This window comes from Roseivivax sediminis (assembly GCF_900112685.1).
GTDB lineage: Bacteria > Pseudomonadota > Alphaproteobacteria > Rhodobacterales > Rhodobacteraceae > Roseivivax > Roseivivax sediminis.
This window is the reverse complement of the sequence record NZ_FOMS01000018.1, coordinates 1-53,490: the sequence shown is the minus strand read 5'-3', so window position 1 is coordinate 53,490 and position 53,490 is coordinate 1. Positions and strand designations below refer to the sequence as shown.

The 53,490-nt window shown below is 69.5% G+C and carries 60 protein-coding genes and 2 tRNA genes (1 of these 62 only partly in view); 17 read left to right on the top strand and 45 right to left on the bottom strand.

Features of this window, described 5'->3' with window-relative positions; genetic code table 11:
- Positions 1-176 carry the beginning of a S1C family serine protease gene (locus tag F3H57_RS20425; RefSeq protein WP_149758539.1) on the bottom strand. The gene continues 976 nt to the left of window position 1, outside the view, so only the first 176 of its 1,152 coding nucleotides appear in the window; the start codon lies at positions 174-176; its stop codon lies beyond the left edge, outside the window.
- Positions 177-436: 260 nt separating this feature from the next.
- Between F3H57_RS20425 and F3H57_RS20420 the strand changes: the two genes are divergently transcribed.
- Together F3H57_RS20420 and F3H57_RS20415 are read left to right on the top strand one after the other, a co-directional pair.
- Positions 437-1,111: a response regulator gene (locus F3H57_RS20420; protein ID WP_149758537.1), complete on the top strand. Its 675-nt coding sequence runs from the start codon at positions 437-439 to the stop codon at positions 1,109-1,111.
- Complete coding sequence (locus tag F3H57_RS20415; protein ID WP_149758535.1) at positions 1,108-2,442, top strand: sensor histidine kinase; 1,335 nt, start codon at positions 1,108-1,110, stop codon at positions 2,440-2,442. Before F3H57_RS20420 ends, F3H57_RS20415 begins: the two co-directional genes overlap by 4 nt.
- A gap of 309 nt (positions 2,443-2,751) precedes the next feature.
- On the opposite strand, the gene F3H57_RS20410 is transcribed toward F3H57_RS20415, so the two are convergent.
- Together F3H57_RS20410 and F3H57_RS20405 are read right to left on the bottom strand one after the other, a co-directional pair.
- Positions 2,752-3,309, bottom strand: a complete 558-nt coding sequence (locus tag F3H57_RS20410) for a hemerythrin domain-containing protein (RefSeq protein ID WP_149758533.1) — start codon at positions 3,307-3,309, stop codon at positions 2,752-2,754.
- Positions 3,310-3,348: 39 nt separating this feature from the next.
- Positions 3,349-3,666, bottom strand: coding sequence for an antibiotic biosynthesis monooxygenase family protein (locus F3H57_RS20405; protein WP_149758531.1), 318 nt, complete (start codon positions 3,664-3,666; stop codon positions 3,349-3,351).
- 181 nt (positions 3,667-3,847) lie between these two features.
- Between F3H57_RS20405 and F3H57_RS22375 the strand changes: the two genes are divergently transcribed.
- The gene (locus F3H57_RS22375) at positions 3,848-3,991 is read left to right on the top strand and encodes a hypothetical protein (protein ID WP_188129778.1); all 144 of its coding nucleotides are present in this window, start codon (positions 3,848-3,850) and stop codon (positions 3,989-3,991) included.
- Here the strand turns inward: F3H57_RS22375 and dacB are convergent.
- Positions 3,988-5,493 (bottom strand): D-alanyl-D-alanine carboxypeptidase/D-alanyl-D-alanine endopeptidase, encoded by a 1,506-nt coding sequence (dacB, locus tag F3H57_RS20400; protein WP_149758529.1) that lies wholly within the window; start codon positions 5,491-5,493, stop codon positions 3,988-3,990. The genes F3H57_RS22375 and dacB overlap by 4 nt on opposite strands.
- Positions 5,494-5,562: 69 nt before the next feature.
- Between dacB and F3H57_RS20395 the strand changes: the two genes are divergently transcribed.
- A complete protein-coding gene (locus tag F3H57_RS20395; protein WP_316633835.1) occupies positions 5,563-6,438 on the top strand; it encodes a DMT family transporter in 876 nt (291 codons plus the stop codon).
- A 173-nt stretch (positions 6,439-6,611) separates the two neighbouring features.
- On the opposite strand, the gene F3H57_RS20390 is transcribed toward F3H57_RS20395, so the two are convergent.
- Positions 6,612-7,232 (bottom strand): nicotinate-nucleotide adenylyltransferase, encoded by a 621-nt coding sequence (locus F3H57_RS20390; RefSeq protein ID WP_149758527.1) that lies wholly within the window; start codon positions 7,230-7,232, stop codon positions 6,612-6,614.
- A gap of 122 nt (positions 7,233-7,354) precedes the next feature.
- Here F3H57_RS20390 and F3H57_RS20385 point away from each other — a divergent pair, with 122 nt between their 5' ends.
- A complete protein-coding gene (locus F3H57_RS20385) occupies positions 7,355-8,314 on the top strand; it encodes an MBL fold metallo-hydrolase (RefSeq protein WP_149758525.1) in 960 nt (319 codons plus the stop codon).
- Here the strand turns inward: F3H57_RS20385 and F3H57_RS20380 are convergent.
- Positions 8,302-8,784: an MOSC domain-containing protein gene (locus tag F3H57_RS20380; RefSeq protein ID WP_149758523.1), complete on the bottom strand. Its 483-nt coding sequence runs from the start codon at positions 8,782-8,784 to the stop codon at positions 8,302-8,304. The two genes, F3H57_RS20385 and F3H57_RS20380, sit on opposite strands and share 13 nt — an antisense overlap.
- Positions 8,785-8,834: 50 nt before the next feature.
- Between F3H57_RS20380 and F3H57_RS20375 the strand changes: the two genes are divergently transcribed.
- Positions 8,835-9,302 (top strand): GNAT family N-acetyltransferase, encoded by a 468-nt coding sequence (locus tag F3H57_RS20375; protein ID WP_149758521.1) that lies wholly within the window; start codon positions 8,835-8,837, stop codon positions 9,300-9,302.
- A 5-nt stretch (positions 9,303-9,307) separates the two neighbouring features.
- On the opposite strand, the gene F3H57_RS20370 is transcribed toward F3H57_RS20375, so the two are convergent.
- The 3 genes from F3H57_RS20370 to F3H57_RS20360 all read right to left on the bottom strand — a co-directional run bounded on the left by F3H57_RS20370 (position 9,308) and on the right by F3H57_RS20360 (position 13,665).
- On the bottom strand, positions 9,308-10,288 hold the full coding sequence (locus F3H57_RS20370; protein WP_149758556.1) for a phosphotransferase family protein: 981 nt from the start codon (positions 10,286-10,288) through the stop codon (positions 9,308-9,310).
- 391 nt (positions 10,289-10,679) lie between these two features.
- Positions 10,680-11,906 (bottom strand): acyl-CoA dehydrogenase family protein, encoded by a 1,227-nt coding sequence (locus F3H57_RS20365; protein ID WP_149758519.1) that lies wholly within the window; start codon positions 11,904-11,906, stop codon positions 10,680-10,682.
- Between the two features lie 124 nt (positions 11,907-12,030).
- Positions 12,031-13,665: a long-chain-fatty-acid--CoA ligase gene (locus F3H57_RS20360; RefSeq protein ID WP_149758517.1), complete on the bottom strand. Its 1,635-nt coding sequence runs from the start codon at positions 13,663-13,665 to the stop codon at positions 12,031-12,033.
- 131 nt (positions 13,666-13,796) lie between these two features.
- On the opposite strand from F3H57_RS20360, the gene F3H57_RS20355 reads away from it, so the two are divergent.
- On the top strand, positions 13,797-14,813 hold the full coding sequence (locus tag F3H57_RS20355) for an NADP-dependent oxidoreductase (RefSeq protein ID WP_149758515.1): 1,017 nt from the start codon (positions 13,797-13,799) through the stop codon (positions 14,811-14,813).
- A 281-nt stretch (positions 14,814-15,094) separates the two neighbouring features.
- Here F3H57_RS20355 and F3H57_RS20350 read toward each other — a convergent pair whose 3' ends face one another.
- The 5 genes from F3H57_RS20350 to F3H57_RS20330 form a co-directional block, all read right to left on the bottom strand.
- A complete protein-coding gene (locus F3H57_RS20350) occupies positions 15,095-17,209 on the bottom strand; it encodes a molybdopterin-binding protein (RefSeq protein WP_149758513.1) in 2,115 nt (704 codons plus the stop codon).
- Positions 17,206-17,703: a molybdopterin-guanine dinucleotide biosynthesis protein B gene (gene mobB / locus F3H57_RS20345; RefSeq protein WP_149758511.1), complete on the bottom strand. Its 498-nt coding sequence runs from the start codon at positions 17,701-17,703 to the stop codon at positions 17,206-17,208. Before mobB ends, F3H57_RS20350 begins: the two co-directional genes overlap by 4 nt.
- Positions 17,700-18,305, bottom strand: coding sequence for a molybdenum cofactor guanylyltransferase MobA (gene mobA, locus F3H57_RS20340; RefSeq protein ID WP_149758509.1), 606 nt, complete (start codon positions 18,303-18,305; stop codon positions 17,700-17,702). The genes mobB and mobA overlap by 4 nt, the downstream gene beginning before the upstream one ends.
- Positions 18,302-18,718, bottom strand: coding sequence for a cytidine/deoxycytidylate deaminase family protein (locus F3H57_RS20335; protein WP_149758507.1), 417 nt, complete (start codon positions 18,716-18,718; stop codon positions 18,302-18,304). Before F3H57_RS20335 ends, mobA begins: the two co-directional genes overlap by 4 nt.
- A 292-nt stretch (positions 18,719-19,010) precedes the next feature.
- Entirely contained in the window at positions 19,011-19,910 is a 900-nt protein-coding gene (locus F3H57_RS20330; RefSeq protein WP_149758505.1) for a formate dehydrogenase accessory sulfurtransferase FdhD, read from the bottom strand.
- Between the two features lie 50 nt (positions 19,911-19,960).
- Here F3H57_RS20330 and F3H57_RS20325 point away from each other — a divergent pair, with 50 nt between their 5' ends.
- Together F3H57_RS20325 and F3H57_RS20320 are read left to right on the top strand one after the other, a co-directional pair.
- Positions 19,961-20,683 carry an AzlC family ABC transporter permease gene (locus F3H57_RS20325; protein ID WP_149758503.1) on the top strand — a complete coding sequence of 241 codons (723 nt, stop codon included), beginning with the start codon at positions 19,961-19,963 and terminating at the stop codon, positions 20,681-20,683.
- A gap of 31 nt (positions 20,684-20,714) precedes the next feature.
- Positions 20,715-21,041 (top strand): AzlD domain-containing protein, encoded by a 327-nt coding sequence (locus tag F3H57_RS20320; RefSeq protein ID WP_149758501.1) that lies wholly within the window; start codon positions 20,715-20,717, stop codon positions 21,039-21,041.
- Between the two features lie 210 nt (positions 21,042-21,251).
- On the opposite strand, the gene F3H57_RS20315 is transcribed toward F3H57_RS20320, so the two are convergent.
- The 12 genes from F3H57_RS20315 to F3H57_RS20260 form a co-directional block, all read right to left on the bottom strand.
- Complete coding sequence (locus tag F3H57_RS20315; protein WP_223163174.1) at positions 21,252-21,872, bottom strand: hypothetical protein; 621 nt, start codon at positions 21,870-21,872, stop codon at positions 21,252-21,254.
- Between the two features lie 10 nt (positions 21,873-21,882).
- Complete coding sequence (locus F3H57_RS20310) at positions 21,883-22,017, bottom strand: aa3-type cytochrome c oxidase subunit IV (RefSeq protein WP_149758499.1); 135 nt, start codon at positions 22,015-22,017, stop codon at positions 21,883-21,885.
- Between the two features lie 60 nt (positions 22,018-22,077).
- Positions 22,078-23,142 carry an MBL fold metallo-hydrolase gene (locus F3H57_RS20305; protein ID WP_149758497.1) on the bottom strand — a complete coding sequence of 355 codons (1,065 nt, stop codon included), beginning with the start codon at positions 23,140-23,142 and terminating at the stop codon, positions 22,078-22,080.
- Positions 23,143-23,446: 304 nt separating this feature from the next.
- The gene (locus F3H57_RS20300) at positions 23,447-25,162 is read right to left on the bottom strand and encodes an acyl-CoA dehydrogenase (protein ID WP_149758495.1); all 1,716 of its coding nucleotides are present in this window, start codon (positions 25,160-25,162) and stop codon (positions 23,447-23,449) included.
- A 234-nt stretch (positions 25,163-25,396) separates the two neighbouring features.
- The gene (locus tag F3H57_RS20295; protein ID WP_149758493.1) at positions 25,397-25,579 is read right to left on the bottom strand and encodes a Trm112 family protein; all 183 of its coding nucleotides are present in this window, start codon (positions 25,577-25,579) and stop codon (positions 25,397-25,399) included.
- Positions 25,576-26,220: an LON peptidase substrate-binding domain-containing protein gene (locus F3H57_RS20290; protein ID WP_149758491.1), complete on the bottom strand. Its 645-nt coding sequence runs from the start codon at positions 26,218-26,220 to the stop codon at positions 25,576-25,578. Before F3H57_RS20290 ends, F3H57_RS20295 begins: the two co-directional genes overlap by 4 nt.
- Positions 26,221-26,248: 28 nt before the next feature.
- On the bottom strand, positions 26,249-27,178 hold the full coding sequence (gene trxA, locus F3H57_RS20285) for a thioredoxin (protein WP_149758490.1): 930 nt from the start codon (positions 27,176-27,178) through the stop codon (positions 26,249-26,251).
- Positions 27,179-27,478: 300 nt separating this feature from the next.
- Entirely contained in the window at positions 27,479-27,793 is a 315-nt protein-coding gene (locus F3H57_RS20280) for a leucine-rich repeat domain-containing protein (protein ID WP_149758488.1), read from the bottom strand.
- Between the two features lie 125 nt (positions 27,794-27,918).
- A complete protein-coding gene (locus F3H57_RS20275; RefSeq protein ID WP_149758486.1) occupies positions 27,919-28,707 on the bottom strand; it encodes an exodeoxyribonuclease III in 789 nt (262 codons plus the stop codon).
- Positions 28,708-28,867: 160 nt separating this feature from the next.
- Complete coding sequence (locus F3H57_RS20270) at positions 28,868-29,908, bottom strand: succinylglutamate desuccinylase/aspartoacylase family protein (protein WP_149758484.1); 1,041 nt, start codon at positions 29,906-29,908, stop codon at positions 28,868-28,870.
- Between the two features lie 164 nt (positions 29,909-30,072).
- A complete protein-coding gene (locus tag F3H57_RS20265) occupies positions 30,073-30,729 on the bottom strand; it encodes a peroxiredoxin (protein WP_149758482.1) in 657 nt (218 codons plus the stop codon).
- 75 nt (positions 30,730-30,804) lie between these two features.
- Entirely contained in the window at positions 30,805-31,749 is a 945-nt protein-coding gene (locus F3H57_RS20260) for an L-threonylcarbamoyladenylate synthase (protein ID WP_149758480.1), read from the bottom strand.
- A gap of 60 nt (positions 31,750-31,809) precedes the next feature.
- Here F3H57_RS20260 and F3H57_RS20255 point away from each other — a divergent pair, with 60 nt between their 5' ends.
- On the top strand, positions 31,810-32,286 hold the full coding sequence (locus F3H57_RS20255) for a GFA family protein (RefSeq protein ID WP_149758479.1): 477 nt from the start codon (positions 31,810-31,812) through the stop codon (positions 32,284-32,286).
- Positions 32,287-32,290: 4 nt separating this feature from the next.
- On the opposite strand, the gene F3H57_RS20250 is transcribed toward F3H57_RS20255, so the two are convergent.
- Positions 32,291-33,157: a class I SAM-dependent methyltransferase gene (locus F3H57_RS20250; protein WP_188129777.1), complete on the bottom strand. Its 867-nt coding sequence runs from the start codon at positions 33,155-33,157 to the stop codon at positions 32,291-32,293.
- A 135-nt stretch (positions 33,158-33,292) separates the two neighbouring features.
- On the opposite strand from F3H57_RS20250, the gene truB reads away from it, so the two are divergent.
- Entirely contained in the window at positions 33,293-34,195 is a 903-nt protein-coding gene (truB, locus tag F3H57_RS20245; RefSeq protein ID WP_149758475.1) for a tRNA pseudouridine(55) synthase TruB, read from the top strand.
- Positions 34,196-34,242: 47 nt separating this feature from the next.
- Here the strand turns inward: truB and F3H57_RS20240 are convergent, their stop codons facing one another.
- The 6 genes from F3H57_RS20240 to F3H57_RS20215 form a co-directional block, all read right to left on the bottom strand.
- Complete coding sequence (locus tag F3H57_RS20240) at positions 34,243-34,557, bottom strand: hypothetical protein (RefSeq protein WP_149758473.1); 315 nt, start codon at positions 34,555-34,557, stop codon at positions 34,243-34,245.
- 201 nt (positions 34,558-34,758) lie between these two features.
- Positions 34,759-35,460 carry an ABC transporter ATP-binding protein gene (locus F3H57_RS20235; RefSeq protein ID WP_149758471.1) on the bottom strand — a complete coding sequence of 234 codons (702 nt, stop codon included), beginning with the start codon at positions 35,458-35,460 and terminating at the stop codon, positions 34,759-34,761.
- 26 nt (positions 35,461-35,486) lie between these two features.
- Positions 35,487-36,242, bottom strand: coding sequence for an ABC transporter ATP-binding protein (locus F3H57_RS20230; RefSeq protein WP_149758553.1), 756 nt, complete (start codon positions 36,240-36,242; stop codon positions 35,487-35,489).
- Positions 36,243-36,354: 112 nt separating this feature from the next.
- Positions 36,355-38,238 (bottom strand): ABC transporter permease, encoded by a 1,884-nt coding sequence (locus F3H57_RS20225; RefSeq protein ID WP_149758469.1) that lies wholly within the window; start codon positions 38,236-38,238, stop codon positions 36,355-36,357.
- Between the two features lie 296 nt (positions 38,239-38,534).
- Positions 38,535-39,746 (bottom strand): ABC transporter substrate-binding protein, encoded by a 1,212-nt coding sequence (locus F3H57_RS20220; RefSeq protein ID WP_149758467.1) that lies wholly within the window; start codon positions 39,744-39,746, stop codon positions 38,535-38,537.
- Positions 39,747-39,814: 68 nt separating this feature from the next.
- On the bottom strand, positions 39,815-40,882 hold the full coding sequence (locus F3H57_RS20215) for an aromatic ring-hydroxylating dioxygenase subunit alpha (RefSeq protein ID WP_149758466.1): 1,068 nt from the start codon (positions 40,880-40,882) through the stop codon (positions 39,815-39,817).
- A gap of 213 nt (positions 40,883-41,095) precedes the next feature.
- Between F3H57_RS20215 and F3H57_RS20210 the strand changes: the two genes are divergently transcribed.
- The gene (locus F3H57_RS20210; RefSeq protein ID WP_149758464.1) at positions 41,096-41,518 is read left to right on the top strand and encodes a MarR family winged helix-turn-helix transcriptional regulator; all 423 of its coding nucleotides are present in this window, start codon (positions 41,096-41,098) and stop codon (positions 41,516-41,518) included.
- Between the two features lie 155 nt (positions 41,519-41,673).
- Here F3H57_RS20210 and F3H57_RS20205 read toward each other — a convergent pair whose 3' ends face one another.
- Together F3H57_RS20205 and F3H57_RS20200 are read right to left on the bottom strand one after the other, a co-directional pair.
- Complete coding sequence (locus F3H57_RS20205) at positions 41,674-43,473, bottom strand: ABC transporter transmembrane domain-containing protein (protein ID WP_149758462.1); 1,800 nt, start codon at positions 43,471-43,473, stop codon at positions 41,674-41,676.
- Between the two features lie 205 nt (positions 43,474-43,678).
- Positions 43,679-43,752, bottom strand: a tRNA-Gly gene (locus F3H57_RS20200).
- Between the two features lie 157 nt (positions 43,753-43,909).
- Here F3H57_RS20200 and F3H57_RS20195 point away from each other — a divergent pair.
- On the top strand, positions 43,910-44,392 hold the full coding sequence (locus F3H57_RS20195; protein WP_149758460.1) for a cupredoxin domain-containing protein: 483 nt from the start codon (positions 43,910-43,912) through the stop codon (positions 44,390-44,392).
- 15 nt (positions 44,393-44,407) lie between these two features.
- Here the strand turns inward: F3H57_RS20195 and F3H57_RS20190 are convergent, their stop codons facing one another.
- The 7 genes from F3H57_RS20190 to secE all read right to left on the bottom strand — a co-directional run bounded on the left by F3H57_RS20190 (position 44,408) and on the right by secE (position 49,588).
- Positions 44,408-45,025, bottom strand: a complete 618-nt coding sequence (locus tag F3H57_RS20190; protein ID WP_149758458.1) for an SOS response-associated peptidase — start codon at positions 45,023-45,025, stop codon at positions 44,408-44,410.
- Positions 45,026-45,041: 16 nt separating this feature from the next.
- Positions 45,042-46,238, bottom strand: coding sequence for a class I SAM-dependent methyltransferase (locus tag F3H57_RS20185; protein WP_149758457.1), 1,197 nt, complete (start codon positions 46,236-46,238; stop codon positions 45,042-45,044).
- Between the two features lie 364 nt (positions 46,239-46,602).
- Positions 46,603-47,301, bottom strand: coding sequence for a 50S ribosomal protein L1 (rplA, locus tag F3H57_RS20180; protein WP_149758455.1), 699 nt, complete (start codon positions 47,299-47,301; stop codon positions 46,603-46,605).
- A 1-nt stretch (position 47,302) separates the two neighbouring features.
- Positions 47,303-47,752: a 50S ribosomal protein L11 gene (rplK, locus tag F3H57_RS20175; protein WP_149758453.1), complete on the bottom strand. Its 450-nt coding sequence runs from the start codon at positions 47,750-47,752 to the stop codon at positions 47,303-47,305.
- A 233-nt stretch (positions 47,753-47,985) separates the two neighbouring features.
- Positions 47,986-48,573, bottom strand: a complete 588-nt coding sequence (locus F3H57_RS20170; RefSeq protein ID WP_188129776.1) for a YdeI/OmpD-associated family protein — start codon at positions 48,571-48,573, stop codon at positions 47,986-47,988.
- Between the two features lie 103 nt (positions 48,574-48,676).
- Positions 48,677-49,210 (bottom strand): transcription termination/antitermination protein NusG, encoded by a 534-nt coding sequence (gene nusG / locus F3H57_RS20165; protein WP_149758450.1) that lies wholly within the window; start codon positions 49,208-49,210, stop codon positions 48,677-48,679.
- 180 nt (positions 49,211-49,390) lie between these two features.
- Positions 49,391-49,588 carry a preprotein translocase subunit SecE gene (gene secE, locus F3H57_RS20160; RefSeq protein ID WP_149758448.1) on the bottom strand — a complete coding sequence of 66 codons (198 nt, stop codon included), beginning with the start codon at positions 49,586-49,588 and terminating at the stop codon, positions 49,391-49,393.
- A 276-nt stretch (positions 49,589-49,864) separates the two neighbouring features.
- On the opposite strand from secE, the gene F3H57_RS20155 reads away from it, so the two are divergent.
- Positions 49,865-50,443 carry a hypothetical protein gene (locus F3H57_RS20155; protein ID WP_149758446.1) on the top strand — a complete coding sequence of 193 codons (579 nt, stop codon included), beginning with the start codon at positions 49,865-49,867 and terminating at the stop codon, positions 50,441-50,443.
- A 168-nt stretch (positions 50,444-50,611) separates the two neighbouring features.
- On the opposite strand, the gene F3H57_RS20150 is transcribed toward F3H57_RS20155, so the two are convergent.
- A tRNA-Trp gene (locus F3H57_RS20150) sits at positions 50,612-50,687 on the bottom strand.
- 614 nt (positions 50,688-51,301) lie between these two features.
- Between F3H57_RS20150 and F3H57_RS20145 the strand changes: the two genes are divergently transcribed.
- The 3 genes from F3H57_RS20145 (at position 51,302) to F3H57_RS20135 (ending at position 52,087) form a co-directional block, all read left to right on the top strand.
- The gene (locus F3H57_RS20145; protein ID WP_149758444.1) at positions 51,302-51,532 is read left to right on the top strand and encodes a hypothetical protein; all 231 of its coding nucleotides are present in this window, start codon (positions 51,302-51,304) and stop codon (positions 51,530-51,532) included.
- 64 nt (positions 51,533-51,596) lie between these two features.
- Positions 51,597-51,827 (top strand): hypothetical protein, encoded by a 231-nt coding sequence (locus F3H57_RS20140; protein ID WP_149758442.1) that lies wholly within the window; start codon positions 51,597-51,599, stop codon positions 51,825-51,827.
- A 62-nt stretch (positions 51,828-51,889) separates the two neighbouring features.
- Positions 51,890-52,087, top strand: coding sequence for a hypothetical protein (locus F3H57_RS20135; RefSeq protein WP_149758440.1), 198 nt, complete (start codon positions 51,890-51,892; stop codon positions 52,085-52,087).
- A gap of 78 nt (positions 52,088-52,165) precedes the next feature.
- Here F3H57_RS20135 and F3H57_RS20130 read toward each other — a convergent pair whose 3' ends face one another.
- Entirely contained in the window at positions 52,166-52,654 is a 489-nt protein-coding gene (locus tag F3H57_RS20130) for a GNAT family N-acetyltransferase (RefSeq protein ID WP_149758438.1), read from the bottom strand.
- 207 nt (positions 52,655-52,861) lie between these two features.
- On the bottom strand, positions 52,862-53,490 hold a 629-nt coding region (locus F3H57_RS20125), incomplete at its 5' end, for an EF-Tu C-terminal domain-related protein (protein WP_262504523.1).

The following is a 53,490-nucleotide window of genomic DNA, read 5'->3' as shown; positions in this document are numbered from 1 at the left end:
ATGGTGACCACCGCCGGCGACAGCTCGGAGACGAGCTCCACGTAATCGTTGCCGGGCGTCGGCGCGGCTTCGGCGGGCAGCGTGCCGTTCAGCGTCATCGCCCCGCCGGCGGCCAGCATCGCAGCGACCGCGAAGGCCGGGGCGGCGCGGCGGGGATGTGTGTTCGTGATCGTCATGGTCCCAAATTCTCCTATTCGTGGATGCGCCGCCGGGCCGGACCCGGCGACGCTCCGCACGACAACGGTTCTGCCGCGGGGGGCTCGCTCTTCCCCGCCGCGGATACACCCCAGATGAGCCCGCGCGGATTGCAGACCCACCGCCCCCGCGATTACAAATCCGTAAGGCTTTTCACGCCCGGCGGAGCGGGCGACGCGCGTCTTGAAATCGCCCACCCGGTGGCGCCATCTGGCGCGGAGACATGCCCGCCGGACCTGCCATGAAACTTCTCGTCGTCGAGGACGATCCCACAACCGCCGATTTCATCACCCGGGGCCTGACCGAGGAAGGCCACGCCGTCGACACCCTGTCGTCGGGGCGCGAGGCGCTGGCCCAGGCGATGGCCCAGCCCTACGACGTGATCGTCGTCGACCGGATGCTGCCCGATCTCGACGGGCTGAGCCTCGTGAAAGCGCTGCGCGCCGCCAAGGTGCCGACCCCGGCGCTCTTCCTGACCGCGATGGGCAACACCGAGGACCGGATCGAGGGGCTGCGCGCGGGCGGCGACGACTACCTCGCCAAGCCCTTCGCCTTCGGCGAGCTTTCGGCCCGCATCGCCGCGCTCGCCCGCCGCCTGCCGCTCGCCGAAGAGGCAGAGACCGTGCTGCGTGCCGGCGATCTGGAAATGGACCTCGTGCGCCGCACCGTGACCCGCGCCGGGCAGAAGATCGACCTTCTGCCGCGCGAATTCGCGCTTCTCGAACACCTGCTGCGCCGCAAGGGCCGCGTGCAGACCCGCACGATGCTGCTGGAAGCGGTGTGGAACCTGCATTTCGATCCCCAGACCAACGTGGTGGAGACGCATATCTCGCGCCTGCGCGCGAAGGTCGACCGGCCCTTCGGGCGAGAGCTGATCGTCACCGTGCGTGGCGCCGGCTACCGGATCGACGGATGACGTCGCGGGTCCTCAGCTCCACCCCTGTGCGGCTGGCTCTGGTGCTGGTGGCGCTTTTCACGCTGGTGAACGGCGCGACCTTGGGCGGCGCCTACCTGCAGCTGTCGGCCACCACCCGCGCTCAGATCAAGGAGGGGCTGCGCGCCGAGATGGCCGGCCTCGACGTCACCGCGACGCCGGCGGCGCTGGCGACTCTGGTGCGCGCCCGCGCCCGCGCGGCCGACCCGCGCAACCGGATCTACGTCTTCGTCGGGGACGACGGCCGGAGGGCCGGCAACGCCGATGCGGTGATCCGGGACGGCCGCCCCCGGCTCGTCCCGCTCGGCCCCAACCGCCCCCTGTCAGAGGCCGGCTACGCGCAGGAGGTGCGGCGACTGTCCTCCGGCTTCCTGATCGTCGCCGAGAGCCTCGCCCCGCTCGACGCGCTGCGGCGGACGTTCCTCGCGCTGCTGGTCCTCAGCCTCGTGCCGACAGCGCTCCTGTCGCTCGGGATCGGCACGCTCATCGCCCGCCGCTCCGCCCGCCGCGTGGCGAGGATCGAGCGGACGCTGTCGACCCTCGGCGCCGGCGACCTCTCCGCGCGCTACGATCCCGGCGACCGCGCGAGCGACGACCTTGCCCGCATCGGCCGCGGCGTGAACCGCATGGCCGAGAAGCAGGAGGCCGCGACCGAGGCGCTGCGCCAGGTCTCGGCCGACATCGCGCACGATCTGCGCACGCCGCTCCAGCGCATCTCCGTGCTGCTGTCGGACCTGCGCACCCGCCTGCCCGGCGGCGAAGAGGCCGACCTTGCCCTGCGCGCGGAAACCGAAGCTGAGCGCGCCACGGCGGTTTTCCAGTCGCTCCTTCAGATCGCGCAGATCGAGGGCGGCAGCCCCGCCCGGCACTTCGCGCCGGTGGACCTGACCGCGCTGGCCGGAGAGATGGCCGAGCTTTACGACCCCGCCGCCGAAGAGGCCGGCGTGACGCTGAAAACCGAGCTGCCCGAGGGGCCGCCTGTGATGGTGCAAGGCGACCGCAACCTGATCGCCCAGGCGCTCGCCAACCTTCTGGAGAACGCCCTGCGCCATGCCGGACGCGGCGCCGCGGTGACGGTCTCGGCCGATGCCGCCCGCCGGCTCGTCGTCGCCGATACCGGCCCCGGCATCCCCGAAGACGAACGCCCCCGCGTCCTGCGCCGCCTCTACCGGCTGGAGCGCAGCCGCACCACACCGGGCAACGGCCTCGGGCTCGCGCTCGTCTCCGCCATCGCCCAGGTCCACGACGCCGCGCTGGAGCTGTCGGACAACGCCCCCGGCCTGCGCGTCACGCTGACCTTCCCGCCCGCCTGATAACGGCAAAACCAACTGGGCAGGAGACCATTTGGGCCTCACTCCGACTGGTGCGGAGCCGGAGGACAGCCCCCATGCCGGAGGCACCACCGCGAACACGGGACCACCGCAGGTGCCGGGCCAGCGCCGACCCGGGGGGCGGGTCATGCCGAAGTCATGCGAAGCGCGCATGACGCTGGCCCGGCACCTGCGGTGCTATTCGGGCCATCAGCTCTTGGCTCAACTGGCGCAGTTTTGCGGCGGGCTCCACCGGCCCGAGGTAATTCGAAAACCAGCGGGAACGGCTGACCCGCCCCGGTGCGCCGCTCCCTACTGGAGCCCCCCGGCCCCGTGCTTAAGGATCACCGGCACGATCAGTTCCTCCTCGTCCACGAGGTGGCGGTCGAGCATCGCCTCGAAGCTCAGCACTTCCTCGCGGAACGGGCCGACCTCGCCCTGGCCCTGAAGCACCGCATTGCCCGCCTTCGCGAACCGATCCAGCAGCCCGTCCATCGCGTGGTGATCGCCGTCGAGCAGGGTGAACCCGCGCACGAGTTGCGGCTCCAGCCCGCTCAGCGCCGGGAAGTAATGGTGATCCTCGATCTGGTGATGGCCGTGCAGCTCGTTCACCAGCATCGTGCCGTAGCGCGCCAGCCGCCCCTGCTGGGTCTCGGGCGCGAGCCGCCCGTCGACCGCGCCCTCGGCATCCTCGCGCAGCATCGCGCAGAGCTTGCGGAACATCAGGTGGCGCTCCAGCCAGAACTCCACCAGCCCGCCGAAACCGGGATGGGCCTCCCAACTGTCGCGCGGATAGGCCTCCAAGAGCGCGCGCAGCGCGTCCGGCAACCCTTCGCGGCGCCCGAGCGCCAGATCGTCTTCGCTGTCCATGCCGCGTCACTTGCACCCGCGGCGCGGCGCGTTCAAGGGTCAGAAGACGGCCGCGACGTCGTACATCACCGGCTCGAAGCGGTGGCAGAGCTCGGCGAAGCGGCGATTGCGCGCCCGCATCTCGTCCGAGCGGAGCATGTCCATGAAATCCTCGCGCCGGCGCCATTGCGAATAATTGGCGATCCGGGTCTGTGCGTCGTTCACGTGCAGCCCCGCCGCGACGAAGCCGGGCTGCTGGGAGATGAACTCCGCATAGGCCTGGCGCAGCGCGTCGAGCAGGTCCTGGCAGGCGCCTGGGCTGGTCTCGAATGTGGTGATCACGGTCTGAACCGTGCTGTCGGACTCGATCTGTGGCATGGGGCGCTCCTTCGTCCTCCTCCCACTGTGCCATGCGTCGGGCGCTGCGCCAATCTCTCGCGCAACGTGCCGAAAGGTCGGGTTTGCCTGACTGCCCACCAGGACGCGGCCGCGTTAACCTGAGGTCATTCTTTTTTCGTCAAGCTGGCGCCGCGGTGCCCGGAATTACTGGACAAGCCTTATGACCAGACGCGTTTTCACGATCGTTGCAGCCGTCGTGCTCTGCCTGCTCCCGCTCATCGGCACGGCCTGGGGCGAAGACCCCGCAAATACGCCGCCGACACGCTCGGCCACGGCACCCGCAGCGCCGGCCACGACGCTCTAGGCCGACCGGCCGTACAGCAGGCCCCAGCGCTTGATCAGCGCCATCTGGAACTTCTTGGCACGGGTGTTGTAGGTGCGCGCGCCCGGCGGACCCTCGCGATCCTCGCGCGGAATCGTCGCCCGGTGCTCCAGATCGCCCGAGAAGATCGCGAAGGCCAGCTCCGTCCCGTCGGGGCAGTCGATATAGCCAGCGAGCCCCGAGACGAAGTTGAGCGTTCCGGTCTTGGCATGGACGTCAAGCGGATGGTTGGGCAGCACCCGCCGCGCGTCGTCCCGGATCGGGATCGGCTTCAGAAGCGGCTTGAGCTCCATCCGCCGGCGCAGCGCCACGAGCGCGCGGCACATGTCCGCCGGCGCGATCCGGCTGCCGTCGCCCAGCCCCGAATGGTCGATCAATGCGACCTCCTCGAGGCCCAGCGCCTCGCGCGCCCAGGCGTTCATCATCTCGGCCGACTCGGCCAGCGTCGCAGGCTCTTCCCCCCGCGCCGCCGACGCGGCGCAGCCCACCACCTCCGCCGTGAGGTTGGTGGAGTATTTCAGCATGCCTTGCAGGATCGTCTCCAGCGGCTGGCTTTCGCGAACCGCCAGTTCCGTGGTCTCCTCGGGCAGCGCGTCGATCTCTATGGGCGCCTTCAGGCGCAGGCCCTCGGCGCCGGCCACCGCCTGGAACACCTCGCCGGCGTAGAACGCCGCGCGCCGCACCGGCAGCCAGCGCGACCCGCCGCTGCCGAGCGCGCCCTTGGCCACCGTCCAGTCGTCGCGCCCCTCGGCATCGCGGTAGGTGTAGACCGGCGTGCGGCGGGCGACCACGACCATGCGCGCCATCGACACCGGCGGCCGGCGGCTGCCCGAGCGGCCGTCCATGGTGACGGCGTAGCTCTCGCCGGTGCGGTTCCACTCGAAATGCACGCGGTTGAAGTTGAGGTTCAGCCCCGAGACCGACGGGTTGTAGCCGACATGGTCCGGCTGGGCCGGGTCGATCTGCCGCTGCTCCACCTGCGCGCCGCCCCAGACGAGAAGGCGGCCCGACACGGCATTCACCCCCGCCGCCCGCAGATCCTCCGCCAGCGCCGCGAGCGCATCGGTGTCGAGCAGGGGATCGCCGCCCCCCGCGAGAATCAGGTCGCCGTCGAGCGTGCCGTCCTCTCCCACCGGGCCCGTCGCCAGTAGCCGCGTGGCAAAGCGGTGATCGGCGCCGAGGAATTCCAGCGCATAGGCGGCCGTCAGCGCCTTTGCGACAGAGGCGGGCGGCAGACCCGCGGCGGCGTTGCGGCCCTCCAGCACCTCGCCGGTCTCGACATTGCCCACAGAAAAGCCGTAGCTGCCGGGAAGCCCGGCATCGCCGATGATGTCCTCGAGGCTCTCGATGGAGCGCTTCCAGATGTCCTCGCCCCGGGCGACGGGACGCAGGGACACCTCCGGCGCATTGGCAAGCGCCGGGGCGGCGGCCGTGGTGGCCGCGAGCGCGGCAAGGAAACGGCGGCGGGACAGGAACGCGGTCATGGGCGGAGTTAACCCGACGATGTGGGCGCAGACAAGCGCGGGCGCGGGGCATTTCCCCGGCAATTCTGCGTGATCGGTGCCGCCTCGCCCTGGCGCGCAGTGGCGCTGATGTTCGTGGCGATGTCCTGCATCCCCGCGGGCGACACCGCCTCGAAGCTGCTGACCTCCGAACACGGGCTCTCGCCGGTCTTCGTGGCCTGGGCGCGCTTCGCCGTCGGCACGCTGGCGGTACTGCCCTTCGTGCCGGCGGGCACGGCCCGGCTTTTCTCCGACTGGCGGGTCTGGGGGCGCGGGGCGCTGATGGCGTCGGGCATCGTGTCGATCCAGGTGGCGCTTTCGATGGCGCCGATCGCATCGGTCTTCGCCGCCTTCTTCGTCGGCCCGATCGTGAGTTACGCGCTCTCCGCCCTGGTCCTGCGCGAGGCCGTGACGCCCCTGCGCACCGCGCTGATGGCAGCCGGATTCGCAGGTGTGCTGCTGGTCATCCGGCCGGGCGTGGACATGACCCCGGGGCTGGGCTTTGCCTTCCTGGCGGGCCTCTTCTACGGCTGTTTCCTGACCGCATCCCGCGCGCTGTCGGGGCTGGCGCCGGCCCGCTCTTTGTTGCTGACCCAGCTCGTCGCCGGAACGGTGCTGCTTTCGCCGGGGCTTCTGCTGACGCCCGGCGACATCGGCTGGACCGAGGCGCTGCTACTGCTCGCCTCCGGTCTCTTCTCGATGGCTGGCAACCTGCTGCTGCTGCTGGCCTACCGGATCGGCACGGGCTCGGGGCTGGCGCCGCTGGTGTACTTCCAGCTTATCGCGGCGACGACGCTCGGCTGGGCGGTGTTCGGGGATCTGCCCGACGCGCTGACCTGGGCCGGGCTTGCGCTGATCATCGCCGCCGGCGTCGCCTCCGCCCGCGCCGGCCGATCGGGCTTCGGCCGCGCCGGAACGGTGCGCTGAGGCCGAAGGTGCCGGGCGCGCGCCGGACCGGGGGCTGGCGCCGCGACCTCCGAGGTCTCCGCTTTATCCCGGCCAAGCCGCTCCGCAATCCGAACGTCGCACAAGGGTGACATCGCGCCAGACCGCCGGGCCGGTCCGGCGCGCGCCCGGCACCTTCGGTGCTGTTCGGGCGGTCAGCGCTTTGCTCCACCGCCCCCGCCGGCACGGATCTCCGTCGAGCTCACCGCCATCATCGGCACGTTCAGAAAGCACCAGGCCGGCGCCGCCATCAGCGGCAGCAGGTGAGACGCCGCCTGCGGCAGCCGCGCCCGCGCATAGACCCGCGCCGCCACCGAGGTCTGCGCCGACATCCGGTCGCCGGGCCGCGCCAGCACCCCCACCGGCACCCGGTCCATGATCGCGCGCCAATTATCCCAGCGGTGCAGCTGGCGCAGGTTGTCCGCCCCCATCAGCCAGACGAAGCGCACCTCCGAATGGCGCCCGCAAAGCCGCGCCAGCGTCTGCGAGGTATAGCGCGTGCCAAGCCGCGCCTCGGCGTCGCTGATCGTCACCCTGGGGTCGTCCACCAGCGCCCGCGCCTCCGCGAGGCGATCCTCCAGCGGCGCCGGCCCGCGCGGTTTCAGCGGGTTGCCGGGCGACACCAGCCACACCACGCGGTCGAGCCCGAAGCGTTTCAGCGCCTCGCGGGTGATGTGCACATGCCCCTCGTGCGCAGGGTCGAACGACCCGCCCAGAAGGCCCACCCGCGCGCCGCGCGGCAGCCTCAACCCGGTGATCGCGTTGCTGTCGGCCATGCCCGCCCCCTTTTCGACGCCCTACAGACACCCCAGCGCGGCCAAGCGCAACGCCATCATGGACTTTTGACCTCGCGCGCAGAGGATACATCTCATCCGCCAGACAGGAGAGGAGTTCCCACATGCACCGCAGACAGTTTCTCGCCACCGCCCCGCTCGCCGGCCTCGCCGCAGGCACCGGGGCGGTCCCGGCCCTCGCCCAAGGCTTCGCCACGACGGGCGGGCAGGTCCCGGCGGTCCAGCGCTTCGCGGTCGGCGACATCACCGTCACCTGCCTCAGCGACGGCAGCCTGCATATCGGGCCCGACGCGCTGATCGGCATCGACGCCGCCGGCTACTCGGAGCTGATGGAAGCCGGGTTCCGCGACCCGGACACCTTCCGCAGCGCCGTCAACGCCTTCGTCATCCAGACCGGCGACGAGACGATCCTCGTCGATGCCGGCACCGCCGACGCGATGGGCCCCGATCTCGGCAGGTTGCCGGAGAACCTCGCCGCCGCCGGCATCGACCCGCGCGGGGTGACAAAGCTTCTGGCCACGCACCTGCACCCCGACCACGTGGCCGGCGCGCTCAAGGGCGGCGACGCCGCTTTCCCGAACGCCGAACTCGTGGTGAACGAGACCGACCGGACATTCTGGTCGGACGAATCGAACTTCTCCGGCGCCGGAGAGATGGTGCAGGGCTTCGCCAGCCTCGCGCGAAACGTGCTCTCGGCCTATTCGGACCGCCTGACCACCTTCAGCGGCGAAGACGAGGTCGCCCCCGGCGTTACGGCCATGCCGCTGCCCGGCCACACGCCGGGCCATTCGGGCTACATGATCGCCTCGGGCGACGCGCAACTGCTGATCTGGGCCGACATCGTGCACGTCGCGCCGGTGCAAATGGCCCGGCCCGACATCGCCATCGGCTTCGACGTGGACCCGGGTCAGGCGGTCGAGACGCGCCGGCAGATCCTCGACCGGGTCGCCACCGACCGGATGATGGTCGCCGGCTCGCATATCGGCTTTCCCGGCCTCGTTCAGATCGCGCGCGACGGCGACGGCTACCGCATGGTGCCGGCGCAGTGGGACTATTCGCTCTGATCGGCCAGCGCCCGGACCGTGTCGCCCAGCGCGATGCGGCCCGGGCGCAGCACCTCGGCGCACCATCCGCCATGGCCGCGCACGGCAGAATAGCCGCCGGGGCCGAACGCCTCTTCCATCCGCGAACAGGGCGCGCAGATCGTCGTCAGCCTCAGGACCGCCGCGCCGATCGCGATGCGCCGGCCCTTCAGCCCGGCAAGGTTGATGCCCGAGATCACGAGGTTCCGCCGCAGCTCCTCCGGCGCCACCGGCCCCTGCCCGAGAAAGCCGCCAATCGCCGCCAGGTGTTCCGCCTGCACCAGCGTCACCGCCCGCTTGCCGGCACGCCCGTGATCGCCCGCAAGCCCGCCGGCCTCAAGTTCGACCGCCGGGACCGACCGCATCGCACCGCGCCGGTCGGGCCGCAGCCCGATCCAGTCGACCCGGCCCGCCTGCGCCTGCCGCGCGATCATCTCGCCCAGCGACTTCATCCTGCCCGCGCCTTGACGGCCGCTTCGCTCCGGGCGCAGGATCGCGCGCCATGACAGAGCCCGCCACCATCGCCACCGAAGACCCCGAGGCGCCCGACTCGCGCGCCTGCCTCGCGGCGTATTACGCCGACCTCGCCGCCGCCTTCGACACCGGCTTCGAGGTGTCCCGCAGCCTCGATCCGCAGGCGGCCGACATGCGCCCGCCGCGCGGCGCGTTCCTCGTCGCGCGGACCGGCGGCCGCGCCGTCGGCTGCGTCGGCCTCAAGGGCACGGGCGCGCCGGTGGCCGAGATCAAGCGGCTCTGGATCGCGCCGGAGGCCCGCGGCCGCGGCCTCGCCCGGCGGCTGATGACGGCGGCGGAGCGCGAGGCGCGGGCGCTCGGCATCACCCGGCTCAGGCTCGAGACCAACCGCGCGCTGACCGGGGCCATCGCCCTCTACCGCGCGACGGGTTGGACCGAGATCCCCGCCTTCAACGACGAACCCTACGCCCATCACTGGTTCGAAAAGCGGCTCTGACCGCCTCATGCCTCCGCCGCCTCCAGCCCCAGCTCGGCAAAGCGCGGCACGAACGCGCCCAGCCGCAGCCCCTGTTCGGGGTTCGAGGCGTTGCCCTCAAGCGCCCGCTTCTTCACCCCCTGCAGGATCGCGCCCATACGGAAGAACGCGAAGGCGACATGAAAGCCGAAATCCTGCGGCACGGCGATGCCGCGACGGGCACAGTACATCTCGATGAACCCGGCATCCGTCGGCAGGCCCAGCGCGGCCCGGTCGAGCCCGGCGAGCCCGCGCCCCTCCGGCCCCGGCGGCAGCCGCCATTGCATGATCACCCCGGCGAGATCGGCGAACGGGTGGCCCAGCGTCGACAGCTCCCAGTCGAGCACCGCGCGGCAATCCGTGCCCTCGCCCGAGAACAGCAGGTTGTCGATCCGGTAATCGCCGTGCACCAGCGTCCGCGTGCCGTCGTCCTCCGGCAGGTGCGCGCCCAGCCAGGCGATCAACCGGTCCATCTGCGGCAGCGGCTCCGTCTCGCTGGCGCGGTACTGCTTGGACCAGCGGCCGTACTGGCGTGCGTAATAGTCGCCGGGCGGGCCGTACTCCTCCAAGCCCGTCGCGGTGAGGTCGACATCGTGAATCGCCGCCAGCACGCGCGCCATCTCGGCCATCACCTCTGCGCGCTCGCCCGGCACCGATCCTGTCTGCTGCGGCTCGTCGATGCCGCGGCCCGACACGTGCTCCATCACGTAGAACATGGTGCCGATGACGCTCTCGTCGGTGCAGAGCGCGATGACTCGCGGCACCGGCACCGCGGTCCGCCAGAGCGCCGCCTGAACGCGAAACTCCCGATCGACCGCATGCGCCGATTTCAGCAGCGCGCCGTGGGGTTTGCGGCGCAGCACATAGGCCCCCGAGGCGGCGTTCAGCCGATAGGTCGGGTTCGACTGCCCCACGTCGAACTTGGTCGCGCGCAGCGGCCCCGAGAAGCCGGGCACGTTGCGCTCCATCCACCGCGCGATGCGGTCCAGTTCGGCCCTGTCCACGTCTCCTCCCCGCGCGGCAGCGCGCTCCAGGTACCTGACACAATACCGAGCCCCCCTGCGTCCCGAGGTCAAGCCCGACCTGCCCTCCCGGCCGCCACCCAAGCCGCTCACCCAAAGCACGAGCCGCGCAGCGTCGGGCCGCGGATCGGCGATCCCTCCTGCCGAACGCCGCGCTTTATGGCTGCCAAACCCGCAAGACCTCAAAGCGCCGCACCAAGCGTCACCAAATCGCCGGTCCGGGGGGCGGCCCGGCGATGCGCGGCGGCCTATCGGCCTTGATTCCGCTCCGGGCACGGATCGACCCGTGCCCTTTGCGCCGCGCGCGCCACGTCTCGATCCAGTCCCGACGGACACCCTATCCCGCGTGCCGCTTCAGCTCCCACCGCGCGACCTGCCGGCGGTGCACCGCATCCGGCCCGTCGGCGAAGCGCAGCGTACGCACATGCGTCCACATATGCGCCAGGTCGAAATCCTGGCTGATGCCCGACCCGCCATGCATCTGCATCGCTTCGTCGATCACCCGTCCCGCCATCAGCGGCGCCACCACCTTGATCTGGCTGATCCACGGCGCCGCCGCCCGCGTGCCCTCGGTGTCCATCACCCACGCCGCCTTCAGGCACAGAAGACGCGCCATCTCGATCTCCATCCGCGCATCGGCGATCTTGTCGTAGTTCGCCCCCAGCTCCGCCAGCGGCTTGCCGAACGCCTCGCGCGCCAGGCCGCGCCCGCACATCATCGCCAGCGCCTTCTCCGCCTGGCCGATCGCGCGCATGCAATGGTGGATCCGCCCGGGGCCGAGCCGCCCCTGCGCCACCTCGAAGCCGCGCCCTTCGCCCAGCACCACGTTCTCCGCCGGCACCCGCACGTCGGTGAAGCGCAGGTGCATGTGCCCGTGCGGCGCATCGTCGGCGCCGAACACCGTCATCGGCCGCAGCACCTCGACCCCGGGCGTATCGGCATCCAGCACGAACATCGTGTGCCGGCGGTGCTTCTCCGCCTCGGGGTCGGTACAAGCGAGCAGGATGTAGACCGCGCAGCGCGGATCCCCGGCGCCCGAGATCCAGTACTTGTCGCCGTTCAGGACATATCCGTCGCCCTCCCGCCGCGCCGCGAAGGCAAGCTGCGCGGCATCCGAGGACGCCACCTCCGGCTCCGACATCACGTAGGCGGACCGGATCTCGCCCGCCAGCAGCGGCGCCAGCCAGCGATCCTTCATCCAGTCCGCGCCGTAGCGCTCCAGCACCTCCATGTTGCCGGTGTCGGGCGCGTTGCAGTTGAACACCTCCGCGGCCAGCGGCACCTTGCCCATCTCCTCGGCGAGATAGGCGTATTCCACCGTCGTCAGGCCCAGCCCCCGCTCGGAGTCGGTCAGCCAGAAGTTCCACAACCCACGCGCCTTCGCCGTCGCCTTCAGCTCCTCCAGGATCTCGCGCTGCCGGTCGGTCAGCCGGAACCGGTCGCCGGACGGATGCCGCCCCACCTCCGCGTGGTAGGCGCGATCGGCCGGCGCGATCTCGTCCTCGACCATGCGGCGCACCGCCGCGACCAGCGGGCGCACCCGCTCCGTCATGCCAAGATCCATCTCGCCTCCCGCAAGGCGCGCCGCCCGCCCGGCCCCGATCGGCAGTCAGGCGGCCCCTGCTTCTTCTCGTTCCAAATACTCGAAATCCGCCCGCGCCGCCCGGCGCCGCCCTCCGGCCCGGCGCTCACCCGCCGCCCGGCAGCACATGGTCGGCGAACCGCGCCCGCAGCGTCAGCTTGGACACCTTGCCCGTCGCCGTCAGCGGCAGGTCCTCCACCAGCGCCATGTCGTCGGGCAATTGCCACTTCGCCACATGCGCCAGCATCGCCGCGTGCAGCTCCTCCAGCGTCGGCGGATCGCCTGCATCCTTCGGGACCACCACCAGCAGCGGCCGCTCGTCCCATTTCGGATGCGGCACCGCGATCACCGCGCAGGAGGCCACCTTGGGATGCGCCACCGCGATGTTCTCCAGGTCGATGGAGCTGATCCACTCGCCCCCGGACTTGATAAGGTCCTTGGTCCGGTCGCGGATCGTCAGGAACCCCTCGGGGTCGATCGAGGCGACATCGCCGGTCCCGAACCACCCCTCGCCGTCCAGCGCCTCCGCGCTCGCCGCCTCGTTGCCGAAATAGCCCGATACCACGGTATTGCCGCGCACGAAGAGCTCCCCGGCGGCTTCTCCGTCATGCGGCAGGCGCGCCCCGTCCTCTCCGACGATCTTCAGCTCCACCCCGAAGATCCGCCGCCCCTGCTTGGACTTGAGCGTCATGCGCTCCTCGAACGGCAAGTCCTGCATCGGTTCGGACAGAAGGCCGTGCGTGCCGACCGGGCTCATCTCGGTCATGCCCCAGGCGTGGATCACCTCCACGCCCGCGGCCTCGAACGCCTCGATCATCGAGCGTGGCGCGGCCGAGCCGCCGACCACCACGGTCCGCAGCCCCTCGGGATGGCGACCGCGCTCCGCGATCTCCGCCTGCAGACCCTGCCAGACCGTCGGCACGCCCCAGGCCGAGGTGACCCCCTCGGCCTCCATCAGGTCGAACAAGGACGCCCCGTCCAGCTTCGGCCCCGGCATGACCAGCGAGGCCCCGGCCAGCGGCGCGGCATAGGGCAGCCCCCAGGCGTTGACATGAAACAGCGGCACCACCGGCAGCACCCGCGCGCCCTCGCAAAGAGATTTCGACAGGCAGATCGACACCGTCATCGCGTGCAGCACGCTGGAGCGGTGGGTGTAGAGCGCGCCCTTGGGATTGCCGGTCGTGCCCGAGGTATAGCACAGTCCCGCCGCCGTATCCTCGGGCAGGTCCGGCCAGTCGTAGTTTTCGGGCTGCCCGGCCAGCAGGTCCTCGTAGGCGAGAAGCTCAAGCCGGCTCTCCGGCAAGTCCTCGCGCGCGCAAAGCGCCACCAGCGTCAGGCCCGGCGGCAGGTGATCGGCCAGCTTCTCCACCAGCGGCACGAAGGTCAGATCGACGCACAGGACCCGGTCCCCGGCATGGCCGAGGATATACAGCATCTGCTCCGCCGACAGCCGCGGGTTGATGGTGTGGCAGACCGCCCCCATCCCCGAGACGCCGTAATACAGCTCGAAATGCCGGTACCCGTTCCAGGCCAGCGTCGCCACCCGGTCGCCCCGGCCGATCCCGAGGCCCGCCAGCCCGTGCGCCAGCTGCGCCGCCCGCCGCCAGGCCCCGGCGTAGCTTTCGCGGTGAAGATCGCCCTCCACCCGGGCCGACACCACCTCGCCGCCCGGATGGGCGCCGGCGGCGTAGCGCAGGATCTCCAGGATCGACAGCGGCTGGTGCATCATCATGCCGTGCATCGGGCCCTCCCTTGCCGTCTGCGGATGTGAACGCCAGATGGAATGTGACGCTCCGGCGACCCCCCGCGCAATCGCAAATGCGCGGGATCACGCGGATTTCGCCGCCCCTGCCCCGACCGAAGGACAAAGCCATGGCTGACAGCCTCCGCCGCATCACGCTCGCCCGCCGCCCGTCCGGCGCGCCCGTGCCCGAGGATTTCGCCCTCGACACCGCGCCCCTGCCCGGCCCCGAAGAGGGCGAGGCGCTGGTCGAGGTCACGCATTTCTCGCTCGATCCCTACATGCGCGGCCGCATGGACGACGCCAAAAGCTACGCCGAGCCGGTGCCGCTCGGCGGCACGATGGGCGCGCAGGGCGTCGGCCGGGTGATCGCCTCGCGCGCCGACGGGATCGCGGAGGGCGACATGGTCACCGGCATGACCGGCTGGGCCAGCCACGCCGCCCTGCCGGGCGCCGAGCTGCGCAAGATCCCGGACGGCACGCCGCCGACGGCCGTGCTCGGCGTGCTCGGCATGCCCGGCCTCACCGGCTGGTACGGCCTCAACGACCTCGGCCGCCCCAAGGCCGGCGAGACGCTCGTGGTTGCCGCCGCCACCGGCCCCGTCGGCTCCATGGTCGGCCAGCTCGCCAAGCAGGCGGGCCTGCGCACGATCGCCATCGCCGGCGGGCCGGAGAAATGCGCCATGGCAAAGGAGGTCTACGGCTTCGACGCCGCCATCGACCACCGCGCCCATGACGACGCAGGCGGCCTGCGCGCCGCGCTCTCCGAGGCGGCGCCGGACGGCGTCGACATCTATTTCGAGAATGTCGGCGGCAAGGTGCTGGAGGCGGTGCTGCCGCTGATGAACACCCATGGCCGCATCCCGGTCTGCGGCGCGGTCGCCTGGTACGGCGCCGCCGAGGACAGCGCCGACCGCCTGCCCGCCACCTGGCGCGCGATCCTGGTCAAGCGCCTTTCGGTCACCGGCTTCATCATCTTCGACCACTGGCACCGCTACCCCGACTTCCTGTCCGAGGTCTCCCCCGGCGTCGCCGCAGGGAACATCGCCTACCGCGAGGACATCGCGGACGGTCTCGACGCCGCGCCCGAGGCTTTCATCGCCATGCTGAAAGGCGGCAACACCGGCAAGCAGCTCGTGAAGATCTGATCCGCCGGCCGGGCGGGGCGGCCCGCACCGCCCGGCTTTGCCCGCGGATCGACCTCGCCCATGTCGACCGCAGGCCGCGTGCCGTCACATCGTCTTGCCACCCCGACGAACTGCACGCCCCCAGCGCAACACGGCCGCACCGCAGGGCCACGCCCCTGCTTCTTTGGGCCGGCAAATACTCCGGGGGTGTGGGGGCTGGCCCCCGCTCCCGACCTGTCCACCCGCGCCGACCCGCCGCCAAGCGCTCCGTAGGGTGGGCAATCTGCCCACCCCCGGCCCCCTCACAACCCGAAGCTGCCGAACGGCACGAACCGCACCGGATCGCCCTTGCCCACCTCGAGCGGGCCGTCCGGCAGCTCCACCAGCCCCTCGGCCCAGCTCAGCCCCGACACCCGGCCCGATCCTTCGGAGGGAAAGACCTCCGCGCGCCCCTCGCGGATCCGCGCACGCAGGAATTCGCGCCGCCCCGCCTTCTTGCGCTTCTCGAACGCCGCCGGCACGTCGAAGCCCACGGGGTCCGGCCAGTCCTCGCCGGCCAGCACCGCCAGCGCCGGGCGGGCGAAGACCAGCGTGCAGACGAAGGCCGCGACCGGGTTGCCCGGCAGCCCGAAGACCGGTGCGCCGTTCCAGAGGCCGAGCGCCAGCGGCCGCCCCGGCTTCAGCGCCACGCGCCAGGTCTCCATCGCCCCGGCCTCGCTCAGAAGCGCCGAGACATGGTCCTCGTCGCCCGCCGAGGCACCGCCCGAGGTCAGCACCGCGTCGGCCTCCGCCGCCGCCCGGTCCAGAAGCGCGCGCAGCGCCTCGCGGTCGTCGGGGCAGCGCCCGAGGTCGATCACCTCGTGGCCCCAGCGCGCCAGGATCGCCGCCAGCATCGGCCGGTTGGCATCATAGATCTGCCCAGCCCCGACCGCGTCCCCCGGCGCGCGCAACTCGTCGCCGGTGGAGATCACCGCCACGCGCAGCGGCGCCCGCACCGGCAGATCGCCAAGGCCCACCGCCGCCGCCAGCGCCACGTCGCCCGGCGTCAGCCGCCGCCCGGCCGAGAGTGCCGGCGCCCCGGCCTCCAGGTCCTCGCCGGCCTTGCGGGTGTTCGATCCCGGCCGCACGGGGCCGCGAAAGGCCACCTCGCCGCCGCCGGTGCGCACGTCCTCGTCCATCACCACGGTGTCGATGCCCTCGGGCAGCGCCGCGCCGGTCAGGACGCGCACCGCGTTCCCCGCCGGCACCGCGCCGGGATAGGGCGCGCCCGCCGCCGCGCGCCCCTCGGCGAGCGGCAGCACGTTCTCCGCCCCCGCCCCGTCAGGCGCGGCGAGGCCGTAGCCGTCGACCGCCGTGTTGGGCTGCGGCGGATTGGACCGGCGCGCCGCCACGTCCCGCGCCAGCACCCGCCCCGCCGCCTCCTCCAGCGGCACCGACTCGGGTCCCGTCACCGGCGACAGGCCCGCGCGCAAAGCCGCCAGCGCCTCGTCCACCGGCGTCCAGTCGACGCCCGGCGGCAACGCGAAACAATCGTTCTTGAGCGGCGGCGGACGCACACCGCCCTCCGCCGCCGCGACAAGCGCCGCCTCGTGCCCGCGCCCGAGGATCCAGCCCTCCTCCGCGTCACCCTCTGCCAGCATCGCCGCGAGCTCCGTCTCCGGCAGCCGCGCCAGCGCCTCGGCCAGCACGCGCACCTGCGCCCGGTCGGGGATCTCCCCTTCCTCGGCACGCGACGCGACCGCCCCGGCGATCAGCGACGGAAACACTTCCGCCAGCACGATCCCTTCGCCCGCGGCCTCGAACGGCGCGACCGCGATATCCCCGGCAAAGCGCCCCCGCAGTCGCGCCAGCACCGGCAGGCCAAGCAGCGCCTGCGAGCCGACCGACCCCGTGGTGAAAAGTTTCCAGCACGGCTGCGCCCGCGCCAGTCCATCCTCGGCCGCGCGCCGCTCGGGCAGGCCATGACCTTCCCGCGCGGTCCCCTTCGCGGGCAGGTCCGGGCCCGCCTCGCCCTCGGGGCAGCCCCAGAACGGCCCGGTGCCTGGCAAGAGAGCGTTCAAGCGCCGCGCCACCGCCCAGCGGTTGTTGGCATTGTCCGCGCCGTCCTCGACCGCAGCCTCCAGCCAGTCCCAGAGCGCCAGCGGATCGGCCCGCCCCGTCACCGCCGCCGCAAAGCCGCGCGGATAGCCGAAGGGAAAGTCGAAGCCCGCCAGCACCCGCCGCCCGGCCTCCCGCTCCGCCGCGAAGAGCTCCGCCAGGTGCGTCTCGGCCGCCGCGCGGGTACGCAGGTACGTCGCCTCCGCCGCGCCGCCGTCCCGGACCATGCCGATCCAGATCGCGTCCTTCGTCGGCGCCTCGGGCGAAGGCGCGGAGCGGGCCGACCAGTCGACCACGACGATGGTATCGAACCCGCTCACAGCCCCACCTCGCGCAGCACGAAATCTGCAATCCCCGCGGTGTCGTCGAGATCGAAGACCGGCCGGTCCACCTCCAGCGTCCCCGCGCTGTCGCTGGCCACCGCGCGCACGCTCTGATCGCCCGGCGCGATCAGGTCCTGCCCCGTCGCGGCGCGGTGCGCCTCGATCTTGGGATGCCGGTCGCGCTTGTACCCCTCGATCAGCACCAGATCGACCGGGTCGAGCCGCGCCAGAAGGTCCTCCAGCGACGATTCCGGCGCGCCCCGCAGCTCCGTCATCAGCGCCATGCGCTTGCGCGAAGAGAGCAGCACCTGCCGCGCGCCGGCCTCGCGGTGGCGCCAGCTGTCGCGCCCCTCCTGGTCGACGTCGAAATGATGATGAGCGTGCTTTACGGTACTGACGGAGAAGCCGCGCCCGCTCACCTCGGTCACCAGCCGCTCCATCAGCCCGGTCTTGCCGGAGTTCTTCCAGCCGGTCACGCCGTAGATCCTCACAGCATTTCCTCCGCCGCCTTCAGGTCCTCGGGCGTGTTGACGTTGAAGAACGGCTCGCCCGGCCCGTCGAAGAGCGCCTCTTGCCCGTCATGCGCGTCGGTCCAGAGCACCACCTTGCGCACGCCCTCTCCCAGCGCCGCGCGCAGATCGTCGCGGAGCGCCACGGGCCAGAGCCCGAAGGTTGGGTGCCGCACCCGCCCCCGCTCCGGATCGGGCGTCGCGGCGAGCGCCAGGGGATGCGCCATCCCCGCCGCCGCGTCCTGCAGCCGCGCCACGAGGTCGCGCGGGAAGAACGGCGTGTCGGCGGCCACCGTCACGATGGCCTCCGCGCCCTCGCCCGCCGCCCAGTCGAGCCCGGCCAGAACCCCGGCGAGCGGTCCGGGATGGCCTTCGACGCTGTCGGGCAGGACCGGCAGGCCGAGCGCGGCAAAACGCGCCGGGTCGCCGTTGGCATTGAGCGCGAGCGCCCCCGCCTGCGGCGCCAGCCGGCCGATCACCCGGTCCATCAGCGTCTCGCGCCCGAGCGTCAGCAGCCCCTTGTCGCCGCCGCCCATCCGCGTCGCCTTTCCCCCGGCGAGGATCACCCCAAGCGGCGCGCTCACGGCTTCCTCCGGTCGTGCTTGAAGGCGGTCGGCATCAGCTCCCGCATCGGCAGGGTGACGAAGTCGCCGCCCCCCGGCAACGCGACCTCCGCATGCGGCGCGTAGTCGAGCATCAGCTCCCGGCACGGCCCGCAGGGCGGGATCACCTCGCCCCGGCGGTTGACCGCGGCGACGAAGGTCACGCGGTCGTCCGGATCGGCGGCCATCGCCATGCCCAGCGCCACCGGCTCGGCGCAGACGCTCGCGCGCGGCAGCGTGCTGTCGAGGTTCATGCCCACGAAGCGCCCGCCCGAGGCGGTCAGCACCACCGAGGCGACCGAGTGCCAGTCGCCGCGCTGCCGCTCGGCGATGAACCGCCGCGCCTCGGCCACCGCCACCGCCTGCACCTCGGAGATCTTCATCGGCGCGGTCATGTGCGACCTCCGCCGGCTGCCAAGGGCTGCCGGGCGCGCGCCGTCCCGCGGGTGGGCGCCACACGCTCCGAGGTCAGCGCTTCATCCCGGCCATGCTCCTCCGCATCACGAACGCAGCACAAGGGTGACATCGCGCCGACCCGGGGGGCGGGTCGGCGCGCGCCCGGCGCCTTCGGCGCTGTTCGGGCGATCAGCGCGTTGCTCCACCCGGACAGGCGGGAGGCGTCGCGCCCGGCGTTCCGGACACGCTCACCGAACTGCCGCACCGGCGCCGCACAATTGCCGCCCGGTCTCATGCGCCGCCCTTCCGGCCCGATTTCTTCGCCTCGTCGGGCACGCTGCCGGGGTCGGCGTCGCGCACCAGCCGGTCCTCTCCGGCCAGGCACACGAAACGCTTGCCCCGCAACCGGCCGACCAGCGTCAGCCCGACCTCGCGCGCGATCTCCACCCCCCAGGCGGTGAAGCCCGACCGCGAGGCGAGCGCCGGGATCCCCATCAGCGCCGTCTTGATCACCATCTCCGAGGTCAGCCGCCCGGTCGTGTAGAGGATCTTGTCGTCCGGCGACACGCCCTCCAGCACCATCCAGCCGGCGATCTTGTCCACCGCGTTGTGGCGGCCGACATCCTCCATGTAGACCAGCGGGCGATCCTCCTTGCACAGCACCGTGCCGTGGATCGCCCCGGCCTCGAGATACAGCGACGGCGTCGTGTTGATCCGCTGCGACAGCGCGTAAAGCCACGAGGTCCGAAGCTCCGCCTGCGGCAGCGTCACGCCGGCAAGCCCCTCCATCATGTCGCCGAAGACCGTGCCAACGGCGCAGCCCGAGGTGCGGGTCTTCTTCTTCACCTTCTCCTCGTAGGTGGTGGCCGAGGCGGTGCGCACCACCACGGTCTCCAGCTCCTCGTCGTAGGAGATCCCGGTGATCTCCTCGCCGTCGGCGAGCATGCCCTGGTTCCTGAGGAACCCCACGGCGAGGTAGTCGGGATAATCCCCGATGGTCATCGCCGTGACGATCTCCTGCCCGTTGAGGAAGATCGTCAGGGGGCGTTCCTCCACCACGGCGATTTCCGTGGCCTCGCCGCTCTGGTCGGCGCCGGTCACCGCGCGCGTCAGGCGCGGCGCCTTGGGATCGGGCGCGATGACGTAGCCGCCCGCGTCGGGGCCGTTCTCTTCGGGTGCGGTCAATTGCATCTCCCTCCCGCGCGCTCTAGCTACGGCACGCAAGTGACGAAGAGGTAGCCATGACGACGCGCGGCGTAAAGTCACCTTACCTGCGGGGCGTGATCGACGGCCTGCCCTTCCTCGCGGTGATCGCGCCGTTCGGGTTGCTCTTCGGGGTGATCTCCGCCGAGGCAGGGCTGTCGGTCCTCGACGCCGTCGCCTTTTCCGTCGCGGTGATCGCGGGGGCGGCGCAGTTCACCGCGCTGCACCTGATGACCGACCACGCCCCGACGATCGTGGTGCTCGTCTCGGCGCTCGCCGTGAACCTGCGCATGGCGATGTACTCGGCCTCCATCACCCCGCATCTGGGGCACCTGCCGGTCTGGAAACGCGCGCTCACCGCCTATTTCCTCGTCGACCAGACCTACGCGCTCTCCAGCCTGGAATTCGAACGGCGCGAGATGGGCGTGGGCGAGAAATTCTCCTATTTCCTCGGGACCGTCACGCCGATCTGCCTGCCATGGTACCTCTTCACGCTGGCCGGGGCCTGGGCCGGCGCGGCGATCCCCACCGATATGGGTCTCGATTTCGCGGTGCCGGTGGCGTTCCTGGCGATGATCGGGCCGATGCTGCGCACCCCGGCGCATATCGCCGCGGCGCTGGTGGCGGCGGGCGTGTCGCTGGCCTTCGCCTGGCTGCCCTACAACCTCGGCCTCATCGTCGGCGGCATTGCAGGCATGATGACCGGCGCGCAGGTGGAGCTGGTGATCGAGCGTCGCGCAGCCCCGGAGGAAGCGGCATGACACGCCCCGGACGGCAGGAAAGGACCGCGCGATGATCGATACCGGCACGCTCTGGCTCGTGATCGTCGGCCTCGGCATCGGCAGCTTCGCCTTGCGCTTCGCGTTCCTCGGCCTCGTCGGAGACCGGCCGCTGCCGCCCTGGCTCCTGCGCCATCTGCGCTACACCGCCGCGGCGATCCTGCCGGCGCTGGTGGCGCCGCTGGTCCTCTGGCCCTCCGCAACGGACGGAGAACCCGACCCGGTGCGCCTGGCCGCCGCCGCCGCGACGCTCGCGATGGCGTACCTGACCAAGAACGTGCTGGCGGCGATGGTGGCGGGGGCGGTGGTCCTGACCACCGGCCTCTACATCGTGGGCTGACACCCCGCCCCGGACGAAGATCAGATCGCCTTCTTTCGGACCCCCGGGAACACCGCGCCTCGATCCCGGCACGGAGCGCCGCATCCGTGTCAGCCCCGAAACCTTGCCACTCGATTCGCTTGTGATCGGAAAGACGCCGGAGGCGCAGCGCGCGAGGCGACCCTCCGGGGCCTGTCGCAGACCCTGGAACGTCCCGCCAATTCCACCGTCTCAGCTTTCGCCGTCCTCGAAATAGGCATTGACGGCAATGCTCTTGTCGTCGCTGTCGTTCTCGAACCGCTTGCGCGTCGTCACGCCGGGCAGCGCGCCGAACTGCTTGGACAGCCCGTTCGGAAAGAAGGTCGGCCGGATCGATTCGAAGCCCGGCAGCCCCGCCAGGACGTTGCCCGCCGCCTGCGTGCACAGCCCCTGCGCCACCGTGCCGTAATTCATCGCCCGCTCCAGCGCCGCCTCGGCGACCTCGGGCGGCACCTCCTTGCGCTGCACGACGACGTGGTAGGTCTCGCGCGCGTGCGCCTTCTCGTAAAGCTCGGCGAGCCGAGGGCTGATGCCGTAGATCACGTCGCCGCGCTCGATCATCTGCGGATGGCTCACCGAGCCCGCCGGATCGAAGACCACGCGCTGCGAGCCGTTGATCATCAGCGAGGAATGCGCGCCCCCGCCCGACCGGTTGGACACCATCGTGAAGAGCGTGATCGCCGGCGGCCCGTCATGCATGTAGGCCGCGCGCGCCACCGCCTCGGGCGGCGCGTCGGGGCCGGATTTCGTCGTGGCGCAGCCCGCGACGAAGCTCGCCGCCATAACGGCGGCGATCAGTCTCCGAAATGCCATTGGCGCCGTGTCAGGCGCCGACGAGGGCAAGCAGGACGACCAGAACCGCGATCACCACGACCGAACGGACGGTGAAGGTGACGAAGCCGTCGAAGGTCTTCTTCTGGGTGGTGATGTCCATCTCGCCGTGCTTGTGCTCAGCCATGTCTCGCAAGTCCCTGCCAGTCGTGTTCGCGCAGCGAGTTAGCCGATTCCTCCGGCCCTGTCACGCGGACCGTTCCGCGCACCCCTCCGCCGCGGCGGCGGCGGCGCGAAAGCGCCACGCGCCGTCGTCGCCCAGCGTCCGCTCCGCCCGGCCCTCGTGCCACAGATGCAGGCAATGGGCCACCGCCTCGACCAGGGCGAGGCCGTATTCGCCCTCCCCGATCGTGCGCTTGAACAGCGGCGGGAAACATTCGCCGGCAGATTTCCCGGCCCCCAGATGCGCCTCGAGCCGCGCCAGCCCGCCGTGGTGGTTGTCGATCAGTTGCCGCATCCGCACCGGCAGCCCGGTGAACGGCAGCTTGTGTCCGCCGAGCACCAGGTGATCGGGCCGCGCCAGCGTCTCCAGCCGGGCGCAGGCCTCCAGCCAGTCGGCCACCGGGTCGGCCTCGGGCTGGGTCGCGTAGACGCCGATGTTGGGGCTGATCGACGGCAGGATCTGGTCGCCGGCAAGGACGAGGTTGTCGTCCCGGCTCCAGAATGCCGCGTGTTCGGGGGCGTGGCCATTGCCGATATGCACGTCCCAGTCGCGCCCGCCAATGCGGATGCGATCGCCCTGTTTCACGCGGGTGAAGCCCAGCGGCATCGGGTGGACGATATCGGCGAAGTTGAACGGCCGCTCCTCCGCGCGCCTCGCGAGAATCTCCGGGTCCATGCCGCAACGCCGCCAGAAGGTCAGCGTCTCTTCCGGCGGGCTGTCCTGCTCGTCGAGCGTGAGCATCCGCGCGAAGAGCCAGGCGGTGCGCGTGGTGACCAGCTCCGCCCCCCGCTCCTGAAACCAGCCGGCATTGCCGATATGGTCGGGGTGGTGGTGCGTGACGATCACCCGCCGCACCGGCCGCCCGCCGAGCGGGCCTTCGAGCAATCGCTCCCAGATCGCCGTGCCGCGGCGCGAATGAAAACCGGTATCGAGGATGGTCCAGCCATCGCCGTCGTCGAGCGCGTAGACGTTGACGTGATCGAGCTTCATCGGCAGCGGCAGGCGCATCCAGAGGACGCCCTCGGCCACCTCCACCGCCGCGCCCTCTGCGGGCGGCTCGGCCCACGGATACCGGATGCCGTCGCTCATGGGGTCTCCTTTTCGTGCTGCGCAGGGACTTCGCACAGCGCGGCGGGGCCGTCCATCGCGGAGGCCGCCGGAATGTGTCTGCATCAGCCGAACCAGGCACTGCCCGTCCGAACAGCACCGAAGGTGCCGGGCGCGCGGTCGCCAGCGTCGCGCCATCGGTCCGAGCGACGATGGCGGCACCGGCCCGACGGTCTGGCGCGATGTCATCCTTGCGCGACGTCCGGATTGCGGAGGGGCTTGGCCGGGATAAAGCGCGTACCTCAAACGGCGCAGCGCCAGCCCCCGGTCCGCCGCGCGCCCGGCGTCACGCCGCCAGGTCGTCCGGCGTCAGCGCATAGAGATCCTCCGCCCCGGCCCGCGCATGGGCCAAGAGCCCCGCATGTTCCGGCAGAAGCCGCATGATATAGAACCGCGCCAGCCGCTCGCGCGCGCCGCCGCTCTCGGCCACTGCCGCGCGCAGGTGGTAGTACCCGCCCAGCACCCGGGCGAACCCTTTCAGGAACGGCATGGACCCGGCAAAGCGCGCATTGAGATCGCCCTGCCCGACCAGCCATTCGACCGTCTCGCGCAGGGTTTCCGCCGCCTCCCACACCGGCGCGGCGAGGTCCGGCAGGTGTTCTCTCGCGGTTTCCGCAAAGGCCTCGACCTCGTCGAGGAGCGCGAACGCCGCCTCGCCGCCATCGGCCATCTTGCGCGCCACGAGGTCCATCGCCTGGATGCCGTTGGTGCCCTCGTAGATCGAGGTCACGCGCACGTCGCGCAGGAATTGCGCCGCGCCGGTCTCCTCCACGAAGCCCATGCCGCCGTGCACCTGGATGCCGAGGTCCGACACCGCGATGCCGGTCTCGGTGCCGAAGGCCTTGGCGATCGGCGTCAGCAGCGCCGCGCGCGCCTGCGCCTCCGCCCCTCCGGCGCCCCGCCCGCGGTCGATCGCCACCGCGCAGGCCATGGCGATGGCGCGCGCCGCGAAGATCTCCGCCTTCATCGTCGCCAGCATCCGCCGCACATCGGCATGATCGACGATGCTGCCGGTGCCGTTCTCGACCGGCGAGCGGCCCTGCGTTCGGTCCATCGCGTAGGCCAGCGCGTGCTGGTAGGCGCCCTCGGCCACGCCGATGCCCTGCGCCCCGACGCCGAGCCGCGCGTTGTTCATCATCGTGAACATCGCCTTCATGCCGCCATGCTCCGGCCCCACGAGCCAGCCCTTCGCGTCCTCGAAGGACAGCACCGCCGTGGGCGAGCCGTGCAGCCCCATCTTGTGCTCTAGGCTGACCGTCCGCACGCCGTTGGCCGCCCCGACGCTGCCATCCTCCTTCGGCAGGTACTTCGGCACCATGAAGAGGCTGATCCCCCTTGTCCCGGCCTCCGCCCCCGGCAGCCGCGCCAGCACCAGGTGGCACACGTTCTCCGCCAGGTCGTGATCGCCCCAGGAGATGTAGATCTTCTGCCCCGAGATCCGGTAGCTGCCGTCGTCCTCCGGCTCCGCCCGGCTGCGCAGCGCGCCGACATCCGATCCGGCCTGCGCCTCGGTGAGGTTCATCGTCCCGGTCCACTCGCCCGAGATCAGCTTGGGCAGGTAAAGCGCCTGCATCTCCGCGCTGGCGTGATGCTCCAGCGCCTCGATCTGCCCCTGCGTCAGCAGCGGGCAGAGCTGCAGCGCGAGGTTCGCGCCCGACATCATGTCGTTGATCGCGGTGGTCAGCGCCGCGGGCAGGCCCATGCCGCCCTGCGCCTCCCCGGCCGAGACGGCGACCCAGCCGCCCTCGGCGATGGCGCGGTAGGCGCCGTCGAAGCCCGGCGAGGTCCGCACCACGCCGTTCTCGAGCCGCGCGGCGCTCAGGTCCCCGTCCCGGCGCGTGGGCGCCAGCACCTCGTCGCAGACCCGGCCGGCTTCGGTCAGCACCGCCTCGACCGTGTCGGGCGTGGCCTCCGCGAAGCGCGCCTCGGCGGTTACCGCCGCCAGGTCGACCACGTGATCGAACATGAACCGAAACTCGTCCACCGGCGCGCGATAGGCCATCGTCTGCTCCTCCAACGGGTCCGGGGCGCACCGCGCCCCCTGCCAGCCCAAAGTGCCAACGCCCCGTCGCCGCGACAACTCGAACGCGGCGTCACGGCCCCGGCGCCTTCGCCGCCGGGCGACCCACGCCGGACCGGACGCCCCCTTTCTTCTCGTTCCAAGTACTCCGGGGGTGCGGGGGCTGGCCCCCGCTCCGGCACTCTCCGCCGGCGCCTCGGTGAGAGCGGCACGTCCTCAGTCGAGCACCCGCGCCTCGTCCCGCAGCATCACCGGAATCCCGTCGCGGATCGGGAAGGCAAGGTTGGCGCGGCGGCTGATCAGCTCCTGCCGCTCGGTGTCGTATTCCAGCGTGGTATGCGACACCGGGCAGACCAGCGCCTCCAGCATCCGCCTGTCGGCGCCCGTCCTTTCGGTCATTGCAGCGTCCCCTCGTTCCCGCCGCCCCCGCGCAGCGCGTATTCGATCAGCGTGACCAGCGTCTCGCGCCGGGTCATCAGCGACGGCGCCTCCAGGAGCGCCTGCTTGTCCTCGGGGTCGAAATCCAGAAGCATCGAAAGCGAGTTGATCAGGAGCTCGTCGTCGGCCTCCTTCAACGTCTCCCAGTCCGCCGACAGGTTGCGCACCTCGAAATAGCGATCCAGGAGCTTGAGAAACTTGGCGCGAGCGAAGGCATCGTCGCTTTCCGGTCCGCCGCGGTCGGCCTCGAACCCGTCCCACTTCACAGCGCAGCGCCGGTAGGGCGTGAAGCCGTCGACCTCGTTCTCGACCCGGAATCGCGAGATCCCGGTCAGGGTGATCATGTAGCGCCCGTCCTCGGTCTCCGAGAACTGGGTGACGCGGCCGGCGCAGCCGATCCGGTGCAGCGCCTCGCGGTCATTGGCGGTCGGCGCCGGCTGCACCATGCCGATCAGCCGCGACTCGGTCTTCAGGCAATCGTCGAGCATCGCCAGGTAACGCGGCTCGAACAGGTGCAGCGGCAGCCGCGCGCGGGGCAGCATGAGCGCCCCGGGCAGCGGAAAGATCGGAATCACGTCGGGCAGGTCAGGCATCCGGCTCATGGCTTTGCCAGCTAGCCCATCGCCCCCCTCAGGCAAATATCATCGAAGACAGTTTTCGCCGCCCGTTCAACACGATGGGATCGTTCGGTTTCAGCGCGTCGAAGATGGTGAAGAGCAGAGTTTTCGCGGCCCCGTCGTTCCACTCCTTTTCGCGCCGGAACAGCTCCAGCAGCTGATCCACGGCCTCTTCGGTGCGCCCCGCAGCCTGCAGCGCCTGCGCGAGATCGTAGCGCGCCTGGTGGTCGTCCGGGTTCGCCTCCACCTTCGCCTGCAGATCGGCCACCGGGCCGGCGTTCTCGGCCTGCCGGGCGAGCGCGATCTGCGCGTGCGCGGCCTCGAGCTCGGGCGCCGTGGCGATCTCCGCCGGGGCGCCGTTCAGAACCGACTCGGCCTGGTCGACCGATCCCATCGCGACGAGCGTCTTGACCAGCCCGCCATAGGCGCGGGCGTTCTTCTCGTCCTCGCCGAGGATCGCCTGGTAGACCTGCAGGGCGTCGTTCGTCTCGCCCTTCTCGACCATCTCCTCGGCCGCGGTCAGCGCCTCGTCGAGGCCGTCGCCCTCGGCGGCGCCGGCGCCGCCCGCCTGCTGCACCAGCCGGTCGACGAAGGCCTTGATCTCCGATTGCTGCACCGCGCCCTGGAAGCCGTCGACGGGCTGGCCCTGGTAGAAGGCGTAGACCGTCGGGATCGACTGGATGCGCAGCTGCGCGGCGATCTGCTGGGCCTCGTCGACATTGACCTTGGCCATCTTCACCGCGCCCCTGGCGGCCTTCACGGCATCCTCGAGCATCGGCCCGAGCGTCTTGCAGGGCCCGCACCACGGCGCCCAGAAGTCGACGATGACCGGCACCTCCTGCGAGGCCTCGACCACGTCCTTCATGAAGGTGGCTTCCGAGACGTCCTTGATGAGGTCGCCGCCGCCCTGCGGCTGGGGTTGCGTTCCGCCGAGTTCGATCATGGCCGTTGTCCTTTGTGCGTGAGGGTCCGGGGCACCTTGTCGCTTTGCAGCGCTAGATGGATCAGCACGCCCCATGTTGCAAGGGCGGGCAGCCCGAACCGCCCGCCCCGCACCGCCCGAGCAAAGCGATCCCGCCCGAACAGCGCCGAAGGCGCCGGGCGCGCGCCGGCCCGCCCGCCGGGTCGGCGCGATGTCACCCTTGTACGACGTTCGTATTGCGGAGGGACGTGGCCGGGATGAAGCGTAGATCTCGGAGGCAGCGGCGCCCACCCGCGGGCCGCCGCGCGCCCGACTCCACGATCAAAGTAGCCCGGAACGTCCCTGACCCAGCCTATATAGGTCGGAAACCTCTGAAAGCGCGGCGAGCTCGCTGGCTTGCGTGCCGTTGAGCCACAGCCCTCTCAGCGCCGTCAGTCCGGAGAGCGGGGCAAGGTCGCTGACCTGCGTTTTGTCGAGTTCAATCCGCCGCAGCGTTCGGGCCTCGGCGATCCGCGCGGGCAACCGGTCAAACGCACGCATTTCCTCCAGGTCGAAGCTCAACCGCTCCGCCCCGTCCCGGGTCGCCTCTTCGATCATCTCCTCCGCCTTCGCGAAGGCCGCGTCCGCGTCGCTCATGCCGTCCCCTCACCCGTCCGGGCGCGATCCTGCGTCAGGACGGGGCGGGCGGCAACCGGCCTGCGCGTCTGGCCGGCGGAGCCATACGCGAGCCATACGGATGCCGGAGGGCGGCCAGCCCCCGCTCAGATGTCGAAGGTCGCGAAGACCGGGGCGTGGTCCGACGGTTTCTCCCAGCCGCGGACCTCGCGCAGGATGCGGCTGCCCGAGGCGCCCGAGGCTAGGTCGGGGGTGGCCCAGATGTGGTCGAGCCGGCGGCCCTTGTCGGCGGCGTTCCAGTCCGGCGAGCGGTAGGACCACCACGAATAGAGCTGCCCGTCGGGGATGTCCTGGCGGGTGACGTCGACCCAGCCGCCGGCCTCCTGCGCCGCGTTCAGCGCCTCGGTCTCCACCGGCGTGTGCGAGACGACCTTCAGAAGCTGCTTGTGCGACCAGACGTCGTCCTCGCGCGGGGCGATGTTGAGATCGCCGACGAGGATCGACCGGTGCGGCCGGTCCGCGCCGAAGTGCTTCTGCATGTCGGCGACATAGTCGAGCTTCTGGCCGAACTTGGGGTTCTTCTCGCGGTCCGGCACGTCGCCGCCCGCGGGCACGTAGAAGTTGTGGATGACGGTACCGTCCTCCAGCCGCCCGGCGACGTGCCGGGCCTGGCCGAGCTTGGCGAAGTTGAGATCGCCCGCATCCTCCATCGGCAGTTTCGACAGGATCGCGACGCCGTTATAGCCCTTCTCGCCGCGCGCGGCGATGTGCCGGTAGCCGATATTGTGGAATATTTCCAAGGGGATCTTGTCCACCGGGCTCTTGCATTCCTGAAGGCACAGGATGTCCGGCGCCTCCTGGCGCAGAAGCTCCGTCACCAGCCCCGCGCGAAGCCGGACCGAGTTGATGTTCCAGGTGGCGAGGGTGACGGGCATGGGGGATCCTCCCTTGTCGCTGCGCCGCCCCTATGCCGCCCGGGCGCGGGCGAATGCAACCCGGAAGGGCGCGGCCCGGAGAGGTCGGAGGGGGCGCTGCCCCCGCGCCTGCGGCGCCCCCCGGAGTATTGCGAACGAGAAGAAGCGGGGGCGGGGCACCTCAGATGATTTCGTCCTCGTCGAAGAGCGGCGGGGCGTCGAGAAGCTCTGCGACGAAGCCCTGCGCGGCGGCTTCGGCCACGGCCGGGCGTTCGGGCATCGCGACGTGAAAGAGCGCGTCGCCCTCGTTCACCACCGGAAGGTTGGTGCGGCCGATGACGATGCCCGATGCGGGGGCGAGGACCTCCGCTTCCACGTCGCCGAACGGGTCGGAGACGAGGCCGAGGACCGCCCCCTCCTCCACGTATTCGCCGCGCGGCTTGAGGGTCCGAAGGAGCCCGCCGGTCGGTGCGCGCACCCAGGTGGAGCTTTCGCAGAACACCGCCGGCGCGCGGCTGCGCGGGACACCGCGCGCGGAAGTCATGCCGAGCGCCTTCATCACCCGGAGGATGCCGGCGACGCCGGCGCGCGCGGCCATCTCGTCGAAGCGCAGCCCCTCGCCCGCTTCGTAGAGCAGGACGTCGACGCCCTCGGATTCGGCAGCGGCGCGCAGCGAGCCCTCCCGTACGCGGGAATGCAGCGTGACCGGCGCCGCGAACGCCTCTCCGAGCGAGCGCAGGCGCGGATTGCCGGGTGTCAGGCGAATTTGCGGCAGGTTGATACGTCCGACCGCGGCGGAATGCAGGTCAATGCCCACGTCGCAGCGGGTGACGATCTCGGACATGAAGAGGGCCGCCAGTCGTCCGGCGAGCGATCCCTGCGCGAAGCCCGGGAAACAGCGGTTGAGATCCCGCCGGTCCGGCAGATAGCGCGAATGGTTGAGAAAACCGAAGGCGTTTACGATCGGCACCGCGATCAGCGTACCCGACAGGCGCGCTACCGGGGCCGTGCGCAGGAGGCGGCGGACGATCTCCACCCCAATGACCTCGTCGCCGTGGATGGCCGCGGAAACGAAGAGCGCAGGACCCGGACGCCGGCCATGGACCACATGGGCCGACAGCGTGACCGGCGTGTGATCGGAGAGGACCGATACCGGCAGATCGACCGTGCGGCGGCTACCCGGAGCAATCTCGGTCCCGCCGAGGGCGAAGGGTTGGGGCATGGGGCCTCCTTTTTGCGGAGGCGATGAGACCCTATGGCGGCGCGGCTGGCAAGGTCGAGCCGGCTGGGCGGTCCGCCCGTGGAGCACCGGCCGCCCTGGCGCGGCCGGTGCTCCACGGTGGCAGCTGCCAGCCGCCTATGCAGCTCGCCGCCCGGCCGCCGGTCTCAGCCCGGCAGCTTGGTCATGCGCAGATAGGGCAGAACGGTCTGATACTGGCCGAAGCGCGTGGTGGCATCCTCCGCCGACACGGTCGCGGGGATCACCACGTCGTCGCCCACCTGCCAGTTCGCCGGCGTCGCCACCCCGTGCTCGGCGGCCGTCTGCAGCCCGTCCAGCGCGCGCAGGATTTCCGCGAAGTTGCGGCCGACATTCATCGGATAGGTCATCGACAGCTTGAGCGTCTTGTCCGGCGCGATGATGTAGACGGACCGCACGGTGGCGGTGTCGTTCGGCGTGCGCCCGTCGGGCAGGTACGCCTCGGCCGGGAGCATGTCGAACGCCTTGGAAACCTCGAGCGAGGTGTCCGCGATGATCGGGAAGCCGGCCTCGGCGCCCTGGCTGACCACTTCGATGTCCTGCTTCCACTTGCCGTGGTCCTCGGCCGAATCGACGGAGATGCCGATCACCTTGGTGTTGCGCTTGGCCCATTCGTCGGCCAGCTGCGCCACTGCGCCGAATTCGGTGGTGCAGACCGGGGTGAAGTTCTTCGGGTGCGAGAACAGGATCACCCAGCTGTCGCCCACGAAATCATGGAGCGAGAACGTGCCCTGGTCGGTTTCCACGGTCAGGTCGGGAATGGTGTCGTTGATTCGCAGGGACATGGGTTGTCCTCCGTGTCGGTTGCCGTTGCGGCACAGATAAGGTGCTGCGCCGAGGAATGCAGCCCCCTTGCACGCTCAACCGCGCGGCGCCGCGGCGCGCGCCAGCCGGTCGTTGATCGCAAGGCCCAGCCCGCGCCGCGGGACCGGGGACACGGCGATCGTCCCGGCTCCGCAGGCATCGAGCGTGTGCAGATGCGCAAAGAGGTTCGCCGCCGCCTCGCGCAGGTCGCCGGCGGCCGACAGGTTCAGATCGCACTCCACCGGTCCGAAGCCGAGCCGCGCCTCGCCGCCGCGCCACGTCTTTGCATCGAGCCTCACATCCGCCGCCGGAGCGTAATGCGAGGCGGTCTGGCCCGGCGCGGAGACGCCATCGCCGTCCGATCGCGCCACGACCGGCACGCCGAGCGCGGCGCTCAACTCATCGCCCGAAATCCCGCCGGGACGCAGCAGGATCGGAGCGCCGTCGAACCCCAGAATGGTCGATTCGAGGCCCACCTCCGCCGCGCCGCCGTCGACGATGGCGGCGATCCGGCCGTCGAGGCTCCGGGCGACATGGTCGGCTTGCGTCGGGCTGATCCGTCCCGACCGGTTGGCCGAGGGCGCAGCGACGGGCCCGCCGAACTCCGCCAGTAGCGCCCGCGCGACCGGATGCGCTGGCATGCGCACGGCGAGCGTGTTCAGCCCCGCCGTCACCAGTTTCGACACTCCCGCGCCCGGCCGGAGCGGCAGGACCAGGGTCAGCGGCCCCGGCCAGAACGCCTGCGCCACCGCCCGCGCCGCATCGGACCAGTTCACCAGCGCCTCTGCCGCCGGGAGGTCCGCGACATGCACGATCAGGGGATTGAAACTCGGTCGCGCCTTCGCCTCGAAGATCCCCGCGATGGCGTGATCGTTTCGCGCATCCGCGCCGAGACCATAGACCGTCTCGGTCGGGAAGGCGACGGCCTCTCCGTCACGCCAGAGCGTGGCGGCACGGGCGATCCCGTGACTGTCGGCCTTCAGCCGTTCGGTGCTGCGCATCTGCCCTCCTGCGGCGGCGCGTGCTATTGGGCGAGTCGACCGCCCCTGGAAGGTAGTGCCATGACCGATCCCGCCGCCGAATGGAAGCTGCCCCTGACCGCCCGCTGTCGCTGCGGCGCGACGGAAATGACGATCTCCGCCCCGCCGCTGGTCACCATGGCCTGTCATTGCCGCGGCTGCCAGCGGATGACGGCCAGCGCGTTCTCGCTGTCGGTCGCCGTGCCCGAGGCGGGCTTTGTCGTCTCCGGGCCCGAGCCGGTGCGCGGCGGAGCCAGGAGTGACGGGCTGGCCCATTTCTTCTGTCCGGACTGCATGAGCTGGATGTTCACGCGGGCCGACATGCTGCCGAACATGGTCAATATGCGGGCGACAATGCTCGACGATCCGGCCTGGGCGGCACCGTTCGTGGAGACCCAGACCGAGGAGAAACTGCCCTTCGTCCATCTCGACACCGCGGCGAGCTTCCCGGGCTTTCCCGGCATGGACGAGATGCGGGACCTCGTCGCGCGGTTCGCGGCCGAGGGCCAGAGGCCCTGAGCGCTCAGCGGATCCGCGGATTGCTGCGGATCCCCGGCCGTCCGGCCCGGCGCAGGAGGCCCCGTGCAATCCGCTCGATCTGCGGCATGGGGCGCACGAGCGCGGCGTAGAACTCGTGCTGGGGCGCGCGCGTCTCCTCCACCAGCGCAAGGTCCAGCCCGATCAGCCCTTCGGCGCGCAGCGCCTGCATCAGCGGGCCGAACTCCGCCGAGGACAGCACGTTGCAGTGCACGTCGACGTAGGCGTCGCGCGCCGCCTTGGCGCGGGCCTCGGCGAATTCGGGCGTGTGGCGGCGCGAACCTATGGCGCGCGACTTGCCCTCCCACAACGCGCGGACGTTGACTGGCCGGTTCATGAGGAAGTGTTCGCGCACGATGTCCGGGTCGGGCCGGGTGAGTCCGCGCGTATGCCGGTCCCTGAGTTGCGCCAGTGTGGTCGCTGGCCGGTCGATGTCGTAGGTGTAGCGTCGGTCGGGATAGGCCATGAGGAACACCCCCCCGGGCCGCAGGATCCGCTCCACCCCCTGCAGCACGCGGATCATGTCCGGCACATGTTCGAGCACGTGGGCGCAGAACACGAAGTCGAGCGACCGGTGCGGAATCACCTCGTCGAGTTGTCGGTCGAGGAGGACGTGGTCGACCGGCACGACGTCAGCGGGGTCGCGCGGCTTGCCCTTCTCGGCGGCTCGGGCCGCCATGTTGCGCAAGGTTTCCGTGTCCTGCACGTCGGCGTAGAGTATCCCCGGGAACCGATCGCGGTTGAAGACAGGCCGGTCGAACGGCCCGATCTCGAGCCCCTTGCAGGACGCCAGGTCGAAGCGGTTCAGAAACGCCTCACGGCGTTTCGTTTTCGCGGCCTTTACACTCTGCACGTATGTCATTCCTTTGCGGCCGGGCACATCCGAACCGGGTAGAAGCCCCGAAGTGGTCCGTCAAGCGCGGTCAGGCTTGACCGACGCGCGGGCATTCGCTACGCGGCCAGCCTCATTCGCAGCAAGGGGATCGGCATGGGGCGCGCACGCAAGGGTCGCGACATCTCGGGATGGTTGGTGGTCGACAAGCCGGCCGGCATGACCTCCACCGCAGTCGTGAACAAGGTGCGTTGGGCGCTGGCGGCCAAGAAGGCCGGCCATGCCGGCACGCTCGACCCCGAGGCGACGGGCGTGCTGGCCATCGCGATTGGCGAGGCCACGAAAACCGTCCCCTACGTGACCGATGCGCTCAAGGCCTACCGCTTCACCGTGCGGCTGGGCGCCGCGACGAACACCGACGACGCCGAGGGCGAGGTGATCGAGACCGCGCAGGCCCGCCCCTCGGACGGCGAGATCAAGGAGGCGCTACACGGCTTCGTCGGAGAGATCATGCAGGTGCCGCCGCAATTCTCGGCGGTGAAGATCGACGGGGAAAGGGCCTACAAGCGCGCCCGCGACGGAGAGACGATGGAGATCGCGGCCCGCCCGCTCTGGGTCGAGGAACTGACGATGACCGAGCGGCCCGACGCCGATCACGTCGAGCTTGAGATGGTCTGCGGCAAGGGCGGTTACGTCCGCTCCGTCGCGCGCGATCTCGGGCAGGCGCTCGGCTGCCTCGGCCACGTCGTGTCGCTGCGCCGCACCTGGTCCGGCCCCTTCGAGGCAGAGGACGGTCTGAGCATCGAGGAAATCGAGTCGCTCGCCAAGAGCCCGGAGCTGGACGAAAAACTGTTGCCGGTCGAGGCGGGCCTGACGGATCTGCCCGAGGCGCGCTGCACCGATGACGGCGCGGCGCGGCTGCGCAACGGGAATCCCGGCACGGTCGTGGCATCTGGGCTGGATTACGGCGCACCCTGCTGGGCAAGCCATGGCGGCCGCGCCATCGCCGTCGGCCGTTTCAAGGGTGGCGAACTCTGGCCCGACAGGGTCTTCCGGTAGAACGATATTCGGCGGACGGGGCCCACCCCCCGTCCGCCGAGGCTGCATCACTCGGCCGCGACGGCGGCCAGTTCGTCCTTGTCGGCGCGGTCGATGCTCTCGAAGATCATCGAGGCATACATCTGCAGGCGCAGAACATCGCCTTCGGGCGGCTCCTCGCCTTTCAGGATCCTGCGGCTGATGGCCCGAAACTCGTCGAATTCCCGCTTGCGCAGACGGTATTCGGCCAGCGGCCACCGGGCCGGGGTCGGCAGCGCCTGAAGCCGCTTGATTGCGGTGCGCACGGCATTGCGACGGATCGTGGTCTTCGGCACCGACGCCACCAGGGCGGCGTCCTTCTTGAGGCTACGGTCAACGAACATCTTAAATACCCCCGATTGAGCTGTCGTTGTCCGGCGGCGGCAACTCTTCCTATAAGAGAGCGACAACCTCCGAATACACCCAACCTTGGGTTGCGTTTCTGGCAAGATTAAGGCGCGTTAACCTTTTAGGCGACTTTTCGGAAAAAAGATTAACCCATCACGTGTGTTCCGCAAGACGAATGGTCAGCGGAGCGGAACGGTTCAGACCGACAGGTAGGCGTCGCGGATCTCGGGATGGGCCTCGAGGTCGGCGAGGGTGCCGTCGAACTTCACTTCGCCATGCTCGACGATGACCGCGCGATCGGCGACGGCGCGGGCAAAATGCAGATTCTGCTCGGACAACAGCACCGTAAGCCCCTCGGCCTTGAGCCGCAGGATCGCATGCGCCATCTGCTCCACGATCACCGGGGCGATGCCCTCGGACGGCTCGTCGAGCAGGACCAGCGCAGGATTGCCCATCAGCGTGCGCGCAATGGTCAGCATCTGCTGCTCCCCGCCCGAAAGCGCCTTGCCGGCATTCCGCCGCCGCTCCGCGAGATTGGGGAAAAGCTCGAACAGGGAACCCTCGGTCCAGGCGACGGCACCGTCGCGAGGTGGCTGACGACCGACCTCGAGGTTCTCGACAACCGAAAGCTGTGTGAAGATGCGCCGTTCCTCCGGCACGTAGCCGAGCCCCGCCTGCGCCACCCGGTGCGGCGGCCAGCCGGTAATGTCGCGACCGCCGAAGGTCACACGCCCCCCGCGCGGCGGCACGAGCTGCATGATCGACTTCAGTGTCGTCGTCTTGCCCGCGCCGTTGCGGCCCAGCAGCGCCACCACCTCCCCCTGCCCCACCGCGAAAGACATGCCGTGCAGGACCTGGGCCTTGCCGTAGAAGGTATCGAGTTCGCTGACGTCGAGCATGTCTGGCTCCGGGTTATAGTGCGGGATCAAAGCGCGAGCGTGCCGCCGCCGAGATAGACTTCCTGCACGCGCGGATCGGCGCGAATCGCGTCCGCATCGCCTTCGGCGATGAGCTGGCCGCGGTTCAGCACCATGATCCGGTGCGCATGGGTAAAGACGACGTCCATGTCGTGTTCGGTGAAGAGGACGGCGGTGCCGCGATCCCGCACGATCCCGGCCACGAGCCGCATGAGATCCGTGCGCTCGCGTGGGGCCATCCCGGCCGTCGGCTCGTCCATCAGCAGAAGCTTGGGATCGTGGGCGAGCGCGATCGCCAGCTCCAGCCGCTTGAGGTCGCCGTAGGCGAGAATCGCGGCGTGCCGGCCGGCCTGATCGGCCATGCCGACGGTCTCAAGCAGCACCATCGCGTCGTCGCGGTAGAGTCCGCGCGCCCTGGGGATGATCGAGAAGGCCCGCCCATGATGCGACAGGAGCGCCATCTGCACGTTCTCGATCACCCGCATCGACGGATAGGTGGCGGTGATCTGGAAGGTGCGCCCAACCCCCGCCCGCCAGATCCGCCGCGTCGGCCAGTGCGTGATATCGGTGCCATCGAGATGCACCGTCCCGTGCGTCGGCCGGAGCTGGCCCATGAGCATGTTGAAACAGGTCGACTTTCCCGCACCGTTTGGACCGATGATGGCGAGCAGTTCCCCCGGCGCAAGCGCGAAGCTGACGTCGTCGACGGCGCGAATGGCGCCGAAATGGCGCGACAGGTGGCGGGCTTCGAGGATCGGGGTCATCATGCGCACCTCGGATCGCGTGAGAGTCGTGGGGGCTCTGCCCCCACACCCCCGGAGTATTTGTCGGCCCAAAGAAGCAGGGAACGGCGCGGGCGGGCGCGGTGGGCGGGGATCATTCGGCGGGCTCCTTCTGACGAGCGGGCGCGTCGGCGGCGCGCACGAGGCCGAGACGGCGGGCGAGCTTGCGCAGGCCGCCGACGATGCCCTCGGGCGCGAGGATGACGACCGCGATGATCGTCAGGCCGAGCGCGAGGCGCCAGTATTCGAAGCGGGTGAGCGTGTCCTCCAGACCCTTGAACACCGCGCCGCCGACCCAACCGCCGGAGAGTGTCTTCACGCCTCCGAGGAAGACCACGATGAGCGCATCGAAGCTGCGCGCGATCTCCAGCTCGTTGGGAAAGACCGAGCCCTTGGAGAAGACGAAGAGGCCGCCGGCGAGCCCCGCGAGCATGCCGGCGAAGGCGAAGGCGGCCCATTGCAGTCGGTGCGTGGCGAGGCCCGTCGCCTCGGCCCGCGCATGCGCGTCGCGCGCGGCGCGGAGCGCGTAGCCGAAGGGCGCGTGCGCCGCATGGCGCAGGAGCAGGATGCCGCCGACCGAAAAGGTGAAGGCGAGGTAGAAGAAGACCCCGTTGCCCGAGGCCCAGCTTGCCGGCCAGACTCCCACGATGCCGTCGTCGCCGCCCGTGACCTCGCCCCACTGAAAGACGAGGCTCCACAGCAATTGGCCGAAGGCGAGTGTCAGCATGGCGAAATAGACGCCGGTCGCGCGCAGGGCGACATATCCGATGGCGATTGCGGCGATTCCGGCGCCGAGCGGCGCGAGAAGAAGCGCAAGTTCCATCGGCGTGTCCGCGTATTTGACCGAGAGCGCGGCGACATAGGCGCCGCCTCCGAAGAACGCGGCGTGGCCGAAGGAGACCAGCCCGCCCTGCCCGAGAAGGAAATGCAGCGAGGCGGCGAAGAGGCAGAAGATCAGGATGTCGGTTGCCAGCACGATCGCGAAGTTACCGCCCCAGAGCGGCAACGAGGCAAGCGCGGCGAGGCCGAGCGCGGTCAACGCCTGGACCGCGCGGCCGGCGGGCGCGATGGGTTCCTCGGGCTCCCCGACCTGGCCGAGCTCGCCCGCCACCTCTTCGCGGCCGAGAAGGCCGAAGGGGCGCCACATCAGCACCGCGACCATCACGAGGTACATCAGGACCAGCGTCGATTGCGGCAGGAACGTCACCCCGAAGACGTTCAGCACCGAGATCAGGATCGAGGCGAGAAGCGCGCCCGGAAGCGAGCCCATGCCCCCGATCACCACCACCACGAAGACCTGCGCGAGGATGGTGAAGTCCATCAGGAGGTCCGCGCCGCCCTTCGGGAGCTGTAACGCGCCGCCGAGCCCGGCGAGCGCGCAGCCGAGAAAGAAGGTCCCGGTGAAGAGCCAGCGCTGGTTGACGCCGAGCGCGCCGACCATCTCGCGATCCTGGGTGGCGGCCCGTACGAGCACGCCGACGCGGGTGCGAGTGATGAGATACCAAAGCCCGAGCGCCACGAAGGGGGTGATGGCGATGAGCGCAAGATCGTATTGCGGCACCGGCTCGCCCATGATCCGCACGATGGAACCGAGCCCGGGCGCACGCGGGCCGAGAAGGTCCGTCGGCCCCCAGATCATCAGCGCCAGATCCTGCACCACGAGGATCACGCCGAAGGTGGCGACGAGCTGGAAGAGCTCGGGCGCGGAATAGACCGGGCGCAGGACGAGGATCTCCACCAGCGCGCCGATCAGGCCGACCGCGAGACCGGCGAGCAGGATCGCCCCCCAGAAGCCGACCGCGCCGGGCAGAACCTGCATGAAGCTGTACCCGACATAGGCGCCGAGCATGTAGAACGAGCCATGGGCGAAATTGACGATCCGCGTGACGCCGAAGATGAGCGACAGCCCGGAGGCAACCATGAAGAGCGCGCCGGCATTGGCGAGCCCGGTCAGCAATTGCGCGAGGATCAGGCCCATCGTGCACCTGTCCCGGTTGCTACGTGGCACGCGGTCCGGAAGGCCGAGGCGGCTGAGCCCATGGGAGCGAGGGGCCAGCCCCTCGCGCTCCCCGGGATATTTTCAGGCAGATGAAGACAGGGGCGGGTCATTCGGGGGCTTTCGGTGGGCACGGGCGGCGACTTTGGGGAAGATCCAAGCCGATGCGTCGCGTGGTCGAGGGGCCTCCCGCCGGATCTCGGGTCTCCGGCGGGGCGAATGGCGGACATGGCGGCAGGCGCGGGTCCGGGCGGGTGCCGGGCCCGCCCGGAGCGGCCTCATTCGGACGGGCGCAGTTCGCGGACGGCGTCGTCGTCGGGCAGGTAGTCGGCACCGTCCTTGTAGTCCCAGTCGACCATCACGCCCTGGCCGTCTTCCAGCGCGGTGGTGCCGACCCAGGCGCCGAGCGTCGACTGGTTGTCGATCTCGCGGTAGACGATCTCGCCCGCCGGGGTCGCGACTTCGAGCCCCTCGAACGCCTGACGGATCGCGTCGCTCTCGGTCGATCCGGCCTTCTCCAGCGCCGCGGCGATGGATTGCGCGGTGGCGTAACCGACGAGCGAGCCGATCTTGGGCGTTTCGTCCCAGCGCTCCTGATAGGCAGTCACGAACTCGGCGTTGGCGTCACCCTCGAAATCGTACCAGGGATAGCCGGTGACGGTCCAACCTTCCGGGGCCTCGCCGCCCAGCGGCTCCATGTATTCGGGCTCACCCGACAAAAGGCCGTAGACCTCGCGGTCCTCGAAGAGGCCGCGGGTGTTGCCCTCGCGCACGAACTTGGCAAGGTCGGGACCGAAGGTGACGTTGTAGATCGCGTCGGGCTTGGCGCGCTCGATCGCCTGCACCTCGGCGCCGGCATCGATGCCGAAGAGCGCGGGCCATTGCTCGGCGACGAATTCCACGTCCGGTTTCAGCTCGGTCAGCACCTCCTTGAAGGCGGCGACGGCGTCCTTGCCGTAAGCGTAGTTGGGCGCGATGGTCGCATAGGTGGTGGCGTCGGTCTCCGCCGCCGCCTCCGCCAGCATCGCCGCCTGCATGTAGGTCGAGGCGCGCAGGCGGAAGGTCCAGGGATTGCCCTGCTCCCAGGTCACCGCGTCGGCGAGCGGCTCGGCGGCCAGATAGACCCATTCGCGGTTGCCGGCGAGAGAGGCGATGGCGAGGCCCACATTCGACAGGATCGAGCCGGTCAGCATCACGGTGCCTTCGCGGGTCATCAGTTCCTCGGCGATCTTGATCGCCTCGCCCGGCTCGCCCTGGTCGTCGCGGTAGACGAATTCCAGCGGCCGGCCCATCACGCCGCCGGCCTCGTTGATCTCTTCCACCGCCATGTCGATGCCCTTCTTGTAGGGCTCGGCGAAGGCGGCCATGCGCTTGTAATGGTTGATCTCGCCGATCTTGATCGGCTCGCCCTCCTGCGCGATGGCGGGAAGACCGGTCAGCGCCAGGCCGGCGCAGGCGGCGAGGCCGGTGAGGAAGCTCTTGCGGTGCATGGGTCGGGTCCTCTCTGTCGGATGGCCGGGCGCTGCCGCCGGCCGGGTGGGCGGGCTCTTGCGGCCCGTCAATCGTGGTGGACGTATACGGGTGCCTCGGGCGCGCCGAGATCCTCGGTCGCCTCGGCCTCGATCAGCTCCCGGATGCGCTTGCGGTACACGTTCGGGCCCTTGTCGATGGCGATGCGGATCGGCTTGCGGCGCTGCGGCCGGCATTCCTCCTCGTGGATCGCCTCCAGCACCTCCTTGTCCTCGTCGAAGGCGGTGCGGAACATCGCGTCCATCTGGTCCGAGGCCGCGTCGTCACCGAGCGCGGTGTTGCGCAGGTGCAGCCAGTGGTCGATCGTGTAGCCCTCCGTCACCGGGGTGACGAAATGCAGCGCGAAGATGCGCACGCCGCGATCCCTTTCGTCCTCGGGGCAGTTGAGGCCTGTATCGACCGAGCCGAAGTCGATCACCGCCGTCGAGGGCAGATGCAGGTAGTAGTAGTGCCAGCGATCCACGTTACCCTCGAACCCGCCGAACTTCTGGAAGAACCCGATAGGCTCGGAATTGCGGATCCAGCGCCAGGCGACGATCGCCTCCCCGGCGGTGCGGACGTGCACCGGCACGTTTTCGGACGCGGCATTGCCGAGGGTCGTGGGATGCACGAAGCTGACATGCGCCGGATCGACGAGGTTCTCGGCCACGTTGAGGTAATTGGCCCGGATGTGCAGCTTGTCGCCGTGGTGCAGGTGCCAGGCGGGGTCGGACAGCTCGGGCATGTCGAAGACGGACGCCGGGTCGGCCTTGTCCGCCTCGCCGGGCCAGACCCAGACGATGCCGTGCGCCTCGTGCACCGGGAAGGTGTCGACATAGGCCGACGCCGGCAGGTTGTCCTGCCCCGGCACGCGCACGCACTTGCCGCCGGTATCGAAAGTCATGCCGTGATAGCCGCACTGCACAGTGTCGCCGATGCGCTTGCCCTTCGACAGCGGCAGGAGCCGGTGCGGGCAGCGATCCTCGAGCGCGGCGACGCGCCCGTCCGAGGCGCGGAACATCACCATGCGGCGATCGCAGATCGTCAGCGGCGTCAGCGCTTCGGCGAAATCGCGTGACCAGCCGGCCACGTACCAGGCGTTGCGGACGAAAGGCATCGTTCGTTCCCCCTCTTGCGACGGATCGGGCCGCCCCTTGACGGCCTCCTTCGGCAGGCCCATTGGAGCGGTTAGAATCGTTAGCTGTCAAACAAACTTTTTCGTCCGGACGGCTTGCGCGGATTGGCAATTGCGTTTGTGGGCGGATCTTGCGCAAGATTTACCCGGTTTGCAATCGGCGCGCCCGGCGGCGCATGAGCGGGATCAGGAACCATGGATGACGCGACCCCGATGCCGTACCGGCTGGAAGAGCAGATTGGCTTCAAGCTGCGGCTGGCGAACCAGAAGCACCTGGAGATCTTCGCTCGGCGGATGCCGGAGGTGACGCCGACGCAATGGGCGATCCTGGCCAAGCTCGGCGACGAGGGGGCGATCAGCCAGAACCAGCTGGGGCGGCTCGTGGGGATGGACGCCGCCACGACCAAGGGCGTGGTCGACCGGCTGCGCGGCAAGGGGCTGGTTGAGCGCAAACCCTCCACCACCGACCTGCGGCGGCTGGATATTTCGTTGACCGAGGCGGGACGCGTCTTTGCCGCCGAGGCAGTGGCGCAGGCGCGACAGATTTCGGACGATACGCTGGCGCGGCTGACGCAACGCGAACGGGAACGGCTGCTGGCGCTGCTGGACAAGCTCTGAGGCGGACGGAACGTGCCCAAGCCCCGTGACCCGCGATTGGGTGACGCTTGCGCTTCGTTCCACGGTCTTCCGGACATGCCAATCATAAGGCACACCCGCTCGGCGGTGCGGATCGCCGGACCGCGGTCCGTCGCCGCGCGGCTTGCACCTGGAAGCTATTCCGCAGCGATGCCGTCGGTGAACTGCAAGCGGGCGAGCCGCGCATAAAGACCACCTTCGGCGACCAGCGCGTCATGCCGGCCGATTGCGACGATACGTCCCGCCTCCATGACCACGATCCGGTCCGCCTTCTTCACCGTAGCCAGCCGGTGCGCAACGATGATCGTGGTGCGGCTCTGCGCAAGATCGTCGACCGCCGCCTGCACCGCCCGTTCGCTCTCGGCATCGAGCGCGGAGGTCGCCTCGTCCAGCAGCAGAACCGGCGCGTCGCGCAGGATGGCACGGGCGATGGCGACGCGCTGCTTCTGTCCGCCGGAAAGCATCACCCCGCGCTCGCCCAGCCAGGTGTCGTAGCCCTGCGGCAGTTCGGCCACGAAGTCGTGCGCGGCAGCGGCGCGGGCGGCCGCCTCGATCTCCGCATCGCTGGCGTCCGGACGGCCGAAGCGGATGTTGTCACGCGCCGAGGCGGCGAAGATCACCGGATCCTGCGGCACCAGCGCGATATGCCGCCGGAACGCGGGTCGCGACAGCGTATCGAGCGGCACGCCATCCAGCGTCACCCGCCCGGCCTGCGGATCATAGAACCGCTGCAGAAGCTGGATGATCGTGGTCTTGCCGGCGCCGGACGGGCCGACCAGCGCGACCGTCTCTCCCGGCTCCACCACCAGATCGACATCGTCCAGCGCCGAGCGCTCGGGCCGCGACGGATAGGCGAAGCACACGCCCTCGAAGACGACCCGGCCGCGCACCGGCTCGGGCAGTGCGGCGGGCTCGGCGGGGTCCTGCACCGCATCTTCCGCATCGAGCAGTTCAACCAGCCGTTCGGTCGCGCCCGCGGCACGCTGGAGCTCGCCCCAGATCTCCGACAGGGCGGCGACGGCACCGGCGACCATGACCGCGTAGATCAGGAACTGCACCAGCGCGCCGACGGTCATCGTTCCCGCCCGCACATCCCACGCGCCGATCCACAGGACGCCGACGATACCGGTGAACACAAGGAAGATGACGATCGCCGTCAGGAACGCCCGCGTGCGGATGCGCCGCCGCGCGGCGTCGAAGCTCTTTTCCGTGACCTCCGCGAAGGCGGATTGGGACACCGACTCGTGGGTGTAGCTCTGCACCGTCTGCACCGCCTGGAGCGCCTCCGAGGCGTTGCCGGAGGAAGCCGCGATCCAGTCCTGGCTCTCGCGCGAAAGCTGGCGCAAACGGCGGCCGAGCACCAGGATCGGCACCACCACCGCCGGAACGATCAAGAGCACCATCGCCGTCAGCTTGGGAGATGTGTAGAGCATCAGCCCCATGCCGCCCACGAAGAGCAGCACGTTGCGCAGCGCGATTGAGATCGACGAGCCGATCACCGACAGGATCAGCGTGGTGTCGGTGGTGATCCGGCTGAGCACCTCGCCGGTCAGGACGGATTCGTAGAACGCCGGCGAGAGCGAGATCACCCGGTCGAACGTCGCCTTGCGGATATCGGCCACGACCCGTTCGCCGAGCCGCGTGACCAGCGCGTAGCGCAGCGCGGTACCGAGCGCGAGCAGCCCCGCGATCCCCAGCGCCGCCAGGAAATACTGGTCCAGTAGCTCCGCGTCGGGTCCTTCGAAATTGTCGACCACCCGGCGCACCGCCAGCGGGAGGATCAAAGAGATCACCGCCGTCGCGACGAGCGCAGCGATCGCGCCGAGCACGAGCAGCCGATAAGGTGCGAGGAACGGTGAGAGCCGGGCCAGTGCCCCAACCCGGCGCGATTTCTCCCGCTCTTCCTGCGCTTTGGCCGGCGCGCTGTTTCGGGCCATGCGGCGCCTCCCCATGTGCGATCCGGGCTGTTCTGCCATTCTGAGCCGCCGGGTCAAGCGACCTCATGCCGCGCATGGATGTCGCGGATGGGGGCTCTGCCTCCAGACCATCGGCGTATTTCCCGGCAGATCAGACAGGTGGGCTGCGCTACGCCGACAGGATCGGCGTGCGAAACGGCCGGAAGCACTGCGAAGAAAAGGAAGATGGAGCGGGCAGCGGGAATCGAACCCGCACCAAGAGCTTGGAAGGCTCGTGTGATACCATTTCACCATGCCCGCGAGGTGCAGAATGGGTATGCGACACATCCGGGATGGTCAAGATCAAAGACCCGGGCAGCGCGGCCTTCGCCCCCGTGCCTCAATTCGGCCGCAAAACCGAGCTACCGGTGCGGCCAGCCACGGGTGGGGATCTGTGACAGAAGGTGAGGTGCGTGACATGCGTCGCACGATGATGGCGGCCATCGCCGCGGCCCTCTGGCTGACCGCCGGCGCGGTCCGGGCGGAGGAACACGAAGTGGTGATTCTCGGGGACGGGTTCTTTCCAGGCGTCGTCTACGCAGTTCCCGGCGATACGGTGCGTTTCGTCAACGCCGGCGACGGCGAGGCCGCAGCGACAGCCACCGACGAGACCTGGTCCACGGGCGTTATGCCCCCCGCCGGTGAGGTCATGATCGAGGTTGTCGCGGGGATGAGCAAGCCGTTCGACAACAGGATGCCGGCCGTCGCGACAACGACGACGACGACGCAGGCCGAGACGACCACTGACGACTCCGCGACCGAAGCGGAGAACGTGGACTGGGATCCGGAGAGCGCGACATCGGAGGCCTTGCTCGAATGGGAAAATCCCGCGCCCGTTCAGCTTGACGCCTTGGGCGCACCGATTGAGGCGACAAACGCGGATAGCACGACCTCCCCCTGACCGACGGCCCGCCGCTCAACCGGGTGCGCGTTCTGTAAAGACCAGCGCGCCGTCCTGCGGCGGCTGCATCAGGCGCGCGGCGCCGGTGCCCGCCTCCCCGAGCCAGAGCGGCCAATCCGCGGGTTCGACGATTACCGGCACGCGGTTGTGGATCCGCGCCATCCCCCCGGTCGCCTCCGTGGTGACGATGGCGCAGGTCGTGAGTGTTTCCCCATCCCGCTCCCAGCGCTGCCAGATGCCGGCCATGACCAGCGGCAAGTCGTCGGCGCGGGTGATCAGATAGGGCTGCTTGGTGCCGTCCTCGTAGCGTCTCCATTCGTAGAAGCCCGCCGACGGGATCAGGCAACGGCGGCTGCGTGCCGCGGCGCGGAAGGCGGGCTTGTCGGCCACCGTCTCGGACCTTGCGTTGATCAGAAGCGGGCCATCCTTCATGTTCTTGTACCAGTGCGGAAGGAACCCCCAGCGCATCCCCTCGAGCCGGCGGACGCCAGCCTCGTCGGTGCGTACGGCGGCGATGGTCTGGGTCGGACAGACGTTGAGGTTCTGCGCGCCCGGCACGTCGTTGCCGGGCACCGCATCGAACAGGCGGGCCATCGCATCGGGCGGCAAGGTCACGGCGAAACGTCCGCACATGGGCTGGTCCTTCGGGTCAGCGACGCAGGAGGCCGGAATAGAGGAACAGCCCCCAGGGGCCGAGCGTCGCCTCAATTTTTGCCCAGAGCCCCGCGGCCACGATGGGATCGAGCCCGGCCGCGCCGGCGATTTCACGCATGGAACGCCGGCCGTCGATGCGCGCCAGAAGCGGCGCGGCGCGCGCCGGCAGTGTCAGCGCGCGCGATTCGGAGCCGAGCCGCAGCGGCAGTGGCTTGCCTGACGAGACGGCACGCGCGGCGGCATCGGGTTTCACCCCGCGCAGGTGCGGCACCAGCCCGGTGTCGCGATGCGAGGGCGCATGATGCGCGGCACCCTCGGGGACGGCATAGGCGATATGGGTCTTGATCGTACCGCGCAGTTTCTCGGCCAGCGCCATGCGATCCGCCTCCGGCAGATCCGCGCCGTGGCCGGTGAGTGTCGACAGATCGTAGAGCCCAGGCATCGCGAACCGCGCGAGCCGCCAGCCGGTCTCGTCCAACATCTCCAGAAGCTCGGGGACGGAAAACGGACGGTCCTGGCCATGCAGCAACAGGTCATAGAAGCCCGCTTCCGAGGCGCGGTGATCCACCAACCCGGGATTGCTGCGGAAGGGATGGCCCTCCGGCACAGCCTCGAAGAGTTCCCGCGCGGCGCCGAGGCGGGCGTCAGGGGCGAGCCCATCGAAGAGTGTGCCGAACGCCTCCTGCAGCGGGTAGACCCCAGAGCGGCCAAGCGGCGCGTAGACCATGAACCCGAGCCCGCCGCCGGGGGAGAGCGCGGCGCGCAGCGCGCGGAAGCCCTCGGCCGGCTCGGACAAGTGATGCAGCACGCCGCAGCAATCGATGTAGTCGAACGTGCCATATTCCGGCGCATCGAGAAGCGAGCCGGTGCGGAACGTGATGGTGTCGAGGCCGCGCGCCTCCGCCCGCGCCTCCGCAATTTCGCGCGCGCGAGGGGAGAGGTCGAGATAGGTGATCTCCGCCGTGCGTTCCGCGCTCTTCAGGATCTGAGCCAGCTGAATGAGGCCGTCGCCGGTCCCGCCCCCGGCGACAAGCGCGCGGAGCGGCCGCGACCAGTCGCGCGCGCCGGCCCAGAGCGCATCGTCCATCTCCAGCGGGTGCGAGGGGGAGCCGGTGATGAGGCGCCTGGCCTCATCCGCGGGATCGCGTTCCGGGTAGGGATAGGCGTCGTAGTGTTCGGTGACGGTGACCATGGTGCGCTCGCGCTGCCTGCAAGCGTGGTGATAGCCGGTTCGGCGCGGACGCGCGAGGGGCGGTGCGTTCGGATGGAGACGGCAGGGGCCGGGTGCCCGAACGCGCCGACCCGCGCGTCGACGGGGAGCGGGCTGGCAATCATGGCGATGATCGGCTGCGCTTCATGCCTGCCACATCCGGGCGACCTCCGAGCGTCACGGAAGCGCCTGCCAATCGCAGGTCCGGGGGCGGCCCGGCGAGGGGCGGCGGCGTGACGACCTTGCGTCCGCGCGGAGGCAGCGTTCGAGCGGGACGATGTGACGCCTGAAACGAAAAGGCCCCGGGGCAGCGCCCGGGGCCGGTCGTTGTTCAGGTGCGAAGCTTTCAGCCCTGCGTGGCGTTCGACACGTCCACGGAGACGCCCGGGCCCATCGAAGAGGACAGCGTGACCTTCTTCATGTAGGTGCCCTTCGCACCGGCCGGCTTGGCCTTGGAGACCGCGTCGACGAAGGCTCGGATGTTCTCGGTCAGCTGCGCCTCGTCGAACGACACCTTGCCGACGCCGGCATGGACGATGCCCTTCTTCTCGGCCTTGAATTGGACCTGGCCGCCCTTGGCGTCCTTGACCGCCTGCGCGACGTCCATGGTGACCGTGCCGACCTTGGGGTTCGGCATGAGGTTCCGCGGGCCAAGGATCTTGCCGAGACGGCCGACCACCGGCATCATGTCGGGCGTGGCGATGCAGCGGTCGAATTCGATCGTGCCGCCCTGAATCGTCTCCATCAGGTCCTCGGCGCCGACGATGTCGGCCCCGGCTTCCTGCGCCTCTTCCGCCTTCGCGCCGCGGGCGAAGACCGCCACGCGGGTGGTCTTGCCGGTGCCGTTGGGCAGGCCGACGACGCCGCGGACCATCTGGTCAGCGTGCCGCGGATCGACGCCGAGGTTCACCGCGATCTCCATGGTCTGGTCGAACTTGGTGTTGCAGTTCGACTTGATAAGGCTGACCGCTTCCTCGACCGTGAGGTTTTCCTTGCCTTCGAACGCCGCCTGCGCGGCCTTCATGCGCTTGCCGATCTTGCCCATGTCACTTCACCTCGATGCCCATGGACTTCGCCGAGCCCAGAATGATCTTCATCGCGTCGTCGACGGAATGCGCCGACAGATCGCGCATCTTCGCCTCGGCGATCTCGCGCACTTGCTTGCGGGTGACGGTGGCCACGGTCTCGCGGCCCGGCTTCTCGGCGCCGCGAGGGCGGTTGCGCTTGCCCACGGGCTTCATGCCGGCGGCTTTCTTGAGGTAGTAGGACGCCGGCGGCGTCTTGATGTCCATCGTGAACGACTTGTCCTGATAATACGTGATCAGGGTCGGACACGGGGCGCCGGGCTCCATCTCCTGCGTCTTGGCGTTGAACGCCTTGCAGAACTCCATGATGTTGATGCCGCGCTGACCCAGCGCGGGGCCAACGGGCGGCGACGGGTTGGCCTTGCCTGCAGGGATCTGCAGCTTCATCTTGCCAGCGAGCTTCTTGGCCATCTGGCGTCTCCTTTTCCATCTCCCCTCGGGACGCGTCCCCGGGGCGTTATCGTGGCGTGGTCAGGTCCGGAGCGCGCGCGCCCTCGCCTCCCACGTGGCGGATGCCTTCATCGAAGGACAGGACGCGCGCGTACACCCTTTGCCCGCCGGGCGCAATAGGATCTGCCGTCCGGCAGCGAGGGGCCGGCCCTCGCGCACCCGGAGTATTTGAGGCCCAAGGAAGCGGGGCGACCTCAGCGATCGTGCAGCCCCCTGCCGGCGAGTATGGCTGCGCGGTGCTTGTCGATGCGGGCCGACCGGGTCTCGGATTTACGCGCCCCGGCAATGGCCACGACATAGCCGCGACGGCGCCCCGGCGTCAGCGACTCCCAGGCAGCGGCAAGGTCGGGGTCGGCATGAAGCGCGGCCACGAGCTCGTCCGGCAGATCGAGATCGTCCGGCGGCAGATCGACCCGGCGGCCGAGCCGCTCATTGTCGACCGCCTGCCGCAGGAAGCCTCGCAGAATCGGCTCTGTCCGCACCAGCTCCTCGACGGACCCGCACTTGAAATAGCGCGCGGAGCGGGAGTTCGGACCCGGCGGGACCAGGGTGCCCTCCGGATCCTCAAGAAGGACACCCTTGAAGAAGGACACGAAGGCCGTGTCTTTCAGCGCGTCGACCATGCAGACGTTGCCGCCATGCGCGGTGTAGCAAGGAGAGCGCCATTTCAGCGTCTCGGTCAGGCCCTCGTCCAGCACGACGCGGCGAAGCGCGGCAATTTCGTCGCGCCACGGCCTCTCCCTAGCGAGATATCGCTCGATCCGGGGGTCGGCCTGGCCCATGTCGGTCACATCCCAAGCGCCGGGCGGCAGGCCCGGCGGCGTCAAGGCTATCACATGTCGGGCCGTTACCGGTAGGGCGCGAAAGTCGCCCATGGCCGAAAGCTCAGGACTGCTTGGTCACCTGGGTGAACTCGAGCTCGACGGGCGTTTCGCGGCCGAAGATGGACACCGACACGCGCAGGCGCTGGTTGTCCTCGTCGACGCCCTCGACCATGCCGTCGAAATCCTCGAACGGGCCGTCGTTGACCTTGACCTTCTCGCCCACCTCGAAATGGATGAGTGTGCGCGGGGCTTCCTCGCCCTCCTGCACCCGGCCGAGGATCGCCTCGACCTCCGCGTCGCGCATCGGCATCGGCCGGCCCTGCGGGCCGAGAAAGCCGGTCACCCGGTTGATCGAGTTGATCAGGTGGTAACCCGCGTCCGACATCTCCATCCGGACCAGCACGTAGCCGGGCATGAAGCGACGCTCTGTCGACACCTTCTTGCCGCGGCGGATCTCGATGACCTCTTCGGTCGGGACCAGAACTTCCTCGATCTGGTCCTCGAGCCCCTGCTCGGCCACCGATGTCCGGATCTGTTCGGCCACCTTCTTCTCGAAATTCGAGAGAACGCTTACCGAATACCACCGCTTCGCCATCTGGCCTCGACCTTTCCGTTTCCGTGCGCGCCCAATGCGCGACTTCGATCCGTTCCTCGAGCGGCGCCAGCGCAAATCGGCGCGCAACACGACTCATTGCACGCCGCACCCGGGAGAGTGGCGTGTGCCCTACGCCATGGCCCCGGCGAATTCAAGGGGCGCGCGCTGCGCCGCCGCGTTTCAGCTGAAGATGCCGAGAAGGCCCTGCAGGCCGCCGCGGATCGCCAGGTCGACGAGCGCGAAGAAGATCGCCGTGAGCGTTGCCATGATGAACACCATGACCGTGGTCAGCAGGACCTCGCGGCGGGTGGGCCAGACCACCTTGGCGACCTCGGCGCGGACCTGCTGAACGAATTGAAGCGGGTTGGTACGCGCCATCTGGCAGCCTTTCGATCTGGTGTCAGCCAACGGACGCGACATACGGCCAAGGGCGGCGGGACGCAAGACCCAGGACCATCGGTCGCCGCGGCCGCCGCGCCCCCCTCCGCTCAAGTTCCGTCAACTGGCCGTGAAGACGGAAATTTCTGTCGGAACGACCAAGCGATCGGTGCCGTTCTTGGACCATAGCGAAGCCGAATTGGCATTCGCAGCGCCGCGGCGCCGCCGCGGATGAAAAGAATGACACGAGACGAGTTGATCGAAGGAGATCGAGACATGAAACGCATCCTGATGGCTTCCGCCCTGACCCTGACCGCAGCAACCGCCGCGATGTCGGCCACCTCGAACGAGATCGCACGCATCCAGCAATACGTGCCCGATGCCGACATCTCCACTTGGTCGCAGCCGCAGGTCGATCAGGCGCTCAACATCATCAACAGCACCGACAACCGCAGCGACGCGGAAGCGCAGCTGCAGGCGCTGATGAGCGACGACATGACCGCCGTTAGCGGCGCAGAGCTGACCGAGGCAGAGCGCACGCAGCTTGACCAATACGTCGACGGCGTGGACTACAGCCAGCTGCCGCAGGCACGAGTGGATGCCGCTCTGAGCGTCCTCAACAGCGAGATGTCGGAATCGGATCGTGCGGGCCGCATCGAAGAGCTTCTGATGGGCGACGACATGGCCGCTTTGGGCAATAGCGCCACGGAAGCCGAGATCGCCATGATCAACCAGGCGGCACCGAACGTGGATGTCTCCACGCTGAGCGATCCGCAGGTCGACGCGATCCTGGTGATGATCGAGCAGTCGGATTCCGCCGACATCGAGAACGAGATCGAAGCCTACGTCCAGTAAGGACATGGCATACATCTGACGAACCGGCGGGTCCTTCGGGCCCGCCGTTTTCGTGTGGATGGCCCACACCGATCGCAGCGGCCGGCTTGCGGCGTCCGGCCGGCCGGACACGTGTCTGGGAGACACCCGGGCCGCGCCGATTACGCGCTGCTTTCAGGAAAGAAAAAATGGCAGGGGCACCAGGGCTCGAACCCGGGACCTACGGTTTTGGAGACCGTCGCTCTACCAACTGAGCTATACCCCTCCGGCCAGCGCTCATTAAATTTTCGGCGCGGGAGCGTCAACCGGTTATCGCGCCGCCACGCAGCGCCAAGTGAGCCTCAGGCGTGAAATCTCGAAACAGGTTGCATCCCGGAATTATTACGATATAACGTATTATACCCGTCCACCATTTGGACACGCCTTGGCGTCGGAGACAGTCCCTGCTGCTCCGGCGCCTTTTCTTTTGCGTCGCCACAGAGCGCGATCACCGCCCAAAACTGCAATATGGATCACGCAGCGGCCATTGATCGTAAACGCGCCGCGAGGCACATTTCACTTTTGACTTGTGCGCTTAAAAACAGAACCTGTTCTCGGCTATTCTAGGGGCTACAGGCCCAGCCCATATCACGGAAAATGCCGGGAGCGGACCGCAAAGATATCAATCATCTTATTGATTATAAAAGCATTTATTCGGCGTAATCACGCGATGGGGCGACTGCAAATCACATTCAAGCGCAAGTTCCGGTGAGCCCTGCACTGAACTTGCGCAGATTGGCAGGTCCGCCGCGGCATCCCAACTCCCAATCATCGGAGGGCAAGACACTCCGACCCTCTCATAGCACCTTCGGGTGCCGCCACATGACAAAGGACACACCGATGAAAACCTTCCTCGCTTCCCTCGCCGTCGCCGCAACCGCCGCAATCCCCGCAGCCGCCGTGACCTCGCACGACGCCGCACAGGTCAAGATCCAGCGGTACGCGCCGAACGTGGATGTCGCCGCGCTCTCGAACGCCGAAGTCGCCACGCTGCTCAACGTGATCAACTCCGGCGACAGCCGCAGCGACGTCAGCGCCAAGATCGAAAGCCTCGTCCGCGCCTACCAATAACCTCTTCGGCCCCGGGCCTCGTGCGCCCGAGCTGCTTCAGACACGCAAGACAAAGGATACACCGATGAAAACCCTCCTCGCTTCCCTCGCCGTCGCCGCAACCGCCGCGATCCCCGCCGCCGCTGTGACCTCGCACGATGCCGCTCAGGTCAAGATCGAGCGTTATGCTCCGAACGTGGATGTCTCCACGCTCTCGAACGCCGAAATCGTCACGCTGCTCAACGTGATCAACTCCGGCGACAGCAACAGCGACGTCGGCGCCAAGATCGAAAGACTCGTCCGCGCCTACCAGTAAACCCGCGTGGCAGCGCGGGGTGCCGCCCTGGCACCCCGCCTTCCCTTCCCACTAGGTTCGCCATGAAACCGCTTCTTGCCCTGGCCGTGCTGACCGCATCGCTTGCCGCCGAACCGGCGCTTGCGCTGAAGACCGAGGCGCCGGTGACCGATCGTCCGAACACGCGGTTCCAGCCGGCGCTCGCCCTGCCCGCCTCCACGGCATCCATGATCCGCGACGCGTTTGCGCCACTGTATCTCTCGGCGCCCGGTGCACGCTGAGCAGGCTACGGCGCGGATGACTCCGCGGCATGCGCTCCGGCCGCGCGGCGATGCCCGGCCGCAGTGTCGCCGCGGACTTCAGAGTGGCTTGAAACGCCGGAGCACTTGAGTGCTTTCGTAGCCGAGCGCCGCGTAGATGTCGCGGGCCGGCGACTCTCCGGCATCGCCCGACGTCTCCACCATCGCGATAGCCATGCCGGCCCTGCGAAACAGGTCCTCGGCCGCTTTCATCAGCGCGCGTTCAGTCTCCACCGGCTGACTGTCGGGAGCCGCGGCGAGCATTCGGATCTCGCCCAGGCTGTCGGCAGGACGCAGGCGGGTGCCGACAAAGCCGACCAGGTCGCCGCCTACATAAGCCAGAAGCACGTTCTGCGGGGCGCTGTCGAGCAGGCGGCCGATATCCTCGATCTGTCTCACCTGCCAGCCGTTCGGATAGAAGGCACGATGCACGTAGGCGGGGACCCGGGTCCGGGCGACGGCGAAGGCAGGGCTCCAGGCCCGCAGCGCGAGGTCGATGACCCGGTCGCGGTCGTCCTTGCGGTAGGGAATGATGCGGATCGAATTCATTTCTCAGCATCTAACACGTCTGCGGAACCGCTGGCACCCTTGCGGACCGCAGTAGCGCCGTTGCGACACGCGGGGGGCGGGCGCGGCTCGACGTCGGCTGCACCGCGAACCGGGCAGAACGCAAAGCGCCCCGTCCGGCAGGACGGGGCGCGACGCAACACACGGATGAACGGACGAGGCCCCGCACGCGCGGGGACCCGCCGCCGATCACTCGATGATCTTGGCGACGACGCCGGAGCCGACGGTGCGACCGCCTTCGCGGATGGCGAAGCGCAGGCCGTCTTCCATCGCGATCGGCGCGATCAGCTCCACGCCGAACTTCAGGTTGTCGCCCGGCATCACCATCTCGGTGCCTTCCGGCAGCGTCACCGTCCCGGTCACGTCCGTCGTGCGGAAGTAGAACTGCGGGCGGTAGTTCGCGAAGAACGGCGTGTGGCGGCCGCCCTCTTCCTTGGTCAGGATGTAGACCTCGGCCTCGAACTTGGTGTGCGGCGTCACCGATTTCGGCTTGCACAGCACCTGGCCGCGCTCGACGCCGTCACGGTCGATGCCGCGCAGCAGCGCGCCGATGTTGTCGCCCGCCTCGCCGCGGTCGAGCAGCTTGCGGAACATCTCGACGCCCGTGCAGGTCGTCTTGCGGGTGTCCTTCAGGCCGACGATCTCGAGCTCGTCGCCGACATTCACCACCCCGCGCTCGACCCGGCCGGTGACCACCGTGCCGCGGCCCGAGATCGAGAACACGTCCTCGATCGGCATCAGGAACGGCTGGTCCACGGCGCGTGCCGGCTGCGGGATGTAATCGTCGACCGCCGCCATCAGCTCCTTGATCTTCTCTT

Bases quoted from the DNA above. Each gene is read 5' to 3' on its own strand.
- F3H57_RS20260 (WP_149758480.1), bottom strand. From the start codon at position 31,749: ATGCGCAGCACCGAACGGCTGAAGGCCGACAGTCACGGGATCGCCCGT.
- F3H57_RS20330 (WP_149758505.1), bottom strand. From the start codon at position 19,910: ATGCAATTGACCGCACCCGAAGAGAACGGCCCCGACGCGGGCGGCTAC.
- F3H57_RS20235 (WP_149758471.1), bottom strand. From the start codon at position 35,460: ATGCTCGACGTCAGCGAACTCGATACCTTCTACGGCAAGGCCCAGGTC.
- F3H57_RS22375 (WP_188129778.1), top strand. From the start codon at position 3,848: ATGACCAGACGCGTTTTCACGATCGTTGCAGCCGTCGTGCTCTGCCTG.
- F3H57_RS20215 (WP_149758466.1), bottom strand. From the start codon at position 40,882: ATGCCTTTCGTCCGCAACGCCTGGTACGTGGCCGGCTGGTCACGCGAT.
- F3H57_RS20205 (WP_149758462.1), bottom strand. From the start codon at position 43,473: ATGGCCCGAAACAGCGCGCCGGCCAAAGCGCAGGAAGAGCGGGAGAAA.
- nusG (WP_149758450.1), bottom strand. From the start codon at position 49,210: ATGGCGAAGCGGTGGTATTCGGTAAGCGTTCTCTCGAATTTCGAGAAG.
- F3H57_RS20360 (WP_149758517.1), bottom strand. From the start codon at position 13,665: ATGCACGGCATGATGATGCACCAGCCGCTGTCGATCCTGGAGATCCTG.
- F3H57_RS20140 (WP_149758442.1), top strand. From the start codon at position 51,597: ATGAAAACCCTCCTCGCTTCCCTCGCCGTCGCCGCAACCGCCGCGATC.
- F3H57_RS20220 (WP_149758467.1), bottom strand. From the start codon at position 39,746: ATGCACCGCAAGAGCTTCCTCACCGGCCTCGCCGCCTGCGCCGGCCTG.
- F3H57_RS20405 (WP_149758531.1), bottom strand. From the start codon at position 3,666: ATGCCACAGATCGAGTCCGACAGCACGGTTCAGACCGTGATCACCACA.
- F3H57_RS20320 (WP_149758501.1), top strand. From the start codon at position 20,715: ATGATCGATACCGGCACGCTCTGGCTCGTGATCGTCGGCCTCGGCATC.
- F3H57_RS20385 (WP_149758525.1), top strand. From the start codon at position 7,355: ATGCACCGCAGACAGTTTCTCGCCACCGCCCCGCTCGCCGGCCTCGCC.
- F3H57_RS20155 (WP_149758446.1), top strand. From the start codon at position 49,865: ATGAAACGCATCCTGATGGCTTCCGCCCTGACCCTGACCGCAGCAACC.
- F3H57_RS20325 (WP_149758503.1), top strand. From the start codon at position 19,961: ATGACGACGCGCGGCGTAAAGTCACCTTACCTGCGGGGCGTGATCGAC.
- F3H57_RS20225 (WP_149758469.1), bottom strand. From the start codon at position 38,238: ATGGGCCTGATCCTCGCGCAATTGCTGACCGGGCTCGCCAATGCCGGC.
- F3H57_RS20290 (WP_149758491.1), bottom strand. From the start codon at position 26,220: ATGAGCCGGATGCCTGACCTGCCCGACGTGATTCCGATCTTTCCGCTG.
- trxA (WP_149758490.1), bottom strand. From the start codon at position 27,178: ATGATCGAACTCGGCGGAACGCAACCCCAGCCGCAGGGCGGCGGCGAC.
- rplA (WP_149758455.1), bottom strand. From the start codon at position 47,301: ATGGGCAAGATCGGCAAGCGCATGAAGGCCGCGCAGGCGGCGTTCGAA.
- F3H57_RS20335 (WP_149758507.1), bottom strand. From the start codon at position 18,718: ATGACCGCGCCGATGAAGATCTCCGAGGTGCAGGCGGTGGCGGTGGCC.
- F3H57_RS20130 (WP_149758438.1), bottom strand. From the start codon at position 52,654: ATGAATTCGATCCGCATCATTCCCTACCGCAAGGACGACCGCGACCGG.
- F3H57_RS20305 (WP_149758497.1), bottom strand. From the start codon at position 23,142: ATGAGCGACGGCATCCGGTATCCGTGGGCCGAGCCGCCCGCAGAGGGC.
- F3H57_RS20415 (WP_149758535.1), top strand. From the start codon at position 1,108: ATGACGTCGCGGGTCCTCAGCTCCACCCCTGTGCGGCTGGCTCTGGTG.
- F3H57_RS20190 (WP_149758458.1), bottom strand. From the start codon at position 45,025: ATGTGCGGACGTTTCGCCGTGACCTTGCCGCCCGATGCGATGGCCCGC.
- F3H57_RS20265 (WP_149758482.1), bottom strand. From the start codon at position 30,729: ATGTCCCTGCGAATCAACGACACCATTCCCGACCTGACCGTGGAAACC.
- F3H57_RS20275 (WP_149758486.1), bottom strand. From the start codon at position 28,707: ATGCCCGTCACCCTCGCCACCTGGAACATCAACTCGGTCCGGCTTCGC.
- F3H57_RS20280 (WP_149758488.1), bottom strand. From the start codon at position 27,793: ATGAGCGACGCGGACGCGGCCTTCGCGAAGGCGGAGGAGATGATCGAA.
- F3H57_RS20370 (WP_149758556.1), bottom strand. From the start codon at position 10,288: ATGGAGCGCAACGTGCCCGGCTTCTCGGGGCCGCTGCGCGCGACCAAG.
- truB (WP_149758475.1), top strand. From the start codon at position 33,293: ATGGGGCGCGCACGCAAGGGTCGCGACATCTCGGGATGGTTGGTGGTC.
- F3H57_RS20135 (WP_149758440.1), top strand. From the start codon at position 51,890: ATGAAACCGCTTCTTGCCCTGGCCGTGCTGACCGCATCGCTTGCCGCC.
- F3H57_RS20390 (WP_149758527.1), bottom strand. From the start codon at position 7,232: ATGGCCGACAGCAACGCGATCACCGGGTTGAGGCTGCCGCGCGGCGCG.
- F3H57_RS20420 (WP_149758537.1), top strand. From the start codon at position 437: ATGAAACTTCTCGTCGTCGAGGACGATCCCACAACCGCCGATTTCATC.
- F3H57_RS20240 (WP_149758473.1), bottom strand. From the start codon at position 34,557: ATGTTCGTTGACCGTAGCCTCAAGAAGGACGCCGCCCTGGTGGCGTCG.
- F3H57_RS20195 (WP_149758460.1), top strand. From the start codon at position 43,910: ATGCGTCGCACGATGATGGCGGCCATCGCCGCGGCCCTCTGGCTGACC.
- secE (WP_149758448.1), bottom strand. From the start codon at position 49,588: ATGGCGCGTACCAACCCGCTTCAATTCGTTCAGCAGGTCCGCGCCGAG.
- F3H57_RS20355 (WP_149758515.1), top strand. From the start codon at position 13,797: ATGGCTGACAGCCTCCGCCGCATCACGCTCGCCCGCCGCCCGTCCGGC.
- F3H57_RS20210 (WP_149758464.1), top strand. From the start codon at position 41,096: ATGGATGACGCGACCCCGATGCCGTACCGGCTGGAAGAGCAGATTGGC.
- F3H57_RS20295 (WP_149758493.1), bottom strand. From the start codon at position 25,579: ATGACCGAAAGGACGGGCGCCGACAGGCGGATGCTGGAGGCGCTGGTC.
- F3H57_RS20255 (WP_149758479.1), top strand. From the start codon at position 31,810: ATGACCGATCCCGCCGCCGAATGGAAGCTGCCCCTGACCGCCCGCTGT.
- dacB (WP_149758529.1), bottom strand. From the start codon at position 5,493: ATGACCGCGTTCCTGTCCCGCCGCCGTTTCCTTGCCGCGCTCGCGGCC.
- F3H57_RS20270 (WP_149758484.1), bottom strand. From the start codon at position 29,908: ATGCCCCAACCCTTCGCCCTCGGCGGGACCGAGATTGCTCCGGGTAGC.
- F3H57_RS20315 (WP_223163174.1), bottom strand. From the start codon at position 21,872: ATGGCATTTCGGAGACTGATCGCCGCCGTTATGGCGGCGAGCTTCGTC.
- F3H57_RS20230 (WP_149758553.1), bottom strand. From the start codon at position 36,242: ATGACCCCGATCCTCGAAGCCCGCCACCTGTCGCGCCATTTCGGCGCC.
- F3H57_RS20145 (WP_149758444.1), top strand. From the start codon at position 51,302: ATGAAAACCTTCCTCGCTTCCCTCGCCGTCGCCGCAACCGCCGCAATC.
- F3H57_RS20185 (WP_149758457.1), bottom strand. From the start codon at position 46,238: ATGGTCACCGTCACCGAACACTACGACGCCTATCCCTACCCGGAACGC.
- F3H57_RS20300 (WP_149758495.1), bottom strand. From the start codon at position 25,162: ATGGCCTATCGCGCGCCGGTGGACGAGTTTCGGTTCATGTTCGATCAC.
- F3H57_RS20310 (WP_149758499.1), bottom strand. From the start codon at position 22,017: ATGGCTGAGCACAAGCACGGCGAGATGGACATCACCACCCAGAAGAAG.
- F3H57_RS20170 (WP_188129776.1), bottom strand. From the start codon at position 48,573: ATGGGCCAGGCCGACCCCCGGATCGAGCGATATCTCGCTAGGGAGAGG.
- F3H57_RS20380 (WP_149758523.1), bottom strand. From the start codon at position 8,784: ATGAAGTCGCTGGGCGAGATGATCGCGCGGCAGGCGCAGGCGGGCCGG.
- rplK (WP_149758453.1), bottom strand. From the start codon at position 47,752: ATGGCCAAGAAGCTCGCTGGCAAGATGAAGCTGCAGATCCCTGCAGGC.
- F3H57_RS20410 (WP_149758533.1), bottom strand. From the start codon at position 3,309: ATGGACAGCGAAGACGATCTGGCGCTCGGGCGCCGCGAAGGGTTGCCG.
- F3H57_RS20375 (WP_149758521.1), top strand. From the start codon at position 8,835: ATGACAGAGCCCGCCACCATCGCCACCGAAGACCCCGAGGCGCCCGAC.
- F3H57_RS20365 (WP_149758519.1), bottom strand. From the start codon at position 11,906: ATGGATCTTGGCATGACGGAGCGGGTGCGCCCGCTGGTCGCGGCGGTG.